Source organism: Pseudalkalibacillus sp. R45, assembly GCF_052246725.1.
Classification (GTDB): domain Bacteria; phylum Bacillota; class Bacilli; order Bacillales; family Fictibacillaceae; genus Pseudalkalibacillus.
The window spans coordinates 1-56981 of record NZ_JBQQCL010000014.1; the positions used below are offsets into that span (position 1 = coordinate 1).

The 56981-nt window shown below is 43.8% G+C and carries 61 protein-coding genes, 1 riboswitch and 1 other annotated feature (1 of these 63 running past the window's edge); of the genes, 19 read left to right on the forward strand and 42 right to left on the reverse strand.

Features of this window, described 5'->3' with window-relative positions:
• Window positions 1-50: 50 nt before the first annotated feature.
• Window positions 51-332, forward strand: coding sequence for a hypothetical protein (locus ACTWQL_RS18835; protein ID WP_443143950.1), 282 nt, complete (start codon window positions 51-53; stop codon window positions 330-332).
• Here the strand turns inward: ACTWQL_RS18835 and ACTWQL_RS18840 are convergent.
• The 5 genes from ACTWQL_RS18840 to ACTWQL_RS18860 all read right to left on the reverse strand — a co-directional run bounded on the left by ACTWQL_RS18840 (window position 294) and on the right by ACTWQL_RS18860 (window position 4662).
• On the reverse strand, window positions 294-452 hold the full coding sequence (locus ACTWQL_RS18840) for a hypothetical protein (RefSeq protein WP_443143951.1): 159 nt from the start codon (window positions 450-452) through the stop codon (window positions 294-296). The genes ACTWQL_RS18835 and ACTWQL_RS18840 overlap by 39 nt on opposite strands.
• A gap of 128 nt (window positions 453-580) precedes the next feature.
• The gene (locus ACTWQL_RS18845) at window positions 581-1873 is read right to left on the reverse strand and encodes a M48 family metallopeptidase (protein WP_443143952.1); all 1293 of its coding nucleotides are present in this window, start codon (window positions 1871-1873) and stop codon (window positions 581-583) included.
• A 198-nt stretch (window positions 1874-2071) separates the two neighbouring features.
• On the reverse strand, window positions 2072-2860 hold the full coding sequence (gene fhuF, locus ACTWQL_RS18850) for a siderophore-iron reductase FhuF (protein WP_443143953.1): 789 nt from the start codon (window positions 2858-2860) through the stop codon (window positions 2072-2074).
• Window positions 2835-3653, reverse strand: coding sequence for an ABC transporter ATP-binding protein (locus tag ACTWQL_RS18855; protein ID WP_443143954.1), 819 nt, complete (start codon window positions 3651-3653; stop codon window positions 2835-2837). Before ACTWQL_RS18855 ends, fhuF begins: the two co-directional genes overlap by 26 nt.
• A 160-nt stretch (window positions 3654-3813) precedes the next feature.
• A complete protein-coding gene (locus ACTWQL_RS18860) occupies window positions 3814-4662 on the reverse strand; it encodes an HAD family hydrolase (protein WP_443143955.1) in 849 nt (282 codons plus the stop codon).
• A 186-nt stretch (window positions 4663-4848) separates the two neighbouring features.
• Between ACTWQL_RS18860 and ACTWQL_RS18865 the strand changes: the two genes are divergently transcribed.
• The 4 genes from ACTWQL_RS18865 to phnE (ACTWQL_RS18880) all read left to right on the forward strand — a co-directional run bounded on the left by ACTWQL_RS18865 (window position 4849) and on the right by phnE (ACTWQL_RS18880) (window position 8577).
• A complete protein-coding gene (locus tag ACTWQL_RS18865; RefSeq protein WP_443143956.1) occupies window positions 4849-5757 on the forward strand; it encodes a phosphate/phosphite/phosphonate ABC transporter substrate-binding protein in 909 nt (302 codons plus the stop codon).
• A gap of 408 nt (window positions 5758-6165) precedes the next feature.
• Window positions 6166-6954 (forward strand): phosphonate ABC transporter ATP-binding protein, encoded by a 789-nt coding sequence (phnC, locus tag ACTWQL_RS18870; protein ID WP_443143957.1) that lies wholly within the window; start codon window positions 6166-6168, stop codon window positions 6952-6954.
• Window positions 6938-7777, forward strand: a complete 840-nt coding sequence (phnE, locus tag ACTWQL_RS18875; RefSeq protein ID WP_443143958.1) for a phosphonate ABC transporter, permease protein PhnE — start codon at window positions 6938-6940, stop codon at window positions 7775-7777. Before phnC ends, phnE (ACTWQL_RS18875) begins: the two co-directional genes overlap by 17 nt.
• Complete coding sequence (phnE, locus tag ACTWQL_RS18880) at window positions 7777-8577, forward strand: phosphonate ABC transporter, permease protein PhnE (RefSeq protein WP_443143959.1); 801 nt, start codon at window positions 7777-7779, stop codon at window positions 8575-8577. Before phnE (ACTWQL_RS18875) ends, phnE (ACTWQL_RS18880) begins: the two co-directional genes overlap by 1 nt.
• A gap of 237 nt (window positions 8578-8814) precedes the next feature.
• Here the strand turns inward: phnE (ACTWQL_RS18880) and ACTWQL_RS18885 are convergent, their stop codons facing one another.
• The gene (locus ACTWQL_RS18885) at window positions 8815-9684 is read right to left on the reverse strand and encodes a Cof-type HAD-IIB family hydrolase (RefSeq protein ID WP_443143960.1); all 870 of its coding nucleotides are present in this window, start codon (window positions 9682-9684) and stop codon (window positions 8815-8817) included.
• A 187-nt stretch (window positions 9685-9871) separates the two neighbouring features.
• Here ACTWQL_RS18885 and ACTWQL_RS18890 point away from each other — a divergent pair, with 187 nt between their 5' ends.
• On the forward strand, window positions 9872-10096 hold the full coding sequence (locus ACTWQL_RS18890; RefSeq protein WP_443143961.1) for a hypothetical protein: 225 nt from the start codon (window positions 9872-9874) through the stop codon (window positions 10094-10096).
• Window positions 10097-10233: 137 nt separating this feature from the next.
• On the opposite strand, the gene ACTWQL_RS18895 is transcribed toward ACTWQL_RS18890, so the two are convergent.
• The gene (locus tag ACTWQL_RS18895; protein ID WP_443143962.1) at window positions 10234-10542 is read right to left on the reverse strand and encodes an AzlD domain-containing protein; all 309 of its coding nucleotides are present in this window, start codon (window positions 10540-10542) and stop codon (window positions 10234-10236) included.
• Window positions 10535-11251 carry an AzlC family ABC transporter permease gene (locus ACTWQL_RS18900; protein ID WP_443143963.1) on the reverse strand — a complete coding sequence of 239 codons (717 nt, stop codon included), beginning with the start codon at window positions 11249-11251 and terminating at the stop codon, window positions 10535-10537. Before ACTWQL_RS18900 ends, ACTWQL_RS18895 begins: the two co-directional genes overlap by 8 nt.
• 99 nt (window positions 11252-11350) lie before the next feature.
• On the opposite strand from ACTWQL_RS18900, the gene ACTWQL_RS18905 reads away from it, so the two are divergent.
• From ACTWQL_RS18905 to ACTWQL_RS18915, 3 genes are all read left to right on the forward strand, one after another.
• A complete protein-coding gene (locus tag ACTWQL_RS18905; protein WP_443143964.1) occupies window positions 11351-11905 on the forward strand; it encodes a helix-turn-helix domain-containing protein in 555 nt (184 codons plus the stop codon).
• A gap of 153 nt (window positions 11906-12058) precedes the next feature.
• Window positions 12059-12319: a hypothetical protein gene (locus ACTWQL_RS18910; protein ID WP_443143965.1), complete on the forward strand. Its 261-nt coding sequence runs from the start codon at window positions 12059-12061 to the stop codon at window positions 12317-12319.
• A gap of 14 nt (window positions 12320-12333) precedes the next feature.
• Window positions 12334-12630, forward strand: coding sequence for a hypothetical protein (locus tag ACTWQL_RS18915; RefSeq protein WP_443143966.1), 297 nt, complete (start codon window positions 12334-12336; stop codon window positions 12628-12630).
• Between the two features lie 57 nt (window positions 12631-12687).
• Here the strand turns inward: ACTWQL_RS18915 and lpdA are convergent, their stop codons facing one another.
• The 9 genes from lpdA to ACTWQL_RS18960 all read right to left on the reverse strand — a co-directional run bounded on the left by lpdA (window position 12688) and on the right by ACTWQL_RS18960 (window position 23027).
• Window positions 12688-14133 (reverse strand): dihydrolipoyl dehydrogenase, encoded by a 1446-nt coding sequence (gene lpdA, locus ACTWQL_RS18920; RefSeq protein ID WP_443143967.1) that lies wholly within the window; start codon window positions 14131-14133, stop codon window positions 12688-12690.
• Window position 14134: 1 nt separating this feature from the next.
• Complete coding sequence (locus tag ACTWQL_RS18925) at window positions 14135-15400, reverse strand: dihydrolipoamide acetyltransferase family protein (RefSeq protein ID WP_443143968.1); 1266 nt, start codon at window positions 15398-15400, stop codon at window positions 14135-14137.
• Between the two features lie 15 nt (window positions 15401-15415).
• Window positions 15416-16414 carry an alpha-ketoacid dehydrogenase subunit beta gene (locus ACTWQL_RS18930; RefSeq protein ID WP_443143969.1) on the reverse strand — a complete coding sequence of 333 codons (999 nt, stop codon included), beginning with the start codon at window positions 16412-16414 and terminating at the stop codon, window positions 15416-15418.
• Complete coding sequence (gene pdhA, locus ACTWQL_RS18935; RefSeq protein ID WP_443143970.1) at window positions 16415-17482, reverse strand: pyruvate dehydrogenase (acetyl-transferring) E1 component subunit alpha; 1068 nt, start codon at window positions 17480-17482, stop codon at window positions 16415-16417.
• A gap of 11 nt (window positions 17483-17493) precedes the next feature.
• A complete protein-coding gene (locus ACTWQL_RS18940; RefSeq protein ID WP_443143971.1) occupies window positions 17494-18594 on the reverse strand; it encodes a Glu/Leu/Phe/Val dehydrogenase dimerization domain-containing protein in 1101 nt (366 codons plus the stop codon).
• Window positions 18595-18671: 77 nt separating this feature from the next.
• Window positions 18672-19067, reverse strand: coding sequence for a thioesterase family protein (locus tag ACTWQL_RS18945; RefSeq protein WP_443143972.1), 396 nt, complete (start codon window positions 19065-19067; stop codon window positions 18672-18674).
• Window positions 19068-19436: 369 nt separating this feature from the next.
• On the reverse strand, window positions 19437-20156 hold the full coding sequence (locus ACTWQL_RS18950; RefSeq protein ID WP_443143973.1) for an SDR family oxidoreductase: 720 nt from the start codon (window positions 20154-20156) through the stop codon (window positions 19437-19439).
• A gap of 294 nt (window positions 20157-20450) precedes the next feature.
• Window positions 20451-21782: a sodium-dependent transporter gene (locus ACTWQL_RS18955; protein ID WP_443143974.1), complete on the reverse strand. Its 1332-nt coding sequence runs from the start codon at window positions 21780-21782 to the stop codon at window positions 20451-20453.
• 192 nt (window positions 21783-21974) lie between these two features.
• The gene (locus ACTWQL_RS18960) at window positions 21975-23027 is read right to left on the reverse strand and encodes an NAD(P)H-dependent flavin oxidoreductase (RefSeq protein WP_443143975.1); all 1053 of its coding nucleotides are present in this window, start codon (window positions 23025-23027) and stop codon (window positions 21975-21977) included.
• A 78-nt stretch (window positions 23028-23105) separates the two neighbouring features.
• On the opposite strand from ACTWQL_RS18960, the gene ACTWQL_RS18965 reads away from it, so the two are divergent.
• On the forward strand, window positions 23106-23639 hold the full coding sequence (locus ACTWQL_RS18965; RefSeq protein WP_443143976.1) for a gamma carbonic anhydrase family protein: 534 nt from the start codon (window positions 23106-23108) through the stop codon (window positions 23637-23639).
• A gap of 299 nt (window positions 23640-23938) precedes the next feature.
• On the opposite strand, the gene paaX is transcribed toward ACTWQL_RS18965, so the two are convergent.
• The 16 genes from paaX to ACTWQL_RS19045 all read right to left on the reverse strand — a co-directional run bounded on the left by paaX (window position 23939) and on the right by ACTWQL_RS19045 (window position 38754).
• On the reverse strand, window positions 23939-24835 hold the full coding sequence (gene paaX, locus ACTWQL_RS18970) for a phenylacetic acid degradation operon negative regulatory protein PaaX (protein WP_443143977.1): 897 nt from the start codon (window positions 24833-24835) through the stop codon (window positions 23939-23941).
• 173 nt (window positions 24836-25008) lie between these two features.
• Complete coding sequence (locus tag ACTWQL_RS18975) at window positions 25009-25782, reverse strand: enoyl-CoA hydratase-related protein (RefSeq protein WP_443143978.1); 774 nt, start codon at window positions 25780-25782, stop codon at window positions 25009-25011.
• 20 nt (window positions 25783-25802) lie between these two features.
• Entirely contained in the window at window positions 25803-27008 is a 1206-nt protein-coding gene (locus ACTWQL_RS18980; protein WP_443143979.1) for an acetyl-CoA C-acyltransferase, read from the reverse strand.
• Window positions 27001-27873, reverse strand: coding sequence for a 3-hydroxyacyl-CoA dehydrogenase (locus ACTWQL_RS18985; RefSeq protein ID WP_443143980.1), 873 nt, complete (start codon window positions 27871-27873; stop codon window positions 27001-27003). The genes ACTWQL_RS18980 and ACTWQL_RS18985 overlap by 8 nt, the downstream gene beginning before the upstream one ends.
• A 420-nt stretch (window positions 27874-28293) precedes the next feature.
• A complete protein-coding gene (locus ACTWQL_RS18990) occupies window positions 28294-29811 on the reverse strand; it encodes an aldehyde dehydrogenase family protein (RefSeq protein WP_443143981.1) in 1518 nt (505 codons plus the stop codon).
• A 93-nt stretch (window positions 29812-29904) separates the two neighbouring features.
• Window positions 29905-30678 (reverse strand): enoyl-CoA hydratase-related protein, encoded by a 774-nt coding sequence (locus ACTWQL_RS18995; protein ID WP_443143982.1) that lies wholly within the window; start codon window positions 30676-30678, stop codon window positions 29905-29907.
• Between the two features lie 14 nt (window positions 30679-30692).
• A complete protein-coding gene (locus ACTWQL_RS19000) occupies window positions 30693-31469 on the reverse strand; it encodes an enoyl-CoA hydratase/isomerase family protein (RefSeq protein ID WP_443143983.1) in 777 nt (258 codons plus the stop codon).
• Window positions 31462-31770 (reverse strand): EthD family reductase, encoded by a 309-nt coding sequence (locus ACTWQL_RS19005; RefSeq protein WP_221568215.1) that lies wholly within the window; start codon window positions 31768-31770, stop codon window positions 31462-31464. Before ACTWQL_RS19005 ends, ACTWQL_RS19000 begins: the two co-directional genes overlap by 8 nt.
• Before the next feature lie 17 nt (window positions 31771-31787).
• The gene (gene paaD, locus ACTWQL_RS19010; protein ID WP_443143984.1) at window positions 31788-32297 is read right to left on the reverse strand and encodes a 1,2-phenylacetyl-CoA epoxidase subunit PaaD; all 510 of its coding nucleotides are present in this window, start codon (window positions 32295-32297) and stop codon (window positions 31788-31790) included.
• Between the two features lie 49 nt (window positions 32298-32346).
• Entirely contained in the window at window positions 32347-33132 is a 786-nt protein-coding gene (paaC, locus tag ACTWQL_RS19015; protein ID WP_443143985.1) for a 1,2-phenylacetyl-CoA epoxidase subunit PaaC, read from the reverse strand.
• Complete coding sequence (paaB, locus tag ACTWQL_RS19020) at window positions 33132-33485, reverse strand: 1,2-phenylacetyl-CoA epoxidase subunit PaaB (RefSeq protein ID WP_221568218.1); 354 nt, start codon at window positions 33483-33485, stop codon at window positions 33132-33134. The genes paaC and paaB overlap by 1 nt, the downstream gene beginning before the upstream one ends.
• Before the next feature lie 21 nt (window positions 33486-33506).
• The gene (paaA, locus tag ACTWQL_RS19025; protein WP_443143986.1) at window positions 33507-34475 is read right to left on the reverse strand and encodes a 1,2-phenylacetyl-CoA epoxidase subunit PaaA; all 969 of its coding nucleotides are present in this window, start codon (window positions 34473-34475) and stop codon (window positions 33507-33509) included.
• Between the two features lie 81 nt (window positions 34476-34556).
• Window positions 34557-35891 carry a phenylacetate--CoA ligase PaaK gene (gene paaK / locus ACTWQL_RS19030; RefSeq protein ID WP_443143987.1) on the reverse strand — a complete coding sequence of 445 codons (1335 nt, stop codon included), beginning with the start codon at window positions 35889-35891 and terminating at the stop codon, window positions 34557-34559.
• A gap of 270 nt (window positions 35892-36161) precedes the next feature.
• Entirely contained in the window at window positions 36162-36485 is a 324-nt protein-coding gene (locus ACTWQL_RS19035) for a hypothetical protein (RefSeq protein WP_443143988.1), read from the reverse strand.
• A gap of 469 nt (window positions 36486-36954) precedes the next feature.
• Window positions 36955-37950 (reverse strand): lipoate--protein ligase, encoded by a 996-nt coding sequence (locus ACTWQL_RS19040; protein WP_443143989.1) that lies wholly within the window; start codon window positions 37948-37950, stop codon window positions 36955-36957.
• A gap of 66 nt (window positions 37951-38016) precedes the next feature.
• The gene (locus ACTWQL_RS19045; RefSeq protein WP_443144039.1) at window positions 38017-38754 is read right to left on the reverse strand and encodes an MBL fold metallo-hydrolase; all 738 of its coding nucleotides are present in this window, start codon (window positions 38752-38754) and stop codon (window positions 38017-38019) included.
• Window positions 38755-38905: 151 nt separating this feature from the next.
• Between ACTWQL_RS19045 and ACTWQL_RS19050 the strand changes: the two genes are divergently transcribed.
• Complete coding sequence (locus ACTWQL_RS19050) at window positions 38906-39550, forward strand: SDR family oxidoreductase (RefSeq protein ID WP_443143990.1); 645 nt, start codon at window positions 38906-38908, stop codon at window positions 39548-39550.
• 195 nt (window positions 39551-39745) lie between these two features.
• Here the strand turns inward: ACTWQL_RS19050 and ACTWQL_RS19055 are convergent, their stop codons facing one another.
• The 6 genes from ACTWQL_RS19055 to ACTWQL_RS19080 all read right to left on the reverse strand — a co-directional run bounded on the left by ACTWQL_RS19055 (window position 39746) and on the right by ACTWQL_RS19080 (window position 45918).
• Window positions 39746-40570: a carbohydrate ABC transporter permease gene (locus tag ACTWQL_RS19055; RefSeq protein ID WP_443143991.1), complete on the reverse strand. Its 825-nt coding sequence runs from the start codon at window positions 40568-40570 to the stop codon at window positions 39746-39748.
• Window positions 40571-40582: 12 nt separating this feature from the next.
• Window positions 40583-41485: a carbohydrate ABC transporter permease gene (locus ACTWQL_RS19060; RefSeq protein WP_443143992.1), complete on the reverse strand. Its 903-nt coding sequence runs from the start codon at window positions 41483-41485 to the stop codon at window positions 40583-40585.
• Window positions 41486-41501: 16 nt separating this feature from the next.
• Entirely contained in the window at window positions 41502-42758 is a 1257-nt protein-coding gene (locus tag ACTWQL_RS19065; protein ID WP_443143993.1) for an ABC transporter substrate-binding protein, read from the reverse strand.
• Between the two features lie 26 nt (window positions 42759-42784).
• Window positions 42785-44887, reverse strand: coding sequence for a glycogen debranching N-terminal domain-containing protein (locus ACTWQL_RS19070; RefSeq protein ID WP_443143994.1), 2103 nt, complete (start codon window positions 44885-44887; stop codon window positions 42785-42787).
• 156 nt (window positions 44888-45043) lie between these two features.
• Window positions 45044-45202 (reverse strand): hypothetical protein, encoded by a 159-nt coding sequence (locus ACTWQL_RS19075; protein WP_443143995.1) that lies wholly within the window; start codon window positions 45200-45202, stop codon window positions 45044-45046.
• Between the two features lie 176 nt (window positions 45203-45378).
• Window positions 45379-45918, reverse strand: coding sequence for a phosphatase PAP2 family protein (locus ACTWQL_RS19080; protein ID WP_443143996.1), 540 nt, complete (start codon window positions 45916-45918; stop codon window positions 45379-45381).
• Between the two features lie 182 nt (window positions 45919-46100).
• Here ACTWQL_RS19080 and ACTWQL_RS19085 point away from each other — a divergent pair, with 182 nt between their 5' ends.
• Window positions 46101-46469, forward strand: a complete 369-nt coding sequence (locus ACTWQL_RS19085; protein ID WP_443143997.1) for a VOC family protein — start codon at window positions 46101-46103, stop codon at window positions 46467-46469.
• Here ACTWQL_RS19085 and ACTWQL_RS19090 read toward each other — a convergent pair.
• Window positions 46466-46984, reverse strand: coding sequence for a gamma carbonic anhydrase (locus ACTWQL_RS19090; RefSeq protein WP_443143998.1), 519 nt, complete (start codon window positions 46982-46984; stop codon window positions 46466-46468). The two genes, ACTWQL_RS19085 and ACTWQL_RS19090, sit on opposite strands and share 4 nt — an antisense overlap.
• A 91-nt stretch (window positions 46985-47075) precedes the next feature.
• Between ACTWQL_RS19090 and ACTWQL_RS19095 the strand changes: the two genes are divergently transcribed.
• Window positions 47076-47879 carry a lysophospholipase gene (locus ACTWQL_RS19095; protein ID WP_443143999.1) on the forward strand — a complete coding sequence of 268 codons (804 nt, stop codon included), beginning with the start codon at window positions 47076-47078 and terminating at the stop codon, window positions 47877-47879.
• Window positions 47880-47883: 4 nt separating this feature from the next.
• Entirely contained in the window at window positions 47884-48951 is a 1068-nt protein-coding gene (locus ACTWQL_RS19100; protein ID WP_443144000.1) for a tetraprenyl-beta-curcumene synthase family protein, read from the forward strand.
• Window positions 48952-49111: 160 nt separating this feature from the next.
• Here the strand turns inward: ACTWQL_RS19100 and ACTWQL_RS19105 are convergent, their stop codons facing one another.
• Window positions 49112-49684, reverse strand: coding sequence for a class I SAM-dependent methyltransferase (locus tag ACTWQL_RS19105; protein ID WP_443144001.1), 573 nt, complete (start codon window positions 49682-49684; stop codon window positions 49112-49114).
• Window positions 49681-50646, reverse strand: a complete 966-nt coding sequence (locus ACTWQL_RS19110; RefSeq protein WP_443144002.1) for a TIGR01212 family radical SAM protein — start codon at window positions 50644-50646, stop codon at window positions 49681-49683. The genes ACTWQL_RS19105 and ACTWQL_RS19110 overlap by 4 nt, the downstream gene beginning before the upstream one ends.
• Before the next feature lie 238 nt (window positions 50647-50884).
• Between ACTWQL_RS19110 and ACTWQL_RS19115 the strand changes: the two genes are divergently transcribed.
• The 5 genes from ACTWQL_RS19115 to ACTWQL_RS19135 all read left to right on the forward strand — a co-directional run.
• On the forward strand, window positions 50885-51502 hold the full coding sequence (locus ACTWQL_RS19115; RefSeq protein WP_443144003.1) for a phosphatase PAP2 family protein: 618 nt from the start codon (window positions 50885-50887) through the stop codon (window positions 51500-51502).
• An 11-nt stretch (window positions 51503-51513) separates the two neighbouring features.
• Window positions 51514-52065 (forward strand): HD domain-containing protein, encoded by a 552-nt coding sequence (locus ACTWQL_RS19120; protein ID WP_443144004.1) that lies wholly within the window; start codon window positions 51514-51516, stop codon window positions 52063-52065.
• Between the two features lie 101 nt (window positions 52066-52166).
• Window positions 52167-52392, forward strand: a binding site (T-box leader).
• Between the two features lie 872 nt (window positions 52393-53264).
• Entirely contained in the window at window positions 53265-55682 is a 2418-nt protein-coding gene (gene leuS, locus ACTWQL_RS19125; RefSeq protein WP_443144005.1) for a leucine--tRNA ligase, read from the forward strand.
• Window positions 55683-55756: 74 nt separating this feature from the next.
• Window positions 55757-55951: riboswitch (cobalamin riboswitch) on the forward strand.
• Between the two features lie 144 nt (window positions 55952-56095).
• Window positions 56096-56569 (forward strand): acyl-CoA thioesterase, encoded by a 474-nt coding sequence (locus tag ACTWQL_RS19130; RefSeq protein WP_443144006.1) that lies wholly within the window; start codon window positions 56096-56098, stop codon window positions 56567-56569.
• A 234-nt stretch (window positions 56570-56803) separates the two neighbouring features.
• Window positions 56804-56981, forward strand: the 5' portion of a protein-coding gene (locus tag ACTWQL_RS19135; RefSeq protein WP_443144007.1) for a rhodanese-like domain-containing protein. It continues 131 nt past the right edge of the window; only the first 178 of its 309 coding nucleotides appear in the window; its start codon is at window positions 56804-56806; its stop codon lies beyond the right edge, outside the window.

Genomic DNA, 56981 nt, shown 5'->3' on the forward strand with positions numbered 1-56981 from the left:
GTGCTCCTGCGTCTACAAGAAAGTCCTGTCGAAGCGAGCTTCCTCGTCGCATGCCTTGCGAGGAGATTATTCAGGTAGTAGGCACGCTGATCCCGCAGGACAAGGAAAGCTTCGGCAGCGTTACATCTCACGAACAAAATGCGATTTTCATTTTCGAGGAGTCTCGCACCTTGCTCTCCAATCAACTTGCACAAAGTGAGTTTTTTAAAATGACTCAAAAGCACCAATCTATTAGAGATGAGCCTAAATCAAAAAGGCACCCACTGAAGGAGTGCCTTTTTCTTTGTTTCATTTTAAAACATCGGCAAAATATAATTAATGAGGAAATATAGGATTCCGAAAAAGATGATCAGGTAAGCTGCATACTTGATGAATGTTGAAGCTACCATACTGGAATCCTTTCTCTTTTCTACTTTCCTTTCACGTACATCCAAGTCATCATGACGATCCATGGGGATCACTCCTCTCAACATTTTGACTCGATTCTAATCGTCAATATAAGTTGTTATAGAGTGTATACCCCTCTTTTTTCCGGTGGAAACATAAGAGGGTTTTGGCTTTCAGTCCCTCATATTCTGGGCTACTTTTTCTCTTTTTCTGATTCATTATTGATCGGATCCGTCCGTTCCCAATTATCTAGGAAGGTGATCCGCTCGAGCATTGTAGGGTGCCCATATAAGAAGAATTTGACGAGTAAAGGCGGATGGACTTCGCTCAGCCCAGAAACCGCAAGCTGTTGGAAGGAACCAACGGCAGCCTCTGGATCTTGCGTCATCTCTATTGCATATTCATCTGCAGACCGTTCCGCTTGCCGTGAGATTGCGTTTTCCACAGGGCTTGCTGCGAACGATAACACCGAGAACACCAGTAACAAGGCTGGCAGCGCAGCAACATCTGTAGGTTTTTTAACCCCCCATCGCTCTCCCCATCGTTTGATCATTCCTGCATACAACTTCGAACCGATCCACAATCCGAAGAAAGTGGCAGCTATCGAGCCGATCAGGTTCCAGAAGAGATGATGCTTTACGAAGTGTCCAATCTCATGAGCCATAACAAAAAGCACTTCTTTATCGCTCAAGTTCTTAAGGGTCGTGTCCCAAAGGACGATGCGCAAATTAGAGCCGATACCGTTGACATACGCGTTCAATGCATTCGTCTTTTCCGACATGTTCACTTCATAGACACGATCCGCTGTAATATCAGCTCGACCAGCCAGCGCAAGGATCTTATCTTCAAGCATCTTGTCTTCTAAACGATAGAAATCATTATACAATGGGTCGATCCAGATCGGCTGGATGAAGTAGATGAACAACGTGAATGGAATCGATAATAGCCATCCATAGAACCACCAGCGTTTTTCAGACTTTTTCATCAGCCAATACAGTGCCTGCACAATCACGAACAAGAACAATGCATTGATCCAAAAGGAAATGATGTTATCCTTCATCCAACCTGAAAATGACTGAACCGAAATGTCATAATCGAGTGATACCGTGTAACTGTAGTAGTCGATCGGAAAGCTTAAGATAAAAGCGATCAGCGACAGAAGCACGACGTAAATAGCATTATGGATAATTGGGAATCTTGTAACTTCAATAGCACGATTACGGAACCATTTGGATAATCCGATTCCAAGGACGGCAAGATAGATCATCCATTCAAACGGTACCGATAAAAAATACAGCCATTGCTTGATTCGTGAAAAATCATGGCTTAATTCCAATTGCCGTTCATTCATGAACACAGATGGATCTGCTGCTGTTCCCTGATATTGAACTGGAATTGATGTATCCGCACCTATGAATAAATACCACGATATGAACGTGGCATACACGATGAAACCTGCGCCAATCCAGAGTGTCTTTTTCTTCATTCCTCCACCCCTCCCTATGTCTGTCCATTATTAGTGTAATAGAAGTTGTCCTCGTTTAGAACTATTGATGAGAGGGTTTTTATGTTAATTTATGGTTATCGAGCCTTGACGCTCTGCTATGGTGTAAGGGTACTAAAAAAGACCTGTCCGCACATCTGTATGAACGATGTCGTGAACTGGCCTTCGGTACTTGGTCATTCATTCAGTTGATTTCGGATCTTTCGCATATCCAGATAAGCACCTTGGACAGTTTTTACAGAAGGCACGCTCTGGATTCACCTCATAGTACAAGCAGCATGTTTTACGGACCCGCACAGGAGGCTCGCTCTTCAGCAACGTCTGTTTAGCATGTCTGAATTTCTTTAAAGGGTTTTCGTTTAAACCAAAACATTCGGCTGGTGCTTCAAGAATCATCTCTAGATCTTCTGCAATCCGTTCTGCAGAAACAAGGTCCAGATGGTTCGAAAAGCTTGTTTCATACAACCAAAAAAGATAAACTGCAGTGTTTTCCCAGAGGATTGGAGAAGGAATGGAAGTGAATTCTGTCAAACGTCCCCACACTGGCGTAAGGTGATCCCGAAAGATCGATTCAAGACCTATGTAAAGCTCTTGCTCCCGATGACTACTGATATCTCTGGTATTCGTATCATGTAAATAAAGTACTGGCCGCATCATCCCGTGTTCCGAATCAGGCTGAACCCTGCAATTATCAGGTCGGACATCAAGTAATTGGTTCAACACTGTCAGACTTGAGAAAAACGGCGCAGTCAGAAGAAAGGCATATTTTTTAGAAAATTGGGAGGCCGCCACAAGGCTATTCGGGGCTCCTAATAACTCCCTAACCTCGTCCATAAACTTCTCGGTTTTTGATAAGGTTAATAAATCCTCTGATGAAATCGATTGTTCTTCAGAGGAATATTCACTGGATAAACGATAATTCTCTTCAAGGAAAAGCAGTTGCTTAGGCGTTAGCGTATCGAATATCATTAGCTACCTTCCTACCCTTCCCGCAAGGAATACATAGAGGTGAACCGAACATCGGGTCACATGATATTTGCGCCTGCAAGCCGAACACATCATGGACCATCTTCGTCGTAACGATCTGTTCAGGGGGTCCTTCAGCATAAATACCTTTATTGTGAACAGCCACGATGTGATCTGCATACCGACAGGCGAGATTCAAGTCATGAAGGACCATTACGATCGTACGTTGTTCCGTTTGGTTCAAATCATATAGCAGATCCAGCACCTCAATTTGATGGGCAAGATCCAGATAGGTCGTGGGTTCATCCAACAAAATCGTCTCCGTATTTTGTGCCAGGGACATCGCAATCCAAGCACGTTGTCGCTGCCCTCCTGATAAAGAGTCGACAGGACGATCCTGAAGATTCAGGAGATGGGTCGCCTCTAGAGCTGAGTTGACAGCTTCTTCATCCTTCTTTGTCCATTGTTGAAGCCAGTTTTGATATGGATATCTTCCTTGCTTCACAAGCTGGATGACCGTCAGTCCTTCGGGTGTTACAGGTGACTGAGGAAGAATTGCAAGCTCTCTTGCCACTTTTTTTGTGGAAGATTTATGGATGTCTCTCCCATTGATGATGATATTTCCGGATTTTGGTTTCAACAGTCTTGCCAAAGCTTTAAGCAGTGTCGATTTACCAGACCCATTGCTGCCGATCAATACTGTGATTTTTCCTTTGGGTACTTTAAAATCCAGATTCTCTATGATTGGTGTTTCTTGATAGGATAATGTAACCTGTTTGGTTTCAAGAGAGTACATGAACTTCTCCCCTTCGCGTAATTAATCAGTCCGTACGATATAACCTACTTTCAAGTTTATTTTAAATGAGAATCTTTGTCAATGAATTTGAGAATCATTATCACCTGAATTTAAATAAATGCTCATCCGAAAGCATTACAATTCGAATGAGCACATGCTATTATTCCATTTCGTCAACGGCCTCGAATACATCCGACAAGCTTGTGACGACTTTCAGATTGTCGTGTTCCAACTCGATTCCAGTCGGCTGGATATAGATTGTTTTCAGACCTAACAGTAATGCAGGTGCGATTTCATTAATCAGATTGTCTCCGATTGAAACCGTCTGCTCTGCTTTGACCCCGTATTTTTTCATCAAATCCTGGAAGATTTTTTTCGTCTGCACTGGCTTCTGGGCCAAAGGAACGATTTCAGGAAAAAGGTCATCCAGTTCAAGCTCGTTAAGCAACCGTTCAACATCATCTTTCTCACTGTTCGTCACGAGGACGATTTCAGCCTCTTCCTTCAACTTTTGCAAGCCTTCTTTCAAACCAGGAGTCTTCGTCAGCTGGAAGTCATCTGTCACCATGAAATCCTTCGTCTTTGTATAACAATGGTATGTTTCCTCAATCGTTACGCCATAGTGTCTTGCTGCAGAATATGGGAGCCACCATCCATCCCCTATTGCGATCATCTTTTCAAAATCAAAAGCCAATTTCCGGTCATATGTACGAGTAACGTCTTCGCTATTCCATTCCGATCCATCCCAATTTTGGACATGGGTCACTTTTAACGTTAATGGATCAAGTGTAAGGATCGCGTCATGCTCCACATCATAGGCTTTTCCGATTCCTACAGCGTGATTTCCGGTCTTCATATTCTCATAGTCTTTCATGAATTTTTCTTGATCACCGTTTGCGACTTTCTCTTTCAAAAGTGAAGCGTAATAATCGAAGTGATCCGTATCTTCATATAAGGTGCCATCCAGGTCGAAAATTATCAGCTTGCAATCCGGATAAAACTGTTTCATTTAACATCCCTCACCAAAAAATTTAATCGATCTCTCAACTCCTTGTTATTATAATGGTTCTCCAAATCTATCGCAAAACCATTATGTAAAAGTAGTGCAAAATTTGTAAATTTATATGGAAAAAATTGCAGGATTATAGGATAATTGAGGTGTTGTCAATTTAAACATATTTAGGGGGAAATAGGAATGAAAAAGGTTTTTGCACTATTGTTTGCTGCTCTCTTAGCAATCGGGCTGACAGCATGCGGCACAAGCAGTGATTCTGGTTCTACCGGTAAAGATGGCGAAATCGAAAAATTGGTCATGGGATTCGTTCCATCACAAGATTCTGATGAAATTGCAGACACTGTCGAGCCTCTTGCTGATAAACTGGGTGAAGAGCTTGGTGTTGAAGTTGAAGGTAAAGTCATGACAAGTTACTCAGCACTTGTAGAAGCGATGGGAAGCAACCAAGTTCAAATCGGTTTCTTGCCTGCTTTCGGTTACGTATTAGCAAATGATAAACATGGGGTTGAAGTCATCCTCAAGTCAGAGCGTTTCGGAAGCGGTACATACAAAGCACAATACGTTGTTCGCGCTGATTCTGAGATTGAATCTCTTGAAGACATGGAAGGAAAAACATGGGCGATTCCAGACTTGACATCGACTAGTGGATTCTTGTTCCCAGCAGCTCAAATCATGGACGAATTCGGCGTGGAAGATGTTCAATCAGGCTTCTTCAGTAACACAGTTGAAGCTGGTGGCCACGATAACGCGATCATCTCAGTGTATGAAGGGGATGCTGATGTAGCTACTACATTCGATGACGCTCGTACTACCGTTGAAGAGGATTATCCAGATGTCATGGACAAGCTGAAAGTCGTTGGATACACGGATGAAATTCCCAACGATACGATTTCCGTAACTAAAGAACTTTCTGACGAGTGGCAAAAGAAAATCGAAGACACATTCCTATCATTTAATGATGATAAAAAAATGATTGAAATCATGAACGAAGTATACAGCTGGGATGCAATCATCCAAGCTGAAGACAGTGAATATGATGTTGTCCGCAGCACTTACGAAAAGTTCAAAGATTCAATTTCTATTGACTAATAATATGTTCAATTCTTCCGGGGGAAGCTTGGCTTCTCCCTTTTTTCACTTAAAGAAAGTATAAGGACAACTAAGAACAAACCACATTTATTCCTTTGACTCTGTTATAGGACTTTGTTGATTTTTGCGAAATTCACTCCCTTTCCGCGGGCGATCCGCAGGAGTGTGGTAAATTTCTCTGCAATCAAACTTAGTCAGAATTCAACAGTATTATTTTAAAAAACCATTCTTTTAAATAAATAGCATTTCTTTTAAATAAATAGCATTGTAGCATTGATTTGACCTCCGAATAAGGTGCAATCCAAAGTACATAAAGTCCTGACTGTTTTATTAAAAACAAAAAGAGCACTGATTCTTCCTCTCTAACTACGAAACAATCAGACTCTGTTCACGATAAGGGGAGTTAGTATGATTGAAATGAAAGATTTGTCCCTTGTCTACCCCAACGGTACACAAGGCTTAAAAAATATCAATGTGAAAATCAATGAAGGAGAATTCGTCGTCATCGTCGGTCTGTCTGGTGCAGGAAAATCAACCTTCATCCGAAGCATAAATCAACTCGTCACGCCGACAGAAGGCCAATTGATCGTTGATGATGAAGATATCCTGAAGTATAAAGGGAAAGATCTCCGTAAGCTCCGTACAAAAGTAGGGATGATCTTCCAGAATTACAACCTGGTCAAACGTTCTACAGTCATGAAAAATGTGATTTCTGGTCGGCTAGGTCACACGGGGACTCTTAAGAGTATCCTTAATCTCTATTCGAAAGAGGATATGGCTCTTGCCTATGAAAGTCTGAAACGTGTAAATATCGAAGAAAAGCTTTACTCAAGAGCGGACCAATTAAGTGGTGGACAGCAACAACGTGTTTCCATCGCGCGCGTACTGACACAACAGCCATCTGTCGTACTGGCCGATGAGCCTGTTGCAAGTCTGGATCCTCCTACATCCCATCAAGTTATGAAATACTTGAAGAAGATCAATCGTGAGGATAACATCACGACAATCGTCAACCTTCACTTTATTGATATGGCGATGGAATATGCTGATCGTATCATTGGTATGCGTGCCGGAGAAATTGTATTTGATGGCCCTGCAAGTGAAGTGAATGAAAAGACATTCGAAGAAATCTACGGCAGACCAATCAAGGAAGATGATATTCGAGGGGGCACCGAAGAGAATGTCCAAACCCCTTAATACAAACCAAAGGCCTAATCGTATCGTAAATACCGATCAAGTACCTACTAGTCTCGTTTCGAAAAATGCGAAAATACGCATGAACATTATTTTACTCGTAGTACTTGCGCTATATATTCTCAGTTCAGTGATGACCAATTCTTCCGTGCTTCGTTTTAATTCTGAGTTTTTCCTGAATGTGTGGAATATGGTTGTCCAGCTGTTCCCTCCTAACTGGAGTTATGCTGGGGTTGTGGTCGACAAGCTGCTGGAAACGGTCAAAATGGCACTCATCGCAACGACGATCGCTGGAATACTCTGTATACCTTTCAGCTTATTAGCAGCAAGCAATATCGTACAGAACAAGTATCTGTATAACTTCATCAAGATGTTCTTGAATATCATGCGTACGATTCCTGAACTCATCCTGGCTGTCGTTTTTGTGGGTTTATTCGGAATCGGGGTTTTCGGTGGTATCCTTGCCCTGATCATCTTTTCACTTGGTATCCTTGCGAAGTTGATCAGTGAAACAATTGAAGCGATTGATATGAATCCGTTAGAAGCGATTCGTGCCTCTGGTGGAAATACGCTCCAGGTCATCTGGTATGCAGTTGTCCCTCAGGTATTGCCTCAATTCGTTTCGTTCACGCTGTATGTATTTGAAATCAATGTACGTGCTTCGGTGGTCCTAGGTTTCGTAGGTGCCGGCGGAATCGGTTTGATCCTTCAACAGCAGCTGAACTTCTTAAGTTATCAGAATGTAAGTACAATCATCGTCATTACGTTCGTAGTCGTTGTGATCATCGATTACATCAGTAATAAATTAAGGGGGCGTCTCGTGTAATGAACATCACTGTACCTCCTAAACCACAAAAGAGTGGTATCAAAACATTTCGAAACATTGCGATCGGTATCGGTATGCTCGCCCTCTATATTTGGGCATTTGCTACGATCGATATCCCTTGGGGTCGGATTTTCAGCGAAAGAACGATTGCAAACTTCGATCGTGTCATTCCAAAATTGTTCAGCCCTGATTTTACGTTTGCATCAAGAGTATTTGAATATATGATGGAAACCCTGTTCATCGCTTTTACAGGCTCCTTCATGGCAGCAATCCTTGCTGTACCGTTCGGCTTTTTCGCAGCATCGAACATCAACCGGAATCCATTTTTGAATACATTAGGAAAATGGATCCTGAATGCTGACCGAACTTTTCCAGAGATCCTGCTCGCCTTGATCTTCGTTGTTGCCATAGGACCTGGTGCATTTGCTGGTGTGCTAGCAATCGCTATCCACTCAGTCGGTATGCTTGGAAAGCTATACTCCGAAGTCGTTGAATCCATTGATATGAATGTAGTCGAAGCGATGGAAGCCAACGGCGCAAACAAGATTCAGATCTTTTTCTACGGAATCATACCTCAGGTCATTCCTGAGTTCTTATCTTATGCCATCTATCGATTTGAAATCGATGTCCGCGCATCCACGGTTCTTGGAATCATCGGTGCAGGTGGTATTGGAACACTGCTGGTCATCTCCTCCCGTAACCGGAACTGGGATGAGGTCGGGATGATTTTGCTTGTCATCATCATCTTTGTCAGCATCATCGACTATATCAGTACGTATATCCGTAAACGAATCGTCTGAGCCAATAAAAAAGAAACCCATCGCTTGGGGGCGATGGGTTTTTACTATTAGATCGTGGGATTAAGGTGTAATTTTACACCTTTGGCCGGATTCCATTGAAAAGTCGCCGGATTATGCTCTAAAGCCGCCGGATCCCCTCCAAAAGTCGCCGGATTATGCTCTAAACCCGCCGGATTCCACTACGAATCGGCCGGATTGTTAACGTCAGAACACCTTTCCGCAAACAACAATCCTTTATCAGCTGACTCGGTTCTTTCGCATGAATGTCTGGATCGCGAAGGCAACTCCGCTCTCATCATTCGTTTTAGTCACGAAGGTACATAACTTCTTGATATCCTCTTCCGCATTGCCCATTGCTACGCTGTATCCTGCTAATTCAAACATTGATACGTCGTTGTAGTTATCGCCTATTGCCATGACTTCACTCATTGGAATTCCAAGCTCGTCGGCATATTGCTTCACTGCAATACCTTTTTGCGCATCACGGTGTGTGATTTCGATATTCGCCTCGGCAGACTTACTTACTGCCAAGTCTTTGAATGTAAGGAAATCATTCAGTGCGTTTTTACGATCACGTTCATTTCTAGAGAAAGCGAGCAGCTTGTAGATTTCGACATCCGGTTCGGCCACGACTTCCTTGTAATCTTCAATTGTATGAATACGTCCATTATTAATGCGATAGTCTGCCAATTGGTGAGCTTTCTCATCACTTACTTCAGGATTGGCACTTTTAATGATATCTACGATGATGTCAATTGCCATTTCTGGATTATCACTATATGTTCCCTTGTTTGTGTATAGTTCATAATAAATTGAATGGCCGCCTAAAACTTCATCAGCCTTATAATACGTGTCCTTCGACAATGTAATGCTTTGTTTGATTTTACCCTCTTCATCCCTCATCTGTGCGCCATTGATGGCGATGATAGGAAGAGTCAAGCCTGCTTCTTTAACCGGATTCACTGCTTCTTTATAAGAACGGCCTGTCGCAACGACCACGTGGATCCCTGCTTCTTGTGCTTTTTTTATTGCTCTTACGTTTTCTTCGTTGATCGTTGTATTGTTATTGACAAGTGTACCATCCATGTCGATTGCTATAAGTTTCACATTATCATGTCCTTTATTGTAGTTTCTAACCTAGTTTTCCCATTTTGACGATAAGAAAACACTTTTTATGGTAAAAGAAGGCTGTTTTCGCAAACTTTGTTGCTCTTGAAAGTCGTTGATTTCCGCTCCAGGATGCTCGCTTTCCGCGGGGCGTGCGGTGAGCCCACTCGTCGCCTTGCGACATTGAATGGTCTCACCTGTCCCGCTGATCCCGCAGGAGTCTCGCACCTTGCTCTCCAATCAACTTGCACAAGGTGTTTTTTTAAAAATGACTCAAAAGCAACCATCTTTTAGAAAAGAGCCTAAAAGAAAAAGAGCTCTGAATTCAGCTCTATTTTTGAAAACGCTTTATTTATGTTTTACATCTGTAAAAAAGGTTTCAATGAATGCTTGGAAAATTTCAACGGATTGAAAAGCAAAGAGTGATATTGCTGTAATTGAAAATAATCCTATAACAAGATATCGAAAGAAAAACATTCTTGCTCACCTCGTTTTTTGGAGTAAAACCAATATACCACTGTTTCCTTATTTTGAAAAGTTAAGTGTTTGTTAAGTGAAAAGCATGCTACAAAGGCTTAATACTCCTATCGAACTGATGACGATCACAATCAGGCTCGCTCCGAAATAAGCCGCAACAAATGCTGTAAGAGCACCTACGACACCCATCCAGACTTCCCCGTTGAAGGTGATGATACCTGGAAAAATCAACGCACCAAGGATGGCGTAAGGGACATTCTTAAGCACTCCTCTGATGAGTGGTGGGATTGATTCTGTATCGAAGGCTACTAGAGGAAGCATCCTCGGTATATAAGTAACAGCTGCCATCCCTAATATGATCCAGATATACGTGTCAAGCATCTGCTTTTTCCCCTTTCCACAAGACTTCGATTACAATCGCTGCAAACATTGTAGAGAGAATGATCGTCCAGCCTGTTGACATCGATGTACTGAAGGTTAAAATACTATTAACAACAGCTGCAGCCGATGCTAAGAGTATCACTTTCAATGACTTCCGTGCACTAGGGACCAGAAGACCGATGAATAAGGCGTACAATGCAATCCCCATGCTTTCCTGCAAAATCGAAGGCAATCCTGAACCGATCATAAAACCGATTCCTGAAAACACGACCCAGCTGCTCCAGGCGATGAGTCCAATCCCAAGCATATAAGCTGCTTGAATTTTTCCTTTTTGAACAGCTGCGACTGAAAAAGTCTCATCTGTTATGAAAAAGCTGTATAGCGCTTTTTTCCATTTTGGATCATCTGCTGACTTCTCTCCAATAGAAGCACTCATTAATAAATGACGGATGTTTACGATGAACGTTGTAAGAATGATCTCGAAACCGCTGATACCTGCCGCAAACATTGTAAGGGAAATATACTGTGCGGCACCTGCAAATACGAAGATGCTCATACTGATCGTTTCGAATAGATTCAACCCGGAGCTTTTCGCAAGAAGACCGAAAGTAAATGCAACTGGCATATACCCGATCGCAATACTGCTTCCCTTATGAAGACCTCGTCTGAAAAGCGATGACGACAGTCTTTCTGTAATGGCTACATTCATAAGGTCTTCACCTTCCCCTGACTTTGATAAACTTACCACTTGTATGCTATATTGTATGTATTGTATTTTATAACATATCTTTCGTCAAGGAGAAATTTAATGTCACATGAAATCAACCATATGATCGGGAAAAAAATAAAGATGATCCGTGCTGAACGGAAATTGAGCCTGGATGATTTGTCTAAGCTGACAAACGTCAGCAAGGCGATGCTCGGTCAGATTGAGCGTGGTACGTCCAGCCCTACGGTAAGTACATTATGGAAAATTGCTTCAGGACTCGGCGTCTCTTTTTCATCTTTTGTAGAAGAAGAAGCACCTGCATTTTTTAAAGTAAGAATAGAGAACGTCGAGCCTTTGTTGGAAGATGATGGCCGTTACTTGGTACACACACTCTTCCCAACCGAGCCTAACCGTAATTTCGAAGCATATGCCGTCACATTAGAGCCCGGTTGTTCCTATACAAGTCCAGCGCATGGTACCGGTGTTGAAGAGTATCTTTTCGTTCACAAGGGCGAGTTGAACGTCTTGATCGGGGATGCGGCTCATTCACTAAAAGAAGGGGAAGCTTTCCGCTTTTCTGCGGATTACGAGCATACATATGAAAATACTTTCTTAAAACCAAGTGAATTGTACTTGATCATCCATTATCGTTGAATTTCATAGCTTTTCCAATCTGGGTGACCGTCTGCTCAGGTTATTTTTTATATACAAATTTTATAGACTTTCATCTGTTTAATGATTTTGCCTACACATAGAGGACAATCATGACATACCATATAGTAGTTTTATGATAGAGGAGGATCATATATGGATTGTCATGATAAGAGCAAGCATGGTTCCAAATGTAAAGACTGGGCGTGCAGGTTTTTGAAAACGTTGAAGGCTGGAACTTTAGTAAGGATTGTAGTAGATGGAAGGGAACCTATCCAAGACTCAAATGGTCTTGAAGATCTGCGCCTTGGATGTATCGACAAAAATAAATGTGCCACTTTTACTGCAGTCTCGAACAACGAACCTTTTTTTATTGATTGTTCAAAAATACGTGTCATTGAGTTACCAAGTGAATAGGAGGAGGTATGATAATGAGCTTATTGAAAAATGATATGAAGGATGATATGAAGACTGATTGTTCAGGTTGTGTATGTCATGTCCTGAAGAAATTGGATATAGGAACGTTCGTCAGGGTTTTCAACGGTGCCCAGGACCCTTTGGATTCACCAGACACGGATGATGCTTTGCAATTTCTCTGTTTTGATCCGAAAACATGTATCGTGAAATTCAAAGACTCAGATAACACAATTTATGTCCTATGTTGTGAACAGATCCATGCAATTTCTATTATTCCAGAAGATAACGGTCCGCCTGAACCAGCAGTTTAATTCAAATATAAGAAGCTGACCGAATTGGTTTTCGGTCAGCTTTTGTTATTCTTTCTATTATCCTACTGGTTCTGCTTCTTTCTTCTGTTGTTTGTTCGGTGGAATGTGGATGGCTTCACCAGTCATCGATTCTAATGCTTCCAGCCATCCTTCATTGAAGCTTGGGTGAGGATAGAATGGATACGATAGATCTTCATCGCGAGCAGCCATTTCGAGTGCTGTCACTCCGGATGAAATCATCTCAACAGCACCCTGTCCAATCATATGGACACCGAGCAACAGGTCCGTGTCAGCATCTTTAATGATTTTGACAAGACCTTCTTTTTTACCAGCTATACCTGCAAAGCCATTCCCAGCCATCGAGAATTGACCGGTAATTACTTGATAGCCCTCTTCAATAGCTTGTGCTTCCGTAAGGCCAGCATGGGCAATCGGTGTAGACGTATAAACAACAGTTGGGATATAGCGAAGATTAAGCTCCGGTGTTTTCCCTGCAAGGTGCTCTGCCGCTACTTTTCCTTGCTTGATCGCTTTGACAGCAAGTGAAGGTCCGATTGTTACATCTCCCACCGCATAGATATTCTTCTCTGTCGTTTCACTGAATTCGTTGACGATTAGGAAGCCGTTCTCGTCTGTTTCCATTGATAACGCTTCAAGACCAAGTTCAGTCGTGTTCGGCTGGAATCCTGTTGAAACGAGCAGATGAGAACCTTCAACCGTCAGTTTTTCATCCTTTTTCACCAGGTGGAGCGTTACGTTGTCGTCACTTTCTTCAACTGTTTCGATAACGGTATCTTTGATGACTTTTATCTTTGATTTTTTCAAGACACGTGTCAATTCTTTGTTGATCTCCGTATCAAATCCGAACTCATTACCCCCATCTAAGACAATCGTAACCTTCGAGCCCATTGCATTGAAACTCGTAGCAGCTTCTAACGCAATATAGTCGGATCCATAGATTACGAGATGCTCTGGCACTTCTTCGGTTGCGTATATCTCCTGAGCGTTGTATACGTGATTGAACCGAGCGTCGATCTCTTCCGGTATAGAGGCGGATGCCCCAGTCGCGACAATCGCCTTTTCATATTTAAACATCTCGAACGTATCGCCCGATTCAACACCGATACGGTTCCCAGTCATAAATGAGGCCGTTCCATTGATGACCTCGATTTTATTTGCTTTACATAGCGCTTCGACACCCTTCTGTAAAGCGGAAACAGTTTGTTTCATGTAGGCGTTGTGCTGGGGCATGTTGAACTTAGGTTCAGCAGCTTCAATCCCAATCTGCTGCATATGTTTCCAATCTCCCAGCTTTTCTGCTGTGTGGGCATAAAGTTTTGATGGGATACACCCCTTACTTAAACAGATGCCGCCGAGATCCCCTTTTTCAATCAACGTGACCTCGATTCCGAGCTGAGCAGCTCGGATTGCAGCATTGTATCCACCAGGTCCTCCGCCGACGATGATCAGTTCACGCTCTTGTATGACTTCACCTACTACCATGTTATATCAGCTCCAATGTCATTGCTGCAGGGTTTTCGATATAGTGCATGAAGCGATTCGTAAATGCGACTGCGGTAGCGCCATCCGCTACACGATGATCGAATGTCATCGATACATTCATGATTGAACGGATGACGATTTCATCATTGATGACAACTGGCATTTTCTTTGTTTTGTGGAAAGCCATCAAACCGACCTCAGGATGGTTGATGATCGGTGTCGCCCCAGTGCTCCCTAGTGGACCGACATTACTGATTGTGAACGTGCCGTCCTTCATTTCAGATGGCTTCAATTTATTCGTTTTCGCTTTATTGATCAGTTCTTTCATTTCGCTGTTGATCGTGGAAATCGACTTCTGTTCTACATTCTTCACAACAGGTACGATCAAACCATCATCTGCATCTGTCGCAATCCCCATGTTCACTTCACCTTCAAGGCGAATGACTTCATTCTCTTCATCGAGTTTTGCATTGAAGATTGGATAATCACGTAGCGCTAGCTGCAATGCTTTTACAAAGAAGGCTGCGAGTGATACGTTCATGCCCTTCGATCCATCCGGGTCAGCTGCTTTAAGGGATTTTTTCAAGTCTAATAGATTCGTAAGATCAACTTCGTCAAAGTGCGACACGTGTGGAATCGTGTAAAGTGATTGCGTCATCTTCTGCGCAATCTGTTTCCGGCGTCCTTTGAACGGAATTTCCTTTGCTTGTGCCGCAGGTCTTGTGATTGCGGCAGGGGCTTCCGTCGCTTCTTCTTGTTTCGTTTCCAGTTGTTCCTGACCGCCATTTATGAATTGATAGACATCCTCTTCGGTCACACGTCCAGCTGGACCTGATCCATTGATCTGCTCGATGTCTACATTGTTTTCGCGAGCGATTTTCCTCGTATATGGAGCTGCAAGTACACGTCTTGTTAAGCGTATCATGGATTGTACTGCGCTCATTGAACGTTCAGTTTGAGCAGCTGGTATGGATTTTTCTTGTTTCTCCTGCACTGGTTCTTCCGGCATTTCATCTTGTGTAGGGACACTACCTTCTTTTTCAATCAGGATGATCGTAGTACCGACTGTGACGACTTCACCTTCAGAGGCTTTGATTTCTTTTACCGTACCCGCGACTGGCGACGGAAGTTCCGCCGTTACTTTATCTGTCTGGACCTCGACCAATGGTTGGTCGATTTTGACTACGTCTCCTGGAGAGACATGAAAATGTGTGATTTCTCCTTCTGTTATTCCTTCCCCGATGTCATGGAGCTTTACTTCAATCATCTTCTTCCTCCTATCTTAGAAACGTACTGTATCAACAATAGCTTGCTTGACACGCTCAGCATCAGGCAGATAGTGGTCCTCAATCGCAAACATCGGAACCGGTGTATCATGACCTGTCACACGTTTAATCGGTGAGCGCAAGTGCAGGAATGAGGTGTCATTGATCAACGAAACCACATCGTTGCTTACTCCGCCTGTACCAGGTGCTTCATGGACAATAACAGCACGCCCGGTTTTTTGGACAGATTCAGCGATCAAATCACGGTCTAGTGGATAAAGCGTACGTAAATCAAGAACGTCACATTTGATCCCTTCCGCCTCTTCAATTTCCTTCGCCGCTTTCTTTACGACGTCCACCATCGCTCCCCATGTAATCAGGGTTATGTCTTCACCCTCTTGAAGACGTGCGCCTTTTCCGATTTCAACTGTATATTTCTCTTCCGGTACTTCAAGCTTATGTGAACGGTAGCAGCGCATCGGCTCCAAGAACAATACCGGATCAGGATCCTCGATGCTCGCAATCAATAGCCCTTTCGCATCATACGCATTAGATGGAACGACCACCTTGATACCTGGCATATGTGTGAATAGCGCTTCGACACTGTCAGAGTGGATTTCCGGCGCGCGGACACCAGCTCCGAATGGCGCTCGGATAACCATTGGAACAGTAAAATGGCCTAGTGTACGTGAACGGATCCGTGAAGCATGTGTCATGATCTGGTTGAAGGCAGGATAGATGAAACCGAAAAATTGCATTTCCGCAATCGGTCTGAAGCCATTCATCGCAATTCCAATCGACGTCCCGATGATTCCAGATTCAGCTAAAGGCGTATCAATGACTCGTTTTTCGCCGAATTCTGCCTGAAGTCCGTCAGTCGCACGGAAAACTCCGCCGTTCCTTCCGACATCCTCACCTAAAACGAGTACATCGTCATGCTCGCGCATCATCGTCGCCATTGCATCGGTGATCGCTTGTACCATCGTCAGTTTCTGAGTTTTAACCGCTGTACTCATTTACACTTCCTCCTTCATACGGGACTTGAATCCATCAAGCTGATCTTGGACAGACCATGTCGGTGTTTGGAAAACATGCGTAAACATATCGGTCGGCTCTGCTGGTCCGAATGCTTCCATATCTTCAACAGCTTGTTCAATTTCTCTTGTGATCTCTTCTTCGACCTGCGTTTTCCAAGCCTCTTCAAAATAGCCTTTGTTTGCCATATAACGCTCAAGTCGCAATAGCGGGTCGGTCGTTTCACGGCGGCATTTCGCTTCTTCTTGATCACGATACTTGCTAGGATCGTCAGCCGTCGTATGAGCACCGTATCGATAGGTCACAGCCTCGATCAACGTTGGACCGTTTCCTTGGCGTGCGTGCTCCATCGCCTTTTTCGTTTCGAAATAAACGACAAAAATATCGTTTCCGTCGATACGGACACCCGGGATGTCATAAGCGACCGCTTTCTGAGCGATCGTTTTCGTTTTCATCTGTTTCTCCATCGGCACCGAAATGGCGAACCCATTGTTTTGATTGAAAAAGACAACAGGGGCATTGAATACGCTTGCAAAATTAAGCCCTTCATGAAAGTCTCCTTCTGAAGTTGCACCGTCACCGAAATAGACGATGGAACCACGGTCGGTCCCCTTCATTTTTTCAGCCCATGCTGTACCTGTTGCATGCAAAAGTTGAGAAGCGATTGGCACTGCTGGAGGGAAAATGTTCTTTCCTTCCGGCGGTACGCATCCCATCGGATACCCTTTCCAATATAGGAATAGGTTTCGGGCAGAATGGCCATAGGTCAAAGTCGCCGCATGATCACGGTATGTCGGGAACATCCAGTCGCCTTCTTCAAGCACAAGCGAGCTTCCTACTTGAGCTGCTTCTTGCCCTTCAAATGGGACATACGTACCGATCCGCCCTTGCCGCTGGAGGTTCACGCCTTTACGGTCAAACATCCGAGCTCTGAGCATTTTTATATAAAGTTCTTTCGTCAATGATTCTGTCATCTCGTTTTCAAATTCTGAGTTGACGACGACGCCATCTTCATTCAAGATCTGTTTCGTCGGAAATTGCGCTTCCATAAGACCCCTCCTTAGTTACGTACATTCCATTTTTGTCGTTTCTTATGACTGAAGAAGCTGTTGCGCTTCATTCTCTTTGTCAAACGATCATTACAAAATTGATTTGCAGACTCTGCAGTGGAGATCGATTGTTCATTTGATTTTTGGTAGATTTCCATCAGTGTATCGTAAATTGCTTTTGTTTTTGCTAGAACACGCGCTTTATTCGGCGAGTACAACTCATCAGATACCTGGATGAGTCCGCCAGCGTTTACGATATAGTCTGGTGCATATATGATTCCTTTTTCTTGCAAGAACTTACCGTGTTCATCTCTTAATAGCTGGTTGTTCGCCGATCCTACGACGGCCTTCACCTTCAATTGTTCAATTGTTTCATCGTTGATGATTCCGCCAAGCGCACAAGGAACGAAAACATCTGCTGGAACACTGTAGATTTCATTGCCTTCTACGACTCTTACGTTACCTTTTAGACCTTCAGCTTGATCGATGATCCGTTTGATAGCAGATTCATTAATATCGGTGACATAAAGGTCGGCGCCATCTTCAAGTAGCTTTTCAGCCACTTTGTATCCAACTTTTCCTAGTCCCTGGATCGAATACGTTTTACCACTTAAATCATCTGAACCGTAAAGGACGTTATTCGTCGCTTTCAGACCATAAAGGACCCCTTCTGCAGTCGGAATCGATGAATCTCCGCTTCCGCCATATTCTTCAGGCACACCGACGATGCAATTCGTTTCTTTCAATGCATGGACGAAATCGTCAGGAGTCGTGCCCATATCGGTGCCTGTATAGAAACGACCGCTTAATGACTCTACGAATTGACCGAACGCACGGAACAATTCCGGCGAACGATCCTTCAACGGATCTCCGATGATGACTGCCTTTCCGCCTCCAAAGTCGACATCTGCCGCAGCGCATTTATAAGTCATGCCTTTTGATAGACGGAGTACGTCCTCGATCGCCTCATCCGTAGAATTATATGGTCTCATACGACAGCCGCCCAGTGCCGGTCCAAGTGTCGTATTATGTATCGCGATAATTGCTTTCAGCCCTGTATCAGGATCATTGCAAAACAAAACTTGTTCGTGCCCATTGATGCGTTCAAACATGATGTAATCCCCCAATTCTATTAATCTTGATGACTATTGAACTGTCATCGTAAACGCTTTCATACAATTGCAAAAAATTAAGCCTTCATCGACTCGATTTTTTCCTTGATCATTTCTTTAGGTAGTATATATTGTGTGACTTCGCCTTCTCCAATTTTTTCTTTAGTGTTCCGGATTTCAAGATCACAGATGACCGCTCTTCCTTTTATTTCTCTAAGTGTAGCCGTTACGGTGATTTCACTTCCAGCAGGCGTAGGATTCAAATGTTTCGCTGATACTCCCCCGCCAATTCCTTCCTCGTGTTCTTCAAGATATGGAAGAATGATTTGTCGTGCTGCCCATTCCATGTGATAGACCATCGAAACAGTCGAATAAGCAGGGTGTACCAAATTCCCTTCGAACTGCGCATACATATCAGGTGTCACTGTAGCAGTAATGGTAGCCTGTTGACCAACTTGCATACCTGGCTTCATTATATCTGCCTCCTTTGCTTCTTATCTTCGTGCAGAGAGATACTGTTTTCTATTCTTCAGTCCAGTTCATTCTTCTTAAAAATGGCCGGTATTATCCATTATAAATATGACGTTTATTTAACGATATAATATCATTTTGTTTAATAAAATGCAATGCAATGTCAGGTTCCAGCGTGTTTTGAAACGGGTCATTTTTGCGTAACATCAAGGTTTTAACGCTTTAAAGTGACGGTCATCCTCTTTGAAACCATTCCTTTTTCTCCAATAAAAAAGACGACCCGAATCGTATGCCGCATTCACTAACGGAACCGTTATTTTGTGAATATCGATACTTTCGAGTCATCTTCAACTTGTTTATTTGATTTGCAATTAATATCTCGGGTATTCCTGTGACAATGGGTGTAGGACGATTTCATCGATGACCATGTGTTTCGGAGCTGAAGCCATGTAACATACTGCTTCTGCGATGTCATCAACCTTCAACCAATCTTCTTTATGCTCTTCACCCTGTTTGGAATCCGCAAAGAACGTGTCGATTGCTCCAGGATTCACAGTACCGACACGGATGCCGTACTCTTGTACTTCCTGGGCTACTGAACCGATAAATCCTTGGACTGCGTACTTTGTTGCGGTATACGCTGATCCATTTGCGATCGTCCTTCTAGCTACATCGGATGAAATGGTGATGATCGTACCGGATCGTTTTTCCTTCATGAATGGGATGACTTCCTTCGTGGTTAAAAACACTCCGCGCGTGTTGACAGCGAAGACGTTCTCCCATTCCTCAAGAGTTGTCTCTTCTGCGGTTTTGAAAAATCCGATTCCAGCGTTATTGATTAAAATATCAACTTGTCCGTAATGATCGAAAATTTGTTTGAACGCTTTTTTAACGTGTTGCTCATCCGTAACATCGGCCTGAAGGCTAAGTACCTCGCTGCCGTTTTCTTCTAATTCCTTTGCGGTTTCATGGATTTGTTCAGAAGACCCGATGATTGCTAATTTCGTTCCCTCGGCTGCTACTCGGGTGGCAATTGCTTTACCTGCACCCCGGGATGCACCTGTGATGACAGCTACTTTTTCATTTAGCATAGGATTTATTCCCCTTTCTATCGTTTCACTCTTGGTTGTCCGTACATCATTGTACTATATCGTTCGCCTTTATTTCGAGTTTTAAACCTTTGGTGTAAGATTTGTTGAAATTTCAAAGGCTTTACAGCGAATAACCAATTCAAAAGGCATTTATCTCTACAACTTTACAACGAAATGCTAATAATTCTAAATTATCTCCACAACTCCAAAATTATCTCTACAACGTCAAAAGCTCAAGTTCTTCCGATCATACGAAAAGAGCAGCGGGTTAGGCTGCTCTTCTCAAATTACTTTTTAAATCAATCCAAGTGCATCAATGAATACGATGATAATGACGAGTGGTACAAAATACTTCAACACAAGCAGCCATAGTGCCAATAGCCTTTTTCCAGTATGACTGCCATCTGTCAATTCCGCCACAAGTACTTCACGCTTCATTTTCCAAGGCACAAAGATCGAAATCAACAATGCCCCTAACGGAAGCATGATGTTACTTACGAGGTAGTCCATCAAGTCAAAAATGATTTTATCAAACAATGTGATATTCCCCAGAATACCATATGAAAGTGCTGATGGTACACCGACTACAAAAATAGCGATCCCAATCAACCAAGCTGCTTTCGAACGACGCTGACGGGATTCTTTCGCTACTGATGCAACGATGATCTCAAGCATCGAGAACGCTGAAGTCAACGTGGCAAATAGGAATAGTGCCAGGAATGCAATGAAGAAAAACGTTCCTGCTGGCATTTGGGCAAAGACAGACGGTAAAACGATGAACAACAATCCTGGCCCTTCCGTTGGTTCAAAGCCTAGTGAGAAGACTGCCGGAAAGATCGCCAGCCCTGAAAGGATCGTGATGAAGATGTTCATCGCTACGATTGAACCTGCAGACCTGCCCAGGCTTTCCGTTTTTGATAAATAAGAACTGTACGTAACCATGACAGATACACCGAGACTCAAGGAGAAAAATGACTGACCCAGTGCGAAAAGAACACCTTCAGATGTCAATCTGCTGAAGTCAGGCTGCAGGAAGAAACGTACCCCTTCCATTGCTCCATCCAGTGTCAACGAGCGGCCGATCAGAATGAGGAACAAGACGAATAACGCCGGCATCATCCATTTACTTGCCTTCTCAATTCCATCTTTAATTCCACGAGCAACTACCAGGATCGTCAATAGAATGAATGCAAACTGCGAACCTACTGCTGTCCATGGATTAGAGATGATTGTTCCGAATAACTGTTCATAGTCACTAACGCCAGAAATGTACCCGGTTATGCTTGCACCGAAATATAATAGAATCCAACCACCAATTACACTATAGAAGGATAATAGAATGAATGCACTGAATACACCAATACGGCCGATGAATTCCCACCCTGGTGCGATGGTTCGGTACGCCGAAATGGCTTCTTTTTGTGTACTGCGCCCAATAACGAACTCAGCTAATAATAACGGTAGACCTACTAGTAAAGTGAATAGCAGGAATACAAGGAAGAATGCTCCCCCACCGCTGTTACCAGCGACGTATGGAAACTTCCAGATTGCGCCGAGTCCGATAGCCGAACCAGCTGCTGCTAAAATGAATGTAAGTTTTGATGCCCATTGCTCTTGCTGCGCCATAATTACCTCCAGAACTTTCTATTAGTTTTTAATTCTATATAGTTGATTTTCTGAGAAATTCTCTGAACGAATCAACATTTACCCACAATAAAGCCACTATCTCAATATCTATTCGTAACAAATATTTGTAAGTAGGACAACTATAAATATTTTACAGCGTCAAAGCTTTGAAGTATTACAACAACGAACTTCTTAATACCTTTGATCTAACGCATCCAATGTTTCTTTCAACTCTGACATCATACGCTCCAGTAACTCTGAAACTGTCGGTATGTCACGGATCAATCCAGCGATTTGCCCGGAATTGATGAATCCTTCATCCAAATTCCCTTCAACCGCTCCTTTACGGTGGAAATCTTCAGTCGTCTTCGCTACGAACGATTGAAGATCCGCTCCCTTCGCTTCCTCTTCTAATAGCTGTTTTGCATAAGGAGTCTTCAACAGGCGGCGGATTTTCCCGTAGGTTCTGCCGACAATCGTCGTCTCTGTATCACCGGCTTCAATCAGTTTTTGCTTATAGTTCTCATGGAAAACACCCTCTTGTGTTGCAATAAAACGCGTACCCATCTGAACTCCGGATGCACCAAGTGCCAGGGCAGCCGCTAGTCCACGTCCATCTCCAATACCACCCGCCGCAACGACAGGTATATCAACCGCATCCGCCACTTGTGGGATGAGGGTCATTGTTGTCGATTCCTCGGTTGCATTGATTCCGGCTGCTTCATAACCTTCCGCAACGATGATGTCCGAGCCTGCCTCTTCAGCCTTTCGTGCATGTTTGACTGAAGCGACTACACAAATCACTGTCACCCCACGTTCTTTAAACTTAGGGATGAACGGTGCAGGGTTCCCTGCAGATAACACGACAACAGGCACTTCATATTGAAACATGAGCATCGCCGCTTCTTTCACAGCTGGAGAAACACTCAATGGAATATTCACCGCGAACGGTTTGTCCGTAAGTTTTTTTGTACGCTTGATAAGGTCTTCGATTTCATCAGGTTGAAAGGTTCCGATCCCGATTGTTCCCAAACCCCCAGCTTCAGAAATTGCAGCCGTCAAAGGGGCATTTGAAACGTTCCCCATCCCCCCTTGGATAATAGGGTATTTGATTTTAAGCAATTGGTATAACGGGTTCATAGTGATGATCCTTTCTGTTGGAAGTAATTGTTGGATTGCTGGTTGATTGGCTGTGTCGTGCACAATTAGTTTCAGATCGTGCAACTTTGCGGGTGAATCTTGCAACTTCCTCCTAATTTACCAAGGGCTTCTACTTTTCCATCTATGATATAATCTAGGAAACGCTTTCAAGGAGGTTTTTACATGTTATATCCATACAACGGGCAAAGTCCTCAAGTGGACGAATCCGTTTTTATCGCACCAGGTGTACATATCATTGGTGACGTTACGATTGGTAAAAATTCAAGTGTCTGGTTCAATACGGTGGTCCGTGGTGATGAAGCACCGATCCGAATCGGTGACCGCTGTAACGTTCAGGACAACTGTACTTTACACTTGTACGAAGAGTTTCCGCTCATCCTTGAAGATGAAGTATCAATCGGGCATAATGTCATCCTCCATGGGTGTACCATTCGTAAAGGCGCACTGGTCGGGATGGGCGCGACAATCCTGGATAGTGCCGAAATCGGTGAATCCGCATTTATCGGGGCAAACACATTGGTTCCACCTGGTAAAAAGATTCCACCTCGCACAATGGTGATGGGATCGCCAGGAAAAGTCATTCGAGAACTTACTGATAAAGACCTTGAGCTGATCCAATTGACAATTGACACCTATGAACAAAAAGCCAAAGAGTTTAAAGAAAACTTGGCGAAATCAAGCCTTGGCGTAGATTGAGCCCTAGTTGCCCTTATACTTGAAACTTCAACTTTTCGACTACGTCGATATACATCTCGCTGAAAAGTTAACTTATCAAGTGTAAAGAAAACTTGGCGAAATCAAACGTTAGTGTAGATTGAGCCCTAGTTGCACTTATGCCATGAGGCGTAAAGAAAACTTGGCGAAATCAAGCCTTAGCGTAGATTGAGCCTTAGTTGCCCGAAAAGGCATATAATTTTCCTTTGTGTGGTGTTTGCAAAAAACCGAAGCATAAGTATGTGGGGTGACCCAAGCAGGGCCACCCACTTTTTATTCTTTTAATTATTCGATTCGATGATCAGCGGGTGGTTCAACGCATCATACTTCTTGTCACGGTTTTTCACTTCGTTTCCTTCGCTGAAAACATCCTCAAAGAAACGGCTTGCAGGCTGAGCCAATGCTTTGTAATAGTCACTGAAAAGACTTGCAGCATAATCCCCGAGCCATTTTTTCGGTAACAGCTCTTGCGGCAATCCTGGATCGACAAACAGGAACTTCCGATATTCGTGAACAAGCTTTGTACGCTCCACAAAGCATTCTCCGTCCGACTTCTCCCCTTTTTCAATCTTGCTTTTATCGATGACATATTTCTGGCTGTAGGTTTTGATGAAATCCTCGTACTTCATGTTGATTTCGTTCAAATCCCAGCATTCCTCCACGAGCTTTTCACTCTTATGAGGACCTTTATGTTCAGATAGGAAGAAATGGACATAATCACGTATGTCATACTTTTCAATCATCTGGTTCACCTGTTTTTCTTGTTGATTCGGTGAAATCCAGAAGCTGTTGGATAACAGTCCGAAACCGCTCCAAACTAGTTCTTTCCGCAACTCATCACGGATGCTTCTCTTATTCTCTGGAATCGTGTAAGTGAACATTCTCCACTTCCCATCCCAAGTTTCAGGTTGAAGTTTGAAAATCCGGTTCGCCGCTTCTTCAATCCTTTCGACGCCTTGTTCCGTCAATCGGTAATAGCTTTTGTTCCCTTTGCGATCAGCGGTGACCCACCCCTGTTTGTTCATTCTGGATATTGCAGCACGGACCGATTGTTCATTATGTCCAAATTCCTTCAACAAGCGGATCAAACTGCCAATCCATATATCGTTTCCGTAGTGACGGATGTAATCTCCGTATAACGTAAAAATCATTGACCGTGTGTTCAGACTGTTTTGCATCGTGTTCATCCTTTTCCGATTCAATCTTTCAAATTACCCACAATATTAGTAGGAAAACCCGGTGAAATCAAGCCTTAACTCAGATTCAGCCGAAGTTACCCTATTCCTTTACCAGTAGTAAAACATTACTGCACTTTAATATGCCGTAAAAAGGATGGACAGTCTTCAAATCGTCATTCTCCTTTAAACTGCGGCGGACGTTTTTCCCCAAAAGCGACAAGTGCTTCAACACGATCCTTCGTCGGAATCGTCACTTCATACGCTTTCGCTTCAAGATTGAGACCTGTCTCCAAGTCGACGTTCATGCCTTGCTTGATCGCATATTTTGCTTGCTTCAAGGCAATCGGACCATTCTTCAGCATTCTTTCTGCCCATTGTTCTGCAGTTTCAATCAATTTTTCAGAAGAAACCACTTCATTTACGATTCCATATTGCATCGCTTCATCTGAAGACAGCTTTTTCGCAGTCAGGATCAATTCCATCGCTTTTGCCTGTCCAATCAGGCGCGGCAGACGCTGAGTACCACCAGCACCAGGGATGATCGCCCATCCAAGCTCCGTCAAGCCCATTTTCGTATCGACCGCGATCCGGAAGTCACATGCCAATGCCAGCTCAAAACCTCCACCGAAGGCATAGCCGTTCATCGCTGCGATCGTAGGTTGTGGCAGCTTATCGACTGCTGTAAAAACGTCTCTTATTTTCGTGACGTTACGGCGCACTTCATTTTCAGTGAGGTTCTTCCGCTCTTTCAGATCAGCTCCAGCACTGAATGCTTTCTCGCCTGCTCCAGTAAAAATGACGACTCGCGCTTCAGGATTATGATGGATCTCTTCAACGACTTCGCCTAATTTTTTCAATGTATCGTAGTTGAAGCAATTCAACACATCAGGTCGGTTCAGTGTCACATAGGCAATATGATTTTTTACTTCGTATAAGATCGATGACATTCTGATTCCTCCATCTAAAATTAGTAATCGTAACCTTCGACGATAGCAGCGATTCCCTGGCCGACTCCGATACACATCGTCGCAAGGCCGTAACGGGTCTTCTGCTTACGCATTTCATGGACCAATGTCGTTAAAATCCGTGCGCCGCTTGCCCCTAGAGGATGTCCATAAGCAATCGCTCCCCCATTTACATTGACACGGGATGGAGACAATTCAAGCTGGCGGATGCACTCCAACGATTGGGAAGCAAATGCTTCGTTCAATTCAACCAGACCAAGTTCGCTCGATGACAATCCTGCACGTTTCAATGCTTTACGAGAGGCATGGATTGGACCAAGGCCCATTACACGGGGCTCAAGCCCGGCAGTCGCCGATGTGATGTATTTTGCTAACGGCTTAAGACCATGTTCATCAGCTTTTTCTTTACTCATGAGCAATAATGCTGAAGCGCCATCGTTGATTCCAGAGGCGTTTCCAGCCGTGATCGTTCCATCCTTGAAAAGCGGTTTCAATGTTGAAAGCTTTTCAAGTGAACTGTTTGGACGTGGATGCTCATCGGTATCAACTACGATTTCGTTCCCTCTGCGGTCTTTATAGACGACAGGTACGATTTCATCCTTCAATCGTCCTTCTTCCATCGCTCGTTTTGCTTTCATCTGGCTTTCATAAGCGAATTGGTCTTGCTCTTCACGGCCAATGTTATAATCTTTTGCAACATTTTCAGCTGTTTCAGGCATGCTGTCTGTTCCGTATTTTTCTTCTAAAGCCGGGTTCACGAATCTCCAGCCGATTGTCGTATCGAACATTTCACGGTTGCCACGCGGGAATTCCACATCAGGTTTTCCCATGACAAACGGAGCACGCGTCATGCTTTCCGTTCCACCTGCGATGAAGATATCGCCTTCATCAGCCAGGATTGCACGTGCCGCATAACTTACCGCATCCAATCCTGATCCGCATAAGCGGTTGATTGTTGTCCCGCCAACTCCTACGGGAAGATCGGCAAGTAAGGCTGACATTCTGGCGACATTCCGGTTTTCTTCCCCAGCCCCGTTTGCATTTCCGAAAACGACCTCTTCGATCTGTTCCTTCGGCATGTCCGGGTTACGCTCAAGCAAGGATTTGATCACGACGCTTCCGAGATCATCCGGACGGATATTTTTCAATGCCCCTTTATAGCGCCCGATCGGCGTTCTCACTGCATCAACGATAACAACTTCACGCATTATCAGAACCCCCTTGCTCACGGTAATCATAGACACCAACGCCTGCTTTTTTACCAATACGACCAGCTTTCACGTATTTTACAAGCAGTGGGCATGGGCGATATTTTTCCCCTAATGTTTCATGTAAGTATTTCAAATTATTAAGTCGTGTATCTAAACCGACGAGATCGCCGAGTTCAAATGGCCCCATCGGATAGTTGAGTCCAAGCTTGATCGCCTTATCGATTTCTTCAGGAGAACCGACACCTTCTTGAAGCATATAGAAGGCTTCGTTTCCGACAAGCGCACTGATCCGGCTCGTTACGAAGCCTGGGAATTCATTGACGGTGACCGTTTCTTTCCCCATTTTGACAGCGACTTCATTCGCTGCTTTAACCGTATCTTCTGCAGTATCAAGCCCTTTGATGATTTCAATTAAAGGCATTTTGTGCACCGGATTGAAGAAGTGCATCGCAATGACTTTTCCAGGCCGGTTTGTAAAAGACGCGATCTCAGTCGGACTCATCGTGGATGTGTTCGTTGCAAAATAACAATGCTCAGGCGCATGCTGATCGATCGTCTCGAACACATTCCGCTTGATATCGATGTTTTCTGGAACCGCCTCAATCACCATATCGGAAATGGATACAGTTCCTTCCAGGTCGGATGAGTATGACATACGTTCCATACCTTCGTTCGCGGCTTCTTCACTTAGCTTGTTTCGTTGGACACCTTTTTCGAAAATCGCATTGATTTCGGTTTTCGCACTTTCTAACGCTTTTTCTGAAATATCAACCAGGGTTGTCTTAAATCCGCCGACAGCAGCGACATAAGCGATCCCTCTGCCCATGACACCGGATCCGATGACGGTAATATGTTTGATCATGTCTCTCTTCCACTCCCTTGTAAGATGGGTATGTTTATGATTGAATGTTGTGATTTTGCTGCTTTGTTCACAAATAACGGCTGTGGTGTCCGTTAAAGTTACAGAAACAGCGATTTTGTCACAAATAACAGCTCTGATGTCCATTAACTGATAACTTTGCTGCGAATGTATTGCTGGCTCGCTTTTCCCGCGTCGCGATCAAATGCAATAAAGAAAACTTGGCGAAATCAAGACTTAGCGAAGATTGAGCCTTAGTTGCCCTTATGCCATGTGGCATAAAGAAAGCTTGGCTATGCCAAGCCTTGGCGCAGGCTGAGCCTTAGTTGCCCTTATATTGAAGAAAGTATTCCTACTTTCTTTAAATGTAAAGCTGAAGGCGAGCAGCCTGAAAAGGTGCTCGCCCCCATTAGTTCATTAAGGTTACACTCCGAACGGATTCAACGGCTTGCCACCGACGTAAGAGATGACACTCTTCGTCTCAGTATACAAATCAAGCGTTTCGATACAAAGCTCTCTTCCGAATCCAGATTGCTTGTATCCACCGAACGGCGTTCCTGGGAATGCTGAGAACGGTGAGTTGACCATGACCGTACCAGCCTTCAACTTAGTAGCGACACGGTTAGCACGAGCGTGATCCGTAGTCCAAATTGCAGCCGCAAGTCCGAATACTGTATCGTTTGCAAGCTTTAAGACTTCTTTTTCATCGCTATACTTCATGACAACGACAACTGGTCCGAAGATCTCTTCTTGTGCAATTTTCATATCATTCGTTACGTTCGTGATGACAGTCGGCAAGTACCAGTGACCGTTTTCGAAACCTTCAACCTTCGCACGGCCTCCACCTACAAGTACTTTTGCACCTTGTTTTTCAGCTTCTTTTACATAACCATCGATCACTTCTACCTGGCTTTCACTGATGATCGAGCCAACATGGGTTCCTTGCTCAAGCGGGTTGCCAAGGGTAAGCTTCTTCGTTTTTTCAACGAACTTTTCCATGAACTCATCATAGACGTTTTCGTGTACGAACAGACGAGAACGCGCTTCACATGATTGTCCTGTGTTATAGAAGATTCCGAATAGAGAGCCGTCTACAGCTGCATCCATGTTCGCATCTTCAAATACGATGTTCGGTGATTTACCGCCAAGCTCTAACGTTACGCGCTTCAACGTTTCAGAAGCTTTCGCCATGATGTCTTTTCCTGTACCCGTTTCACCTGTGAAAGCTACTTTATCAACACCAGGGTGTTCAACAAGGTGATTTCCAACTGTAGAACCAGGTCCTGGCACAATGTTGACTACCCCTTCCGGAACACCTGCCTCATGGCAAATTTCCGTTAAGATGATTGCAGTAAGAGGTGTCAAGCTTGCAGGCTTCAATACGATCGAGTTACCTGCAGCAATTGCAGGTGCTACCTTCCAAGAAGCCATCATCATCGGATAGTTCCACGGGATGATTTGTGCACAGACACCGAGTGGTTCTTTCGTTTCTGTATTTGTAAAAGGTCCTGGCATGTTGTTCACATGTCCGCGGTGGCCAACAATTGCACCTGCATAGAATTCAAAGTTTTCAACAGCTTGCATGACTTGTCCTTGAGCTGCTGTCAATGACTTACCACTGTTCAATACCTCGAGCTCAACCAATTCATTGAAACGACTGCGCATGATTGAAGCAATTTTGTTCAATATACGAGCACGCTTTCCAACCGGATATTTCGGCCATTTTCCATAATCGAATGCATTACGAGCTGCTTCAACTGCTTTGTCGACATCTTCAGTACCAGCCTTCGCCACTTTTGCTAGGGCTTCACCAGTTGCAGGATTGTAAGTAGTGAATGTTTCTCCAGAAACGCTATCAACTTGTTGTCCGTTGATGATCATTTTGTATGCTTCACGTTTCATTTCTGTTGCGACTTGTTGCTGTTCTTTAGTTGTACTCATTGATCAGTCACTCCTTTAGTTGTAGTTGAGTAGTTGCATCGATCTGATGACTCGTCCAGCGCCAGTTCTTCACAGGCGCATCCACCTTTTTTTCTAGCAGCCTTTGAATACGGGCTTTCTTTTCTCCATGAAAGCTTGCACGCCCTCAGCGTGGTCTTCTGTCTGTCCTGCTGTACGCTGGGCATACGCTTCGTTTTCAAGCATTTCACTAAGATCTGCATCCCAGCTCTTCCTTAAATATCTTTTGATCAAGCCGATTGCTTTCGTCGGTTTCTGTGCAAGGTTTTCTGCAAATGCTGAAACCTCTTCTTCCCAACGATCAAGCGCAATGACTTTTGTTGCTAATCCCAATTCCTTAGCGTCCTCCGCAGAAACCTTTTCTCCCATAACTGCAAGTTCAAGCGCTTTTGCATGACCTACTAATCTAGGAAGGTAAAAAAGGTTGCCTGAATCCGGTACAAGACCTACGTTTATGAAGGCTTCTATGAAACTTGCTTTCTCAGACATAAGTCGGAAATCACAAGCGAGCGCAAGGCTCATACCGGCTCCTGCTGCAACACCATTTACAGCAGCAATGACCGGTTTCTCGAAGTTTGCAAGTTTTTCGACCATTGGATTATAGCGTTTCCGCAATATTTCAGCGTGATCCGTATCTTGTTTGACCCCCGCCAGGTCTTCCCCAGAACAAAATGCTTTCCCGTTTCCTGTAATCACGAGGCAACGCACTTCGCCATCCTTTTCTGCTTCCTTCAACGCTTTTGTTATCTCTATATTCATCTGTTCTGTAAAAGCATTGAATTTATCCGGGCGGTTCAGTCGAAGCCAAGCGACATTGTTTTCTGTAACGTATTCGATCGTTTCATACATACCTAAACCGCTCCTTACTTTCCTTTGAATTGTGGTTTTCGTTTTTCAACAAAAGCCTTCATGCCTTCCTTCTGGTCTTCAGAAGCAAACAGCATGTAAAAGTTCTTCCGTTCAAATTGCATCGCTTCATATACGGAATGATCAACGGACTTGTTGACTGATTCTTTTATCAACCGTACGGACAACGGTGCTTGTTTCGCAATTTTACGAGCCATTTTCAATGCTTCTTCAAAAACGAGCTCAGGTGCTACCACTCGATTGACAACACCATTTTCATTCGCATACTTTGCGGTCATATACTCACCAAGCCATAACCACTCAAGTGCTTTTGCGCGCCCCATCAATTTCGTAAGGCGTACGGTCCCGCCTGCGCCTGGCATAACACCAAGGTTCACTTCAGGAAATCCGAATTGCGCGTTCTCACCTGCGACAATCAAGTCACAGCTTAAGGCAAGTTCGAATGCCCCGCCAAGACAATAGCCGTTTACTGCAGCTATGATCGGTTTTTTAACCCAAGCTAGGCGATCCCATTCTGCGAATTGATTGAGGAGTTCCAGCGAAATCGCATCATCCTCCGCCATTTCAGCAATATCTGCTCCTGCGGCAAAGACTTTCGCGTTACCAGTAACAATCATTACCGACACGCTATCATCACGGTCCCACTCCTCCATCGTTTGGAGGATTTCTGTGACCATTTTTCGATTCAAGGCATTCAATACTTTTGGACGGTTCAGTTGAATGACACCAACGCCATCTTCGGTCCAGGTTTGAATGGTCTCCTTATTACTCACCGTCGACTTCCTCACCAATCATCAGTGTCACCAAATCACCAGCAAATCCCATGAGGTCCTTTCCAGAAGCCTTAGCTTCGTCTGTTTTCATTGCAGCTTTCAATGCATCGTGGTCGTCGTAGTACATTTCACAAAGCAGGTGATAATCACTAGCTCCCATCGGAGACCCGACGATTTTCGTCACCTCCATTTTACGAAGTCCGGGTATCTTAGCTGTAATCGGTGAATGTGTGTTGAAATAGTGCTCGTCAAATTCTTCTTTGTTTTCAGGATTCTTGTAAAGTGCGATCAATTTTACCATTATATATACACCCTTTCTTATTCGTCGCCTATGTTGGCAACGGGTTTCATTGCTTCAAATGGATTTTTGCAGCTTCTGCAATAGAGAATGCAGCGGCACGCGGTCGGTCCAAAAAGATTTTCCATCGTCGTATATACCGAGCCGCAATACGGGCATGGGATTTCCCATGGTTCTCCTGGTGTGTGATTAGCCGGAGGAGGCGATATTCCGAATTCTTTCAGTTGTTCTTTTCCCTGGTCAGTGATCCGGTCCGTCGTCCAAATCGGTTTGGATAGAAAGGTTACTTCAACTTCAGAAATCCCTTCTACTTCGATGATGGCATTGCTGATATCCCTTTTGATGATGTCGAGTGCAGGACATCCTGTGAAGGTAGGAAGCACACCCACTTTTGCCTTTGACCCTTCCACTTCGATACCTTCTACCATTCCGAGGTCCAAAATACTGACAGAGTCAATTTCAGGGTCCGTAACACCTTGGAGCACGTCATTAATCGTGTCTACCAATTGTTTCGATTCAATTCCGGTCATCGTAATCCTCCTCTCAGGTTGAAATTTAGTTGTTTTGTAGTAATAGAACCTACCAGCCAGCAGCTGGATTCGTCTCATAAACCTCAGATAGTGTAGATAATGCTTGATCGAGGTCCTCTGTATGTTCTCCCTGGCGGCCGTTTCCTTTTGTCATGCCAAGTTCGCCAGGTAATGGTGCACCGATTTGTTCGAATGTCTTTTCCATATGTGCTAGCCATTTGTTGCGCATTTCCTCTTCACTCGCGATGTATCCTTTGCTTACCATTTCTTCAGCAAGGGGCCCTAGCGTAAGGACACCGTCCATTTCGTTCCAGCATATTTCAATCGCTGCTGTCATACGCTTTTTCGCTTCATCTGTACTGGTCATCAATTGCTTGAACCAGGTTTCCCAATGCATCAAGTGATATTGATGCTCGATCAGTGCTTTTGATGCAGCATCTGTAAGAGGTTCATAGCTTGATTGTTTCAAAGATTGCATGCGGATCTTTTTGTGGACGGAATAGAAATAGTTCCGTACAACCGCGAAAGCCCAGTCGAATTTCGGCTGTTCAAGGTACGTACCTTCTCCGTTCTTCTCTTCTAAAAGGACTGCGTTTCTGAATTTATCAGGTGTTCTCAAATGGGAGAGCTCATCCGCTTTCCCCTCACCTAATTCTTCAAGTAGACTGTAAAACTTCACCGCATGCCCCATCATGTCCTGGTTGATCGATGAATAGGCGACATCCTCTTCAATGTGTGGTGCAAGCCCGAGCCATTCTGAACCGCGATACGCTAAGATGAAATCATCATCTGCTAAGGAATAGAGCAGTTCCACTAGTGCTTTATCCTGTGCCATCACTCTTTTCCTCCCTTGCTGTTGCTAAGTAAACTTTGTTCTGTGAATTGTTCCTGTTGATATTTACGCCATTTTTTCTTCAAATAGCCGTAACCTTTCGTTTCGCGGTATTCTTTATTATTCAGCCGCTTCAGCATTTCACGTTCTTCCTGGGTCATTGTACGGATGTTGTCTCTCTTTGCTACCCAGATGTCAGCTACAGGCTCACGGCGGAAGAAGTTTTCCCTTGCCATGATCAATGCCATTTCTTCATTTGGAGCTAGAAGACTGAATTGATGTTGTAGTGGGCTTTTATCTGTTTTTTTACTGAATACTTCATACACACTGTAAAAACCGTCTTTTTCTTGGCTCAATGGTTTCCCCTCCTCGTCCGTCTATACTGCCTTCGATGTTGGATTTAAAGCCTCGCGCACCCAGGCATTGTTATCGTAAGAAGTTTTACGAAGTTCAAGTCTCTCTTTCGATTGCGGTCCGTTACCAGTCACGATTTCTTTGAATTCGCTCCAATCAGGGTCCTGATAAACCCACAATCCTTGCTCTTCATCAAAATGGATCGTCTCATCCGGAATCGTCAGGCCGAGTGACCAGATACGCGGTACATATTTCGTAAAGAACTCTTGTCGCAGCTCTTCGTTCGTTTTTTCACGGATCTTGTATCTCATGTTCTTATCGACGTGGGAAGTCGATGCATTCTCTTTGCTTTTCGGTCCGAAAAACATGAGCAGCGCAGTCCACCAGCGGTTGAGTGCATCCTGAAGCAACTCACGCTGTTCCGGTGTCCCCTCTGCCAGTGCCATGATGATGCTTTCACCGTGCTGCGCATGGAATACTTCCTCAGCGCAAATCCGTTTCAATGCTCTTGCATATGGCCCATAAGAAGAGTTCAGCATCATGCTTTGTGAAATGATTGCTGCTCCATCGACCAACCATGCGATGATTCCAGCGTCTCCCCATGTAGGCGCTTTCATATGAAACACATTATGAAACTTCAATTTCCCTGAAAACAAGTTTTGCATGATGTCTTCACGGTTCATGTCTAGTGGTTCCATCAAATCTTCCGCTACACGAAGCAACAGCTGGCCATGCCCCATCTCATCCTGCACCTTCGCCATGATTGCTAATTTACGGTGTAGAGACGGAGCTTTCGGGACCCATTCCTTTTCTGGAAGCGCTCCCATAATTTCGCTGATTCCATGCATGGAAATCAAACGAATCAAAGATTGACGGTAGTCATCAGGCATCCAATCGTTAGGTTCGATCTTCTCTCCGGCGTCAATCCGGTTCAGGAAGTGTTCGTACTTCTCATCTTCTGTCAACTGATCGAATGATTTCTCGATAGTCATCTATTATCACCTTCCATATATTACGTTTATTTAACGTCATTATAGAATATCGTCATAATTAATTCAATGCTTTTATTTGATTTACTTCTTCTGCAATACTTTCTCTTCTCTAAGATCTACGATTCTGACAGCCTTTCCTTCAGAGCGTGGAATTGAATTCGGCTCCATGATCTGGACGTGAATGGAAACAAGACAATTGGATTTGATCTGGTACTCGATCCGTCTTTTCAACTCATCCATATCAAGGTGCTTCATGTCTCCGCCACATTTTTCGAACGTCGATTCATTGACCTCGGCCTGAAGTTCGATCAGATCCATTGTTCCTTTTTTCTTCAATAAGATTTGATAGTGCGGAACAAGTTCTTCAACCTGCAATAAGCAGTTTTCAATTTCAGAAGGAAAGACGTTCACGCCGCGGATGATCAGCATATCATCAATCCGGCCTTTCACCCTCGACATCCGGACAGAGGTTCTGCCGCATTTACATGTCGTACGATCGATCGCCGCAATATCACCTGTACGATATCGAATGATTGGAAAAGCTTCCTTTGTCAGACTCGTAAAGACAAGCTCGCCATATTCTCCATCTTTCACCGGTTCAAGTGTCTCTGGATCGATTACCTCGACATAGAAATGGTCGTCAGCAATATGTAACCCGTTTTGTGATTCATGGCACTCGATCGATACCCCAGGTCCCATTATTTCACTTAATCCATATATATCAATCGCTTTAATATCCAGTTTCTCTTCAAGTGTCTGACGCATTTCTTCTGACCACGGCTCTGCACCGAAAATGCCGTACTTCAGGCTTGTCTGCCTTGGGTCTTTCCCCATCTTCTCCATCGATTCTGCTATATTGAGCACATACGAAGGTGTACCGCATATAACTTGAGGCTTGAAATCTTCAATAAGGAGAATTTGACGTGTCGTATTACCTCCGGAAACGGGAACTGTCACCATCCCAAGCTGTTCGGATCCGTAATGGAGTCCTAAGCCACCTGTGAACAGTCCGTAACCATAAGCATTATGCAATACATGACCGGGTTCTCCACCAGCAGCAGCAATCGCTCGAGCTACGACCTCGCTCCAGACCTCGATATCGCCTCTCGTATATCCTACGACAGTCGGTTTCCCGCTTGTCCCAGAAGATGCATGAACACGGACCATGTCTTTCTGATCGACTGCAAAAAGACCGAATGGATAGTGGTCACGCAGATCTTGTTTCTTAGTAAAAGGAAGCTTCTTTAAATCTTCAAGACTTCTAACCTGCTCTGGTGTAATGTTATTCTCGGCAAACTTTTCTTTGTAAAAAGGAACGTTTTCATAGACAACCTGGACGGTTTTTTGCAGCCTTTCAAGCTGCAGTTTTTCCTTGTCTTGCATATTCAGCGTTTCTTTTTCAACATTGTAAATCATATTACCCCTCCTTATATATAACGAAAAAATCTCGACACATAATATATACGGTATATAAAAATAGTATAAGGAAAGCGTTTTCTTGTGTCAATTTTCAGACAATAGCCTTTTTATCAAATTCACGAGTTATTTCGGGTACGCATTGATATATCTCTGATTTACACTGATTTCTTCTATTTTTGCTTTGATTTCCTCGCTAATCGGAATAAAGAAAACCTTACAAAGCCTAAATATAAAAAAACTCCCTTTCATTAAAAAGGGAGGTTGCTTCTAATAATAGTAAGGATACGGATAAGGCGCGAAGTAAGGCACTAGTGATAAGGCTGCTAGACCAGCTAACGGTAATAAAAGACCCCCGAACCTCCTGAATCTTGGTTGGCGATAGTCTTCCCTGTCATAGGATTCCGGTTCCATCATCTGCGGCACAAGGAGTTCTACCTTATCCTTTTTCACACCCATAATGATTGCATCGAATTTTTTACCGTCCTTCGTTTCAACAAGCACATGGTAGTTTTTATATTGCTTACATTTGTCGTGCATATATTTCGCCCGTTCGTCGTCTCGGATTGATTCATCATAATGATGTTCTGACATTATCCATCCTCTCCTTTCTCACAATGTCATGATATTCACCCAGAAGAATGATGTGCCTAATTTTTTCTAGACGATCCGATTTTTGCGAAATCACTCTCGAAGGAAATCTTTTACAAGACTTTACGATTAAAACTGCAGAGGTTGAAGTCAAATAAGTTACGACCCAATTATTAGAGGACACCAAAGACCTTATTCGCCTCATAAACCCCATCTTCAGAAATTTAGTGGACACCAGAGACCTTATTCGCCTAAAACCTGAGAAAATCATGATCGTTTTCGGCAATTAGCGGAACAGATGTCCTCTAATTTTTGAAATCAACCCTTTTTGTCACAGATAGCGGAACAGATGTCCTCTAATTTCACCAGATGATCCAAAATTTGGACAGTTCTCCTCTGCCTCGTATTAGTGTTCTTGAATCCTCGAACAACGCAAATAAAAAAGCACCTGCTCATGGCAGATGCTTTATCACTAGTGGATCAAGTCTAAAAATTGCTCCCTCGTTATTTTTCCTAAGTAATGGCTGATATCAAGGTCAGCTAACGCTTTTTCAGTTTCAGCGTAGTCGTATCGGGCACCAATGAGACGTTTTTCGATATCTTCAACATCCCCGACACCAAAGAAATCGCCATAAATTTTACAGGCTTGAATCGTGTTCTTCTCCACATCCAGGCGTACATCCAGCTGTCCTGCTCCCTCAAAACGATGAGAATGTTTCACATTGAATTTAGGGGATTTACCATAATTCCAGTCCCAATTCTGATATCGGTCTGCTGAAATCTCACGGATGACTTTCCAATCCTCTTCAGTCAGTTGATATTGTGGAATTTCTTCTTCCCCTTCAAACAGATAGCGCAGCAATGTTTCTTTGAATTGCTCGGTCGTCATGTCTTGATCAAGATGGTCACGAATATTGGTGACACGGCTGCGGATCGATTTAATTCCCTTCGATTTGATTTTATCCATATTCACATTCAAAGCAGAGACGACATTCTCGATTTGCGAGTCGAACATAAGTGTTCCATGGCTGAACATCCGGCCTTTCGTTGAAAATTGCGCATTTCCTGAAATTTTCTTGCCCTCGACGAGGATATCATTGCGCCCGCTTAACTCAGCTGGAACACCAAGTTTATGAAGGGCTTTGATCACAGGTTCGGTAAACTTTTTAAAATCATGGAAGCTGTTTCCGTCGTCCTTTGTGAGGAAGCTGAAGTTCAAATTCCCATGATCATGATAGACTGCTCCCCCGCCGGAAAGCCTACGGACAACGTGGATTCCGTTTTCACGAACATACTCTGAATTGATTTCTTCCACCGTATTCTGGTTTTTTCCGATGATGATCGAAGGTTCATTTATATAGAACAAGAGATATGTATCGTTGATATCCAGATGTTTCAGTACATATTCCTCAATCGCGAGGTTGATCCTCGGATCGGTAATATTTTCATTATCAATAAATAGTAACATGCTTGACCTCCTATATTTACTTAGTATCTTGCTATAAAAGGGATTGTCCAATTTGCCTTATATGACCTATTCACCTTTCCAGACAAAACCTTCTTCCGCTAAAACGACCTCCCCATTGAACTGTTCTTGCGCCTCCGGAACAAGCTGATTGATTTCACCGAAATGAGGCAGATGGGTTAAAATCAATTTCCCAACATTCGATTCACGGGCGATTTGACCAGCTTCTTCGCTCGTCATATGCCCTACACTCGCCCCATCCATCCCCTTATAAAGATTGGATTCACATAGTAAAAGATCCACTCCTCGGAAAAAAGGAAAGAAGGATTCTTGAAAACTTGAGTCAGCGGTGTAACCGATCGTGTGACGCATGCCTTCAATCCGCATTGCATAACATGGAACAGCGTGCTTCGTTTGTAAAAAGGTGATTTTGAAAGGACCAACTGAAATTGGCAGCGCCGGGTTATATTCCTTTGAAGCAGTAAACGTTTTGTATGCGAGTCTATTGAATTCTGTTTCATTAAAACGATGACCGTAAATCGGGAGTTCAGGCAATGTTGTTCCAGTATGTGATTTGACAAGTCTTGCGAATTGCAATGGGCCGATATCTGCAATATGATCGGCATGATAATGGGAGATGACGACTGCATCCAGGTCTTCTACATTTATATAAGACTGAACTTTCGAAAGGACGCCACTTCCACAATCAACCAATAAATTGAATCCATTCTCCTGTACCAAATACCCTGAAGTTGCTTCTCCCGCTTTAGGAAATCCACCCCAGCAGCCGACAACAGTTACTTTCAATAAACTCACCTCATTCACTTTTATACCTATAATTGTATATAACATAAGTCTTTACTTCTAGTATACCGCTATGACTTGTATCGAACCGTTTATATTCCCGTGATTTGTGGTAAATAATAATTATGTTTTCACTGAAAGGAGTTTTGATAGGATGAAAGTACTTGTAGTTGGAGCAAACGGCGGTACAGGCCGTCATATACTTAGGATGTTAGGTGAAAGTAATGACCATCAAGCTATAGCGATGATCCGTGATATTACACAGTCTGCTGAATTGGAGAAGCTCGGAATCAGTGAAACTGTACTGGCTGATTTAGAAGATGAGGTGGATCATGCTGTAGAAGGCTGCGATGCCATTCTCTTTGCAGCCGGGTCTGGTTCGAAGACAGGCCCTGAAAAAACAATCACTGTTGACCAGGAAGGTGCGATCAAGCTTGTGCAAGCCGCTGAAAAACATGGCGTGAAACGGTTCGTCATGCTGAGTACAGTCGGAGCTGATAACCCAGAGTATGGATCAGAAGGTATGAAACATTACTTTGAAGCAAAGAAAAAAGCGGATGACGCATTAAGGGAAAGCTCTCTCTCATACACGATCGTAAGACCAGGCAGACTCTCTTACGACGCTGGAACTGGTAAAATCAGAGCAGCAGCACAACTTGACGACTATTCAGGTGACATTTCACGCGAAGATGTTGCAAAAGTGATGATTGAATCGCTCAATGTTGAAAATACAAAAGGTAAAACCTTTGAATTCCTCTCAGGCGATACGGATATCGTGGAGGCATTGAAGGCGTTATAAAGAAAGCCAAACCTTTGGCGCAGGCTGAGCTATAGTTGCGCTTATATTGAAGAAAGTATTTTATACTTTCTTTAAATGTAATGAAAAAGGGGCTGTTCCAAATTTTGGGCAGCCCCTCCTTTTTTATATAACTTTGTCCAGATAATCCAAGGTTTTGTCCAAATAAACCGGAATCTTGTTCAGATCCACAAATCCTCACTTATCTCCCGTAAGCTTTAGTCCTTTTACAAAATACCTGTTGAAGAAGGCATAAATGACGAGGACCGGCAGTGTGAACACCATCGATGCCGCCATGATATAGTTCCAGTAACTGATGAACTGGCCTTTAAAGGAATTCAGTCCAAGCGGAAGCGTAAACATATCAGGGCTCGACAATATGACAAGTGGTCTGAAAAAGTCATTCCAGAACGCCATGAAAACGAAGATCGTCTGCGCCGCAAGTGCTGGCTTCGCTAAAGGAAGGACGATTCGGAAAAACGTACCGAATTTTCCGAGTCCATCAATTGCCGCTGCTTCCTCAATCTCTTTCGGAAAATTGATGAAGAACTGTCTCATCATGAAGATGAAGGTCGCATTGACAGCCCCTGGGATGATCATTCCTTGATACGAATCAAGCCATCCGAGTTCCTTCAATATTAAAAAGTTCGGAATCAATGTAACCTGGAACGGAATCATCAGTACCGCCAAAACGATCAAGAAAATACTTTTCCGTCCTGGGAAGCTCAACCTTGCAAGCGCATAGCCTGCCATTGAATTCAAAAGAAGATTCAACAACGTGCCCACACCTGCAATAATAACGCTGTTGAACAACCATTTTAAAAATAAAGGTTGTCTCGCAAAGATTTCTTTATAATTTTCAAGTGTAAATTCTTTCGGAATGAAGTTGATGGAACCGCTGACGATTTCCCCCAATGTTTTGAAAGAAGAAGACAGAGCCCATAAAAACGGAATGAGTGTTATGATCGCGTATACGATGAGCACCGCATACAGAAAGATCCTTCCGACTGATCGCTTTTTCATGGTATCCCTCCTTTAATAAAGTGATTCTTCTTTTGATAGTTTCCGTTGCAACAAAGTAGCTATGAGGATGACGATCGCCAACATGAATGCGAGTGCCGTGGCGTATCCCATCGTACCTAAAGTTTTGAAAGCATATTGATAGATCAAGAGGACAACAGTCAACGTCGAATTGTTCGGTCCGCCGGAACCTCCTGAAAAGATATAAGACTGGTCAAACAGCTGAAAAGTCCCGATCAATCCCATGATGACAACGAATGAAGTCACTGGTCGAAGGTTCGGTACGGTGATATTCCAGAATTTCTGGATCCCGCTTGCCCCATCCAACTCTGCTGCCTCATATTGACTGTCCGGAATATCCTGGAGGGCAGCTAAATAGATGACCATGAAAAACGGTGCTGTTGCCCAGATGTTCATGATCATGATCGCAGTAAGTGCTACATCGGGGTCACCAATCCAGTTATACGTTGGAAGATTGAAAAACTTCAGTATATGGTTGATCAAGCCGTTCTGGTTGTACATCCACATGAAGATCAAGGTCAAAACGGCAGAAGAAGTCAACGTCGGGAGAAAATAGATGACCCTGAAAAACTTTTGTCCTTTTAGACCTGCATTTAACGTAGCTGCAAGGACTAAAGCGAGAAAAGTCTGTGCAGGGACCACGATTGCTACATATAATGCGGTGTTTTTCAACGCGATGATTGCACGATCATCGAATGTTACTTTCAAGTAATTGTCTAGACCACGGAATTCATAAGCTGCACCCCCTATCAATTCCACTTTGTGCAATGAAAGAAATATGGAATAGAGGATCGGTGCAATGACAAATAACCCGAGGATCACGAGAGCGGGTGCCAGGAAAGCATATCCCTGCCCTGCTTCCCGCCATCCCCTTTTTGATAGACTGCTCTTTTTCATAGAATTTCACCTCTCCTCATTCTGTCACTTTGATTTCTTTATTTGCTTGTCTTTGTGCATCCTTTAATGCTTCATCCAAAGGTCGATCACCTAAATACGCACTTAAAAACTGATTGTTGAAGTTGTTCATGACTATCGGGAGGGATGGACCATCCTGCCATACTGTGGCATATTCAGCGCCTTGTACAAGCGGAGCTCTAAGTTCATCCTCATCATATCCGAGTTCTTCTGCGACAGATTTCCGGGTTGGAAGGGCGAATCCTTTGCTCGTCCATTTCTTCATCCCTTTTTTACTAGTCAAATAAGAAATGAGTTCCCAAGATTCTTTCTTGTGTTCAGATTCAGCGTTCATCGCATAGCCTACAGTGAATGCCATTGTGCCTTTTTTACCATTGATGGTCGGAAGCTCTGCGGTTCCATATTCAAGGTCTGGAAAAGTCTCTTCAAGAAATGGAATATTCCAGTTCCCCTCCATCACCATCGCAGCCTTTCCTTGTCCGAACATCTCACCAGCATCACCAGCACCGACTTCGGAAGGCTGCACGGCCGTCTTCTCCTTCAAATGCATATCAATGATCGGCTGTATACCATCGACAACCTTTTCTTCTGCAAATGTTGCTCGGCCATCCGTAATCACTTCTCCGCCCTGGGATTCAGCCATATAATACAGGCGTGCAAGCTCAGGCATTACGCCCAGACCATAGACACCTTCTTCCGCCTTGGTCAATTTTTTCGCCGTATCTTCCATCTCCTCCCATGTTTGAGGAGGACCATCAATTCCAGCTTCCTTGAACATTTTTTTATTGTAGAAAAGTGCTAGTGTAGAATAATCTTTCGGTAGACCGTATACCTTCCCATCAGCCTTAAAAGCATCCAGCATCGGTTCTTCAAAATCACCAAGATCGAAATCCTCTGTTATATACTTATCTAGTGGTGCAACTGCCCCTGTTTCGATCAGTGCCGGGGCTTCAAACGCATCCAGATAGAAAACATCAGCTGCAGTTCCTCCAATGAGACGGGTCTTCAGGACGTCCATGTATTGATCGCTGATCACATTCAATTTGACATCAATATTGGGATGTTCTTTTTCAAAATCCGCAATCACTTCGTTGAGCAGTTTTTGCTCGACTGGATTCCCTCCCCAGCCGCTTAAAACGATTTCAGTCTTTCCGCCATCCGAAGAACTGTCCCGATCACTGCATCCAGCAAGAAGCAAAGCAAGCAATAACGTGGTCAGTCCAACGACAGACATCCATTTTTTATGACTGTTCATGTTTACACTCCTCTTAGTTTTTTCTACTAAGCCTGATGATGTTGAGTCACTTCATATCCCGTCGTATTCTCTAAAATATCAACTGTTAGCGTTCCATTTTCACGGCGGACATGAACGGATAGGAATCCTTGTCCAACACGTAATCGCTCCACCTTCAACTCATTCATTCCTACCAAAAGACACGGAGATAAATTGATACGTTCATTAAGACTGTCTGGAAATAATCCGAGCACCGTCTGAACGAAGACGAGCGGTGTTCCTGCCGCCCATGCCTGTGGCGAACAAGCCACCGGATACTTCACCGTCCTGCCAAGTGATTGATCATATCCACAGAAAAGCTCTGGCAATCTGTCATATTCAAAGTCTTTTGATGCGGTAATCAACCCGGTGATGATTTTATTGGCAAAGGACTGTCGTTTCACTTTGCTCATGCCGAGAAGGATCATACTGTTGTCATGCGGCCAAACACTTCCATCATGATAGCTCATCGGATTATATCCTGCTTCTCCCTCTGCCATCGTCCGGATCCCATAACCAGAGAAGAAGCCCGGCGAGACAAGTTTCTCGATGACAGAATCGGCTTTCTTTTCCTCAAGCATCTCTGCCAACAGGACATGCCCGGGGTTCGATGTCAATGTGCCGACCTGGTTTTTATCTTTATCGAGAGCAATGGCATGGAAATCGAGATCTTCCATCCAAAAGCTTTCATTATACTTTTCTTTCAGATCTTCAGCTTGTGCTTTGAGTGCTTCTGCTTTTTCTGTATTTCCTTGTGTTTCATATATCGCAGCGATCCCCATTTTTGCTTGATAAACATATCCCTGGACTTCTGATAAGGCAATCGGGGTTTCCGCATAATCTCCGTTTCGATGGACAACCGAGTCAGCGGAATCCTTCCAGCCCTGGTTTGCGATACCTTTGCTGGACTCCTGGTGGTACTCGACGAATCCATCTCCATCCCTGTCACCATATTCATTAATCCAATTCAACGCTGCCTCAATGTTTGGTGCCAATTCTTCGACAAGCTGGAGGTCGCCTGTCCACTTCACATATTCAGTAAGTAAAACTAAAAACAATGGTGTAGCATCAATCGTCCCGTAGTATGGGGTGAATGGGATTTGATCGGTTGCAGCGAGCTCTCCATATCGGATTTCATGCATGATCTTTCCAGGCTGTTCGTCACGCCAGCTATTCATCTCTTTTCCTTGATAGGCAGCCAATGTGCGGAGTGTACCTTTCGCGATATCCGGGTTGATCGAAAGCATTTGTAACGCTGCGATGAGGCTGTCTCTGCCGAATGGGACGCCGAACCACGGCAAACCTGCCACCGGAAATCTACCAAAACCGATATCCGTCAGCAGCACCCGCAGGTCCCCGACTCCTCGATCAACAAGTCTTTGAAGCGGCAGATGATCTGTGGTGATCGTCGTCGTTTCAGCGTTCCATTGTTCGTAGGACTGTTTCAGCTTTTCAAGCGCTTGTCCGGGGGAGATGATCTGTCCAGAATCCCCGTCAATTTCTGGTACGACAGTGACTGTGACAGCCTGCGCTTCCCCATGCTCCAAATTGAACTTAAAAGAAATGCTCCCTTCTTTTGTCACTTCAGCAGCTTTACGATCCCAACGAATATTTGTGGTCCGCTGCACGTGATCTGCTCCTTCGTAATGGTAAGTGAGCCTCGTTTCTTCATAATCCACTCCTGTCCGTTTTCCAACATTTCCGGATTGGAAACCGCGGACGATGAACATATCCGCAAAATCTACATCCACATGCAGGCTAAAATCGAATTCAACGGGCTTAGGATAGTAGTTTTTCAGTTGGATGGTTTCATAGAGTACCCCATCATAGATGAAACGTGTCCGTTCAATTTCTACAGATTCCCTCCATAAGATGAGTTCTCCATCCCTTTCCATGTGTGGATTGGTCAAAAGGATTTTGGCCATATAGTTTTCATCTGCTGAAGATGACAGAAGGATGGGATCCTCTCCATTGATTTTCACATCCAGTTTGTTCAAAAACCGGGTATCCTTCGTATATAGTCCAAGACCATAACTGTTTTCGACTGGAATGTTACCTTTATCATCTGTTAATAAAAATAAATCGTTTTCTTTGATTACTCTATAATCCATTGTTGATTCCCCCATTTTAATCAGTTACTGCGTAATCCGAAACGTTTTGGAAATTATGTGTAAAAAAACCTTGGCTGAGCCCTGAATTGTTATCTCCGTAAAACGTACTTCAAAACTATAGGCTCTTTTCTAAAAGATTGTTGCTTTTGAGTCATTTTAAAAAAACTCACCTTGTGCAAGTTGATTGGAGAGCAAGGTGCGAGACTCCACGAAAATGAAAATCGCATTTTCTTCGTGCGATATAACGCTGCCGAAGCTTTCCTTGTCCTGCGGGATCAGCGTGCCTACTACCTGAATAATCTCCTCGCAAGGCATGCGACGAGGAAGCTCGCTTCGACAGGACTTTCTAGGAGCACAAATGCTTCCTTGAAAAGGAGACTCCTGAGGTCGCAAGGCGACGAGTGGGCTCACAGCACGCCCCGCGGAAAGCGAGCATCCTGGAGCGGAAATCAACGACTTTCAAGAGCAACAAAGTTTGTGGAAACTGCCTTTTAGAAAGTAAGGGGGAAGAAGTAGAAATGAACCAGCCAGCCTGTCACTGTTCCAATCAATATTCCACCAATTACATCAGTTGGATAATGCATGCCAAGATACATTCTTGAAATCGCCACTGAAAAGGAAATCGGTAATAAAACAATCGAAAGAAGTGGATTCCACAGAATAAGAGGTGTAGTGACAGAAAACGTTGCGGTCGTATGGCCTGATGGAAACGAATGGTCCTTAAGCAGTCTTGATATTGTGATGGTTTCAGGCAAAACCATGTAAGGACGTTTTCGAGGGTAAATCTTTTTACTGAGTTGAACAGGTATATGGCTGATAGTAAGGGCCAATAAGCTTTGTACAGCTATGTTACGTAAATCCCCTGATCCCAAAACGAGCAACAACAGACAGATCCCGATAGATCCGGTAGCCCCTCCTAGATGTGTTACAGTCATGAAATACCTGCTTAATGCAGATTTTTGACATTTGCTGTTCACCCACTGAAAGACAGAGCATTCCCTTTCATGAAGCCAATTGATAACTTTCGCCAACGTGGATCTCTCCCTCGATAGGATTTACTCCATTTTATCGTCCCTATATTAGGGAAATATCAATATGATGTTAAATATTTGTAGAGATCGATTCAATCCAGACATTATACTTTCATTTTATAGGATGATAAAATTGTAAAAGTGGGTATAAATAAGTAATTGATAGGGATGGAGGGATTAAGATGTATAAAGGAATACACCACGTATCACTTGAAGTGAAGAAACTGAAGAAGGCAAGAACCTTTTATGAGAAAGTGATCGGTTTTCAAGTCAGTCCAGACCGGCCGGACTTCGATTTTGATGGGATCTGGTACCAAATTGGCGATACACAACTCCATTTGATTGTGAATGAAAAATTGGATGAAGAAAGCAAACCGTCTTTAGACAGCCGTGCGCGTCATTTCGCGGTCAGGGTCGAATCAATCGATGACATACTTGAACGGCTTGAAAAAGCGGGTTATTGTTACCTGAACAAGCCAACCAGTAAAACCGGCTGGCATCAAGTGTTTGTACAGGATCCTGATGGAAATGTGATCGAATTTAACGCTTAGGATTTCTTCTGCATCTGTTTATAATATTGTCCTCGTTCTACATATTCAGTGCGGATCCTTTCCATGTCTCTTAAGTCCTCTTCATTCAACTCTCTTACCACTTTTGCTGGACGGCCGAAGGCAAGTGAGTTTGGAGGAACTTTTTTACCTGGTGGTACTAAGCTGCCAGCTCCTACAAAAGCACCCTCACCAATTTCAGCTCCATCAAGGATAAGGGAACCCATCCCGATCAAGGCTTTCTTTCGGATGGTACAGCTATGTAATGTCACTTGATGACCGACTGTAACATCATCTTCAAGGACAAGAGGGTTATTTGGGCTTTGATGGAGCATGGAGAGGTCTTGTACATTTACACGTTTTCCAATGAAGGTCGGTGCTACATCACCACGGATGACTGAATTAAACCAGATTGAGGATTGTTCCTCGATCGTGACATCACCTGAAATGACGACACCATCTCCAATGAAAACCGTAGAATCAATTTTGGGTTCTGTTCCTTTATATGGATAAATCAAAGTATCATCCTCTTTCTTTTATGAATAAATAGTTGTATGAAATCAATAGCAGTTTAGCAAATTATAGAGTAGAAGAAAAGGGGCGTCGTACATGTGGATCTGGGAAGCAGAAGATGCAAAAGCAGTAATCGTGATGGTCCATGGTGCTGGCGAGCATCATGGCAGATATGAATGGTTATGCTCGCAGTGGGTAGCAAACGGTTATCACGTCGTCATGGGTGATTTACCCGGGCAAGGTGCAACCCGTCGGAACAGAGGACATATCTACTCATTCAGCGAATATATAGATACAATCGAAAACTGGATGGAAGCAGCTGCACAATTTGGTCTGCCAATCTTTTTGTTTGGTCATAGTATGGGGGGACTTGCGGTCATCCGTGCACTGACGGAAAGAAAAATGCCCGTGAACGCAGTGATCCTATCTTCACCGTGTCTGGGAATCATTTATAAACCTCCAAAACCAGTTGAGGCATTATCTCGAGTCATCAATCGTGTATACCCTACATTACGATTAAAATCGGATCAAGGGTTTGGAAAAGCGACAAGATCAAAGGAACGGATTGAACAGGACCTAAAGGATGCTTTTTATGTGAAAAAAGTATCCATCCGCTGGTACCGGGAGTTGATGACCTCAATCAAGATTGCCCACCAATCCGTCAGCCAATTTCCTGATGTTCCGCTGTTGGTCTTGCAAGCTGGAAATGATTTGATTGTAGACAAAGAGAGTGTAAGAAGCTGGTTCAATCAACTGAATTTAATGGAAAAATCCTATAAAGAATGGCCCGGACTTTACCATGAAATATTGAATGATCCAGAACGAGAGCAAGTTTTCCTTTATCTATCCCGCTTTGTAAATTTATTATTAACCTTCGAAGAGAATCTTCAAAAGGAGTGAAACTATGAAGGAGGCCCCTTCACAACCATGGTCATTGATGATGAGGATTTACAAGGAAATCATTCCGACTGTACACCATGAATTAGATTTTTGGAGAAAAAAGGCGGAGCGTATTCCGAATGAAGAATTAAGGACCCAGGCGATTGCCAGCATCAATTCGAAAACGTTCCATTGTGAGGGCGGTGCGATCTATGCCTTGCTCTCCACTGATCCTGTCAGTCGGAAGGAAGTCATCCGATTCATTGTGGCTTATCAAACAATCAGTGATTATCTTGATAACTTGTGTGACAGAAGTACGTCGTTGGACCCGGAAGATTTCAGTTTGCTCCATAGATCCATGAAGCATGCCTTGACACCTGGAGCTCCCGTAGAAAATTATTATAGACTTCGTGAGGAGCAAGATGATGGCGGTTATCTGCCTGACCTTGTTCGAACCTGTCAAAATGTACTCGAGGGGCTGCCTGGTTTTTTGCAAATCCACTCGGGCCTTCTTGAATTGGCGGAGCATTACTGTAACCTGCAAATACATAAACATGTGACGCACGAAGAGAGAGTCACAAGACTGCAACGGTGGTTTTCTGAGAATGAAAAAGAACTTCCAGCGATGAGCTGGTATGAATTTTCGGCATGTGCCGGATCGACGTTAGGGATCTTCTGCCTCGCTTCCTATGCCTCCAACGGTGAGGTTGATCCCAAGCTTGTCGAAAAGGTGAAGGAAGGGTATTTCCCATGGATCCAGGGTCTCCACATCATGATGGATTATTTAATCGATCAGCAGGAGGACAAGGACGGCGGGGATCTCAATTTCTGTTTTTACTATGAAAATCAGGATACGATGATTGATCGTCTATTACACTTTTTTAAAATGGCAGACCGCTCAGCACAAGACCTTCCGCATTCGAAATTCCACACCTTGATAACGAGAGGGCTTCTCGGCATCTATTCAACCGATGCCAAGGTGAAAGGGCAACGTGACGTACAAACAGTCCTTAAAAAACTGATGCGGGCAGGAGGAATGTCAGCTTATTATTTTTACTGGAACAGCTGGGTCTATCGTAAATTGAAAGCATGAATAATTGAGATGTTTTAAAGATAATGGTAAGGGACTGTCCTAAAAGGAAAGTGTAAGATACCTCCAAAACAACATTCCGTATCAAAACCATGCTTTTTCTCAAAATGTTGTTACGTTCGGAGAGACTCACACACTTTTTGGACAGTCCCTTCTGTTTTGTTCACTTCTTCTCTATCGCCACCACGAATGGAGGATTGTTTTTCTGGTTGAGGAATTGATATTGAAGTACGTGGGCTTTTGACTGGTCCAAACTGTGTAAAAACGCCATCAGTGACTCTTTTTCATCCTGACCACCTTCATGCCCATAGTAAACCACAAGGACAATGAGCCCGCCTGGCATCAAAATCTCCATCAATCCTTCAATCGCCGCAAGAGTGGAATCTGGTTTTGTGATCACAGATTTATCGCTACCCGGTAAATAACCAAGGTTGAAAATTGCACCTTGAATTGACCCATGATCCTTATCATCCACACAATCTTTCACTTTAGCATGACTTTCATAGAACAACCGCGTACGATCGTCCAGCTTATTTTCTCGTAATCGATTTCGTGTCGCTTCGATTGCATCCTCCTGTATATCAAATCCATATACAAGTCCGTTTTCTCCGACCAACTCCGCTAAGAAATGCGTATCGTGTCCGTTTCCAACAGTTGCGTCTACGGCCACTCCACCAGACGTAACCACCTTTCCCAATAGTTCTTTTGCAAATGGGAGTACCCGGCTTAAAATCATGGAGCGGACACCTCGGATCTCTGATAGAACTTTCCTTGATAGCTGTCACGCCGGTCCAGTTCCGCTTCAATCGAATTCAGCACGTTCCATTTGTTCATGCTCCACATTGGGCCGATCAACAGCTCAGCAGGTCCATCCCCAGTCAATCGATGGACCATCATGTCAGGAGGGAGTACTTCCAACTGATCACATACAAGATTGATATACGTATCGAAGTCGAGGAAGTTTACCAACCCCTTTTCATATTGCTTCACCATAGGGGTTTTCTTCAACAAGTGCAATAGATGGATTTTTATGCCCTGCACATCAAGCTTTGCTACTTCCCTTGCAGTTTCCATCATCATTTCTGGTGTTTCCTGAGGCAGGCCGTCAATGATATGACAGCAGACCCTAATGCCATGCTTCCGAAGTTTGTTCACGCCGTCCACATAACACTGGTAATTGTGGGCTCGGTTGATGAGTTCTGCTGTTTCCTCATGAACCGTTTGAAGGCCAAGTTCCACCCAGAGGTAAGTCCGCTCATTAAGCTCTGCTAAATACTCGACCACATCTTCTGGCAGACAATCCGGTCGTGTTGCGATTGCAAGTCCGACGACACCTTCCTGCTCTAAAATGACTTCGAATTTTTCACGCAGTTCATCAACTGGAGCATAGGTGTTCGAAAAAGCCTGGAAGTAGCCGAGATATTTACCTTTCTTCCACTTATTATGCATGCGTTCTTTTACGGTATTGAATTGTTTGACGAGATCATCCCGACGGTTTCCAGCGAAATCCCCTGAACCGCTTTGGGAGCAGAAGGTGCAACCTCCAGAAGCGACTTTTCCGTCACGGTTCGGACAATCAAAGCCTCCATCAATCGGAATTTTGATGATCTTTTCACCGAAATGTTCTTTCAGATGTTTGTTCCATGTATAGTATCGTTTATCACCGAAGTGGGGAGGAACAGCGTTTTTGTTAAACATAAGAGTCCCTTTCCATGTTTCATATTTTCATTCTATGAGCATTTTAGCATGATGGCGGATGTACCGCCAAATGAGCTTTGAAGAATATTCGGCAACAGGCTTAGATCTGCCAAGTTTTCGTGATATTTACGCATAATATTCGTCCAAAAGGTGAAATACAATAAGAAGTGGAGAGAGGAGGGACTTTGTATTGGAGAAGAGCTCGTTTGGGCATTCAACCAGGTGGAAAAGCTACACCTTGTGGATTGTTATACTATTATTAGCGTTATTTTCTGTACTGGGTTTTCTGCATGATACGTTAACACGCTTCGACACTACTGTCATGCAGCACGTCTGGGGGATACGCTCAGAATGGTTGACCGATTTCCTCATTTTTATCACATATGTTGGATCTGCCTATGTATCGATTCCGATTCTGATTCTCCTCGGTGTCTATTTTCTTGTGAATAAACGAATCAAGCTTGCGTTGGTACTTATTTTCAACCTGATAGGGGTCCGGTTGGCGAACGGTCTTCTGAAAAATGGATTTGATCGGACGCGACCTGATGATAACCCGCTTCTCGATGTCGGCGGACTTAGTTTTCCAAGCGGTCATGCAATGAATTCTGCAGCATTCATAGGGTTCCTCGGTTATCTTATCTGGACGTATCTCAGTAAAAAGGGAAAACAGGCAGGATACGTTCTGGTTGCTGCATGGGCGCTTGTATTTCTGATCGGTTTCAGCCGCGTTTATTTAGGTGTTCACTTTCCAAGTGATGTAATTGCAGGCTTTTCTGCTGGAGGAATTTGGCTTATCCTTACCTTAGTGTTGTTAAGAGTTTTGATGCCTGAGCGGGGGATCAATAAGGTTGAATAGGGGGGATGTAAGTGAACAGGATCAAGGAGGCAGAGCAGCTTGCTGTTCAAGCGCATGAAGGGCAACTACGCAAATTATCAGGAGAGCCGTACGTCGTCCATCCGATAGCTGTCGGGAATATATTAAAAGAAGCAGGCTTTTCCGAAGACGTGATCATTGCCGGCTATCTTCACGATACTGTTGAAGACACAGAATTGGAATTCGATGATATTGAAAAAGCATTCGGTCATCGTGTTACAAAACTGGTGAAAGCAAATACAGAAGACAAAACGAAAACATGGCCAGAGAGGAAACAGCATACAGTCGAGTTTATACGAACCGCACCTTTAGAAGTAAAGGCGCTGATTGTTGCAGATAAACTTGATAATTTTAAAAGCTTGATCGAGTCCTTTAATCAAGATGGCGAAGCGATATGGGAAAAGTTCAAAGGCGATAAAGAAAAGCAAAGCTGGTATTACCGAAGTGTCGCCGCATGCGCATTGGAAGGTCTCACACCAGATGAAATCCCTCAATTTTTCTACATATATAAAATGATGGTCGACCAGTTTTTCGATAACGTATAAAAATCAGGAAAAAAGTCTACCCTGATATAAACCTATTTTCTCAAAAAAGCTTGACATTTTCTGAGAATCTGAATACAATACAAATTAAATTCTTCACAAATTCAAAGGCAATGAAGAGGAATAGTAAAATAGTCCACGGTCCAAGAGAGTTGGCGGCAGGTGAAAAGCCAACCCGAAAAGCTATTTGAACTCGCCTCCGAGCCATAAACGTGAACCCAAGTAGCGTTTATCGTCTCTCCGCGATAAGGAGCTAGAGTGAGTGCGAATTTGCACTAATGCGGGTGGTACCGCGGGAAGGTTATGTGTATCCAACCTCTCGTCCCTGATGTTGTATAAAATCAGTGGCGGGAGGTTTTATTATTTTCTGGTGATCGATAAGCATCGAATTTCTGCGTTAGCTTGTATCTACGATTCTCACTTAGCTACCACTAAGCTCCGAGTCTCGACCCTGCGCTGCCTTTAACTTCTCGCTTCTCACTCACCAGGTGTATTTGGGAGATAAGCTTCTGATCTCTGCGTTGTCTTGTTCCTTCGGTCCTCATTTAGCCCAAACTAAACTCCGGTCCTCGGAACTGCGACGTCTTGACCTCATCGCTTCTCTTTCCTAAAGGTTCTGGTGATCGATAAGCGTCGAATTTCTGCGTTAGCTTGTGTCTACGATTCAGTGAGAGTACACTATGCACCGGTGTCTACAAGATTTTTCTAAGGAGATGGATTACTCGGTGCAACTCGTAGTACTTCATGAAGTATCGCTGTAGCTCCGAGTCTCGACCCTGCGCTGCTTTGAACTTCTCGCTTCTCACTCACCAGGTGTATTTGGGAGATAAGCTTCTGATCTCTGCGTTGTCTTGTTCCTTCGGTCCTCATTTAGCTCAAACTAAACTCCGGTCCTCGGAACTGCGACGCCTTGACCTCATCGCTTCTCTTTTCTAAAGTGGAGATTAGGCGAGGCGGATGATCCGAAAGTTGCACGATTAATCTTGTAGATTGAATTGCTCAAGATAACACAGAAATTGCTCAAGATGACGTAAGAATTGCTCAAGATAACCCCGATTTTGCTCAAGATACCGCAATATTTGCTCAAGACAGCACAGAAATTGCGCAACAATGTGGAATTCGGGTGCTCAGCGCCCTTGATATACTTAGTACTACAGAGAAATCATACTTAAATCTTAAAAAATGGAATGGGAGTGGCAGTTATGGCTTTTGACCATATGAGAATTGAACGTAAATGGCAATCCTACTGGGAAGAAAACAAAACGTTCAAGACTGAATTTGAACCTGGGAAGAAGAAGTTTTACGCGTTGGATATGTTTCCGTATCCGTCTGGTGCTGGCTTGCACGTCGGCCATCCGGAAGGGTACACAGCGACTGACATTGTTGCACGAATGAAGCGGATGCAAGGTTATAATGTCCTACATCCGATCGGGTGGGATGCATTCGGTCTCCCAGCAGAGCAATATGCTTTGGATACAGGAAATGATCCTGCGGAGTTTACGGAACAGAACATTAACACGTTCCGCAGACAGATCAAGGAGCTTGGATTCTCATATGATTGGGATCGTGAAGTGAACACGACAGATCCGAACTACTATAAGTGGACGCAATGGATCTTCTTACAGCTTTATAAAAAAGGTCTTGCTTACGTGGATGAGGTACCAGTCAACTGGTGTCCAGCATTGGGGACGGTTCTTGCGAACGAGGAAGTCATCGATGGTAAGAGTGAGCGTGGCGGACATCCGGTAATCCGTAAGCCGATGAAACAATGGATGTTGAAAATCACGGCATATGCTGATCGTTTATTGGAAGACCTTGAAGAGCTTGATTGGCCAGAAAGCTTGAAGGAAATGCAACGTAACTGGATCGGACGTTCAGAAGGTGCAGAAATTACGTTCGATTTCGATGGCCATGATAAATCGGTTACGGTCTTTACAACTCGCCCTGATACATTGTTCGGTGCGACGTATATGGTGTTAGCGCCTGAACATTCCTATGTTGACGAAATTACAACGGCAGATCAAAAAGCCGCAGTTGATACTTATAAAAAGGAAATCGAAACGAAGAGTGATTTGGAGCGTACTGAACTAGCCAAAGAGAAGACAGGTGTGTTCACAGGAGCATACGCGACCAACCCTGCAAACGGTGAAAAAATTCCTGTCTGGATTGCCGATTATGTACTAGCTAGCTACGGAACTGGCGCAATCATGGCTGTTCCTGCACATGACGATCGTGACTATGAGTTCGCTACAAAATTTGAACTTCCGATCGTTGAAGTCGTCAAAGGCGGAGATGTATCGAAGGAAGCGTATACAGAAGATGGGGAGCTTGTAAACTCCGATTTTCTCAATGGTTTGAAAAAGGAAGAAGCGATTGCGAAAATGATCCAATGGCTTGAAGAAAACGGTAAAGGTGAAAAGAAAGTGACCTACCGTCTTCGCGATTGGTTGTTCAGCCGTCAGCGATATTGGGGGGAGCCGATCCCGATTATCCACTGGGAAGATGGCACGAGCAGTGCTGTTCCAGAAGAAGAGTTGCCATTGACGCTTCCGAAAACAGACAACATCAAGCCTTCAGGAACTGGCGAGTCACCGCTTGCGAATATCGAAGACTGGGTGAATGTCGTCGATCCTGAAACCGGTAAAAAAGGACGCCGTGAAACGAATACGATGCCGCAATGGGCGGGAAGCTGCTGGTATTACCTTCGTTATATCGATCCAGATAATAACGAACAGCTTGCTTCAGAAGAAAAGTTGAAGCATTGGCTTCCGGTCGACCTTTATATCGGTGGAGCAGAGCATGCGGTACTTCACTTGTTGTATGCTCGTTTCTGGCATAAAGTCTTGTACGATTGCGGAGTGGTTCCAACAAAAGAGCCGTTCCAGCGTCTTTATAACCAGGGCATGATCCTTGGTGAAAACAACGAGAAGATGAGTAAGTCGAAGGGGAATGTTGTCAATCCGGACGAAGTCGTGAACACACATGGTGGAGACACGTTACGTCTTTACGAAATGTTCATGGGACCACTTGATGCGAGCATTGCTTGGTCTGAAAATGGATTGGATGGCTCCCGACGCTTCTTGGATCGTGTATGGCGTCTATTTGTAGAAGAGGACGGTACGGTGTCTGGTAAAATTCAAGATGTAGAGCCGAACGAGCAGTTTGAGAGGGTTTATCATCAGACGGTGAAAAAAGTTTCTGACGACTTTGCGGAGTTACGCTTCAACGTTGGGATTTCCCAAATGATGGTCTTCATCAACGAAGCGTATAAGCAGGATGTTTTGCCGAAACCATTGATGGAAGGATTCATCCAGTTGTTGTCTCCAGTTGCTCCTCATATCGCAGAGGAAATTTGGGAGAAGCTCGGTCATACTGAAACGATCACGTATTCGAACTGGCCATCGTTCGACGAATCGAAGCTTACAGAGAATGAAGTGGAAATTGTCGTCCAAATCAACGGTAAAGTCAGAGCGAAATTGATGGTTCCAACAGACGCTGATAAAGGTCAATTAGAAGAGATTGCATTGGCGGACGATAAGGTAAAAGAAAACATCGACGGTAAAACGGTTCGCAAAGTCATTGCAGTACCTGGCAAGTTAGTCAACATCGTCGCAAATTAATATTTGTAGAGATTGATCTCGATTACGAGGTCAATCTTTTTTTGAAATGCTATAATGGGTAAGTGTAAGTATAATTTCATACCTTGCTTTATGGTGGACTGATGTTCAGGATCAGTTCTTAATAGGGAAGCCGGTGAGAGGCCGGCGCGGTCCCGCCACTGTAAGGTCGAGGTTCCAACAACATGCCACTGTTCCTCCAGGGAATGGGAAGGGTAGCTTTGGAACTGATGAAGCCGAGCCAGGAGACCTGCCATAAGGAAGAACACAGAAATTCCTACGGGAGATAGGAGGGTGTTACGTGCAAGAACGACGATGGAAGTACCATGCTGTAGCTGGTTTTGATCCTCTTCGACTTTAAGCGGCATCTTCTTTGGTGGAAGGTGCTTTTATTATTGTAAAATGGAGGGGTCAGAATGGAAGAAGCATATCCAGTTGAACGTTCGAGAATTATTCAGACAAAATTGGTTTTACCCCCGGATACGAATCATCTACAGACGATATTCGGAGGAAAGGTTTTATCTTACATTGATGAGATAGCAGCACTATCTGCGATGAAGCATTCAAACAGTGTCGTTGTAACAGCATCAATTGATTCGGTCGACTTTTTGTCATCTGCTAAAGTTGGGGATGCTCTCGGGCTTGAAGCTTTTGTGACGTCTACCGGCAGGACATCTATGGAAGTTTACGTGAAAGTGTTCTCATCCAATCTATTAACTGACGAAAAGACGCTGACGACAGAATCTTTTCTGACAATGGTCGCAGTGGACTCAGCTGGGAAACCGATGCCAGTTCCGAAGGTCATTCCTGAAACACCAGAGGAAAGGCGACTTTATCAGACCGCACCCGCGCGAAAAGAAAATCGCAAAAGAAGAGCGATGATCCGTTGAATATTTTAGGCCAGCTGCTATTGTAGCTGGCTTTTACTTTTGAAATTTTCGGTTTATCGACGAACTTCAAATTCCCGTCGATAAAGTTCCGTATTTTGTAATTAAACCTCGATCTTTACTTCCATCTTAAAATCTGAAATCAATTCCTTTACTTTTGTTAGTGAAGTTCGTAAAATAAGTGGCGGAATGATCAAAATAAAGCATGATGATATAGATATTGAAAGGGTGTTGAGCATGGAAAATGAACTAAATACGATTACGCCTGCAGAAGTTGAAAAGCTTTTGAAGGAAGGGAAGAAAATCTCCATCATAGATGTTCGTGAAGATGAAGAAGTGGTAGCAGGGAAGATTCCTGAAGCGAAGCATATCCGCTTGATGGAAATTCCCGACCGTTTAAAGGAAATTGAAAAAG

Bases quoted from the DNA above. Each gene is read 5' to 3' on its own strand.
- ACTWQL_RS18910 (WP_443143965.1), top strand. From the start codon at position 12,059: ATGGATTGTCATGATAAGAGCAAGCATGGTTCCAAATGTAAAGACTGG.
- ACTWQL_RS18980 (WP_443143979.1), bottom strand. From the start codon at position 27,008: ATGCGTGAAGTTGTTATCGTTGATGCAGTGAGAACGCCGATCGGGCGC.
- paaA (WP_443143986.1), bottom strand. From the start codon at position 34,475: ATGACTATCGAGAAATCATTCGATCAGTTGACAGAAGATGAGAAGTAC.
- ACTWQL_RS19075 (WP_443143995.1), bottom strand. From the start codon at position 45,202: ATGCCTTGCGAGGAGATTATTCAGGTAGTAGGCACGCTGATCCCGCAG.
- ACTWQL_RS18840 (WP_443143951.1), bottom strand. From the start codon at position 452: ATGGATCGTCATGATGACTTGGATGTACGTGAAAGGAAAGTAGAAAAG.
- ACTWQL_RS18915 (WP_443143966.1), top strand. From the start codon at position 12,334: ATGAGCTTATTGAAAAATGATATGAAGGATGATATGAAGACTGATTGT.
- ACTWQL_RS19100 (WP_443144000.1), top strand. From the start codon at position 47,884: ATGAAGGAGGCCCCTTCACAACCATGGTCATTGATGATGAGGATTTAC.
- ACTWQL_RS18860 (WP_443143955.1), bottom strand. From the start codon at position 4,662: ATGAAACAGTTTTATCCGGATTGCAAGCTGATAATTTTCGACCTGGAT.
- ACTWQL_RS18890 (WP_443143961.1), top strand. From the start codon at position 9,872: ATGGTCTCACCTGTCCCGCTGATCCCGCAGGAGTCTCGCACCTTGCTC.
- ACTWQL_RS19070 (WP_443143994.1), bottom strand. From the start codon at position 44,887: ATGGATTATAGAGTAATCAAAGAAAACGATTTATTTTTATTAACAGAT.
- ACTWQL_RS18945 (WP_443143972.1), bottom strand. From the start codon at position 19,067: ATGAAGCCAGGTATGCAAGTTGGTCAACAGGCTACCATTACTGCTACA.
- ACTWQL_RS19005 (WP_221568215.1), bottom strand. From the start codon at position 31,770: ATGGTAAAATTGATCGCACTTTACAAGAATCCTGAAAACAAAGAAGAA.
- lpdA (WP_443143967.1), bottom strand. From the start codon at position 14,133: ATGGTAGTAGGTGAAGTCATACAAGAGCGTGAACTGATCATCGTCGGC.
- ACTWQL_RS18900 (WP_443143963.1), bottom strand. From the start codon at position 11,251: ATGAATGTAGCCATTACAGAAAGACTGTCGTCATCGCTTTTCAGACGA.
- paaC (WP_443143985.1), bottom strand. From the start codon at position 33,132: ATGGCACAGGATAAAGCACTAGTGGAACTGCTCTATTCCTTAGCAGAT.
- ACTWQL_RS19105 (WP_443144001.1), bottom strand. From the start codon at position 49,684: ATGATTTTAAGCCGGGTACTCCCATTTGCAAAAGAACTATTGGGAAAG.
- ACTWQL_RS18985 (WP_443143980.1), bottom strand. From the start codon at position 27,873: ATGATCAAACATATTACCGTCATCGGATCCGGTGTCATGGGCAGAGGG.
- ACTWQL_RS19110 (WP_443144002.1), bottom strand. From the start codon at position 50,646: ATGTTTAACAAAAACGCTGTTCCTCCCCACTTCGGTGATAAACGATAC.
- paaD (WP_443143984.1), bottom strand. From the start codon at position 32,297: ATGACCGGAATTGAATCGAAACAATTGGTAGACACGATTAATGACGTG.
- ACTWQL_RS19035 (WP_443143988.1), bottom strand. From the start codon at position 36,485: ATGTCAGAACATCATTATGATGAATCAATCCGAGACGACGAACGGGCG.
- ACTWQL_RS19055 (WP_443143991.1), bottom strand. From the start codon at position 40,570: ATGAAAAAGCGATCAGTCGGAAGGATCTTTCTGTATGCGGTGCTCATC.
- ACTWQL_RS18855 (WP_443143954.1), bottom strand. From the start codon at position 3,653: ATGTACTCTCTTGAAACCAAACAGGTTACATTATCCTATCAAGAAACA.
- ACTWQL_RS19065 (WP_443143993.1), bottom strand. From the start codon at position 42,758: ATGAACAGTCATAAAAAATGGATGTCTGTCGTTGGACTGACCACGTTA.
- ACTWQL_RS18990 (WP_443143981.1), bottom strand. From the start codon at position 29,811: ATGAGTACAACTAAAGAACAGCAACAAGTCGCAACAGAAATGAAACGT.
- ACTWQL_RS19130 (WP_443144006.1), top strand. From the start codon at position 56,096: ATGGAAGAAGCATATCCAGTTGAACGTTCGAGAATTATTCAGACAAAA.
- pdhA (WP_443143970.1), bottom strand. From the start codon at position 17,482: ATGGAAGCGCAATTTCCGACGAAACAGATCTTGAATGAAGATGGCGTC.
- phnE (WP_443143958.1), top strand. From the start codon at position 6,938: ATGTCCAAACCCCTTAATACAAACCAAAGGCCTAATCGTATCGTAAAT.
- ACTWQL_RS18930 (WP_443143969.1), bottom strand. From the start codon at position 16,414: ATGAGTACAGCGGTTAAAACTCAGAAACTGACGATGGTACAAGCGATC.
- ACTWQL_RS19040 (WP_443143989.1), bottom strand. From the start codon at position 37,950: ATGTTACTATTTATTGATAATGAAAATATTACCGATCCGAGGATCAAC.
- ACTWQL_RS18845 (WP_443143952.1), bottom strand. From the start codon at position 1,873: ATGAAGAAAAAGACACTCTGGATTGGCGCAGGTTTCATCGTGTATGCC.
- paaX (WP_443143977.1), bottom strand. From the start codon at position 24,835: ATGCAAAACAGTCTGAACACACGGTCAATGATTTTTACGTTATACGGA.
- ACTWQL_RS18975 (WP_443143978.1), bottom strand. From the start codon at position 25,782: ATGTCATCGATCTTATACGAAGTAAAAAATCATATTGCCTATGTGACA.
- phnE (WP_443143959.1), top strand. From the start codon at position 7,777: ATGAACATCACTGTACCTCCTAAACCACAAAAGAGTGGTATCAAAACA.
- paaK (WP_443143987.1), bottom strand. From the start codon at position 35,891: ATGATTTACAATGTTGAAAAAGAAACGCTGAATATGCAAGACAAGGAA.
- ACTWQL_RS18955 (WP_443143974.1), bottom strand. From the start codon at position 21,782: ATGGCGCAGCAAGAGCAATGGGCATCAAAACTTACATTCATTTTAGCA.
- leuS (WP_443144005.1), top strand. From the start codon at position 53,265: ATGGCTTTTGACCATATGAGAATTGAACGTAAATGGCAATCCTACTGG.
- ACTWQL_RS18995 (WP_443143982.1), bottom strand. From the start codon at position 30,678: ATGTATGAAACGATCGAATACGTTACAGAAAACAATGTCGCTTGGCTT.
- ACTWQL_RS18865 (WP_443143956.1), top strand. From the start codon at position 4,849: ATGAAAAAGGTTTTTGCACTATTGTTTGCTGCTCTCTTAGCAATCGGG.
- ACTWQL_RS18835 (WP_443143950.1), top strand. From the start codon at position 51: ATGCCTTGCGAGGAGATTATTCAGGTAGTAGGCACGCTGATCCCGCAG.
- ACTWQL_RS19095 (WP_443143999.1), top strand. From the start codon at position 47,076: ATGTGGATCTGGGAAGCAGAAGATGCAAAAGCAGTAATCGTGATGGTC.
- ACTWQL_RS19085 (WP_443143997.1), top strand. From the start codon at position 46,101: ATGTATAAAGGAATACACCACGTATCACTTGAAGTGAAGAAACTGAAG.
- ACTWQL_RS19060 (WP_443143992.1), bottom strand. From the start codon at position 41,485: ATGAAAAAGAGCAGTCTATCAAAAAGGGGATGGCGGGAAGCAGGGCAG.
- ACTWQL_RS18940 (WP_443143971.1), bottom strand. From the start codon at position 18,594: ATGTTTGAACGCATCAATGGGCACGAACAAGTTTTGTTTTGCAATGAT.
- ACTWQL_RS18925 (WP_443143968.1), bottom strand. From the start codon at position 15,400: ATGATTGAAGTAAAGCTCCATGACATCGGGGAAGGAATAACAGAAGGA.
- ACTWQL_RS18965 (WP_443143976.1), top strand. From the start codon at position 23,106: ATGTTATATCCATACAACGGGCAAAGTCCTCAAGTGGACGAATCCGTT.
- ACTWQL_RS18950 (WP_443143973.1), bottom strand. From the start codon at position 20,156: ATGCTAAATGAAAAAGTAGCTGTCATCACAGGTGCATCCCGGGGTGCA.
- phnC (WP_443143957.1), top strand. From the start codon at position 6,166: ATGATTGAAATGAAAGATTTGTCCCTTGTCTACCCCAACGGTACACAA.
- ACTWQL_RS18895 (WP_443143962.1), bottom strand. From the start codon at position 10,542: ATGCTTGACACGTATATCTGGATCATATTAGGGATGGCAGCTGTTACT.
- ACTWQL_RS19050 (WP_443143990.1), top strand. From the start codon at position 38,906: ATGAAAGTACTTGTAGTTGGAGCAAACGGCGGTACAGGCCGTCATATA.
- ACTWQL_RS18905 (WP_443143964.1), top strand. From the start codon at position 11,351: ATGTCACATGAAATCAACCATATGATCGGGAAAAAAATAAAGATGATC.
- fhuF (WP_443143953.1), bottom strand. From the start codon at position 2,860: ATGATATTCGATACGCTAACGCCTAAGCAACTGCTTTTCCTTGAAGAG.